Annotated in this window: 43 protein-coding genes and 2 pseudogenes (1 of these 45 cut by a window edge); 28 read left to right on the forward strand and 17 right to left on the reverse strand. The window is 38.4% G+C overall.

The window, feature by feature from the left end:
* Positions 1–230: 230 nt before the first annotated feature.
* Entirely contained in the window at positions 231–926 is a 696-nt protein-coding gene (locus tag BMX11_RS00505) for a zinc metallopeptidase (RefSeq protein WP_090879716.1), read from the reverse strand.
* An 84-nt stretch (positions 927–1,010) separates the two neighbouring features.
* Here BMX11_RS00505 and BMX11_RS00510 point away from each other — a divergent pair, with 84 nt between their 5' ends.
* Positions 1,011–2,147: an NAD(P)/FAD-dependent oxidoreductase gene (locus BMX11_RS00510; protein WP_090879719.1), complete on the forward strand. Its 1,137-nt coding sequence runs from the start codon at positions 1,011–1,013 to the stop codon at positions 2,145–2,147.
* Here the strand turns inward: BMX11_RS00510 and BMX11_RS00515 are convergent.
* The 3 genes from BMX11_RS00515 to purU form a co-directional block, all read right to left on the reverse strand.
* On the reverse strand, positions 2,139–2,585 hold the full coding sequence (locus BMX11_RS00515; RefSeq protein ID WP_090879722.1) for a hypothetical protein: 447 nt from the start codon (positions 2,583–2,585) through the stop codon (positions 2,139–2,141). The genes BMX11_RS00510 and BMX11_RS00515 overlap by 9 nt on opposite strands.
* Positions 2,586–2,740: 155 nt before the next feature.
* Positions 2,741–2,959: a hypothetical protein gene (locus tag BMX11_RS00520; RefSeq protein ID WP_090879725.1), complete on the reverse strand. Its 219-nt coding sequence runs from the start codon at positions 2,957–2,959 to the stop codon at positions 2,741–2,743.
* A 109-nt stretch (positions 2,960–3,068) separates the two neighbouring features.
* Positions 3,069–3,908 (reverse strand): formyltetrahydrofolate deformylase, encoded by an 840-nt coding sequence (purU, locus tag BMX11_RS00525; RefSeq protein ID WP_090879728.1) that lies wholly within the window; start codon positions 3,906–3,908, stop codon positions 3,069–3,071.
* 117 nt (positions 3,909–4,025) lie between these two features.
* On the opposite strand from purU, the gene BMX11_RS00530 reads away from it, so the two are divergent.
* Positions 4,026–5,399 carry a DNA recombination protein RmuC gene (locus BMX11_RS00530; protein ID WP_090879731.1) on the forward strand — a complete coding sequence of 458 codons (1,374 nt, stop codon included), beginning with the start codon at positions 4,026–4,028 and terminating at the stop codon, positions 5,397–5,399.
* A gap of 85 nt (positions 5,400–5,484) precedes the next feature.
* A complete protein-coding gene (locus tag BMX11_RS24190) occupies positions 5,485–5,625 on the forward strand; it encodes a hypothetical protein (protein ID WP_175474433.1) in 141 nt (46 codons plus the stop codon).
* An 880-nt stretch (positions 5,626–6,505) separates the two neighbouring features.
* On the opposite strand, the gene thiL is transcribed toward BMX11_RS24190, so the two are convergent.
* The 3 genes from thiL to nadA form a co-directional block, all read right to left on the reverse strand.
* Positions 6,506–7,546 carry a thiamine-phosphate kinase gene (gene thiL, locus BMX11_RS00540; protein WP_090879738.1) on the reverse strand — a complete coding sequence of 347 codons (1,041 nt, stop codon included), beginning with the start codon at positions 7,544–7,546 and terminating at the stop codon, positions 6,506–6,508.
* Between the two features lie 263 nt (positions 7,547–7,809).
* On the reverse strand, positions 7,810–9,045 hold the full coding sequence (locus tag BMX11_RS00545; RefSeq protein WP_090880341.1) for a dicarboxylate/amino acid:cation symporter: 1,236 nt from the start codon (positions 9,043–9,045) through the stop codon (positions 7,810–7,812).
* A 71-nt stretch (positions 9,046–9,116) separates the two neighbouring features.
* Positions 9,117–10,115 carry a quinolinate synthase NadA gene (gene nadA, locus BMX11_RS00550; RefSeq protein WP_090879741.1) on the reverse strand — a complete coding sequence of 333 codons (999 nt, stop codon included), beginning with the start codon at positions 10,113–10,115 and terminating at the stop codon, positions 9,117–9,119.
* A 445-nt stretch (positions 10,116–10,560) separates the two neighbouring features.
* On the opposite strand from nadA, the gene nadB reads away from it, so the two are divergent.
* Together nadB and BMX11_RS00560 are read left to right on the forward strand one after the other, a co-directional pair.
* Positions 10,561–12,147, forward strand: a complete 1,587-nt coding sequence (gene nadB / locus BMX11_RS00555; RefSeq protein WP_090879744.1) for an L-aspartate oxidase — start codon at positions 10,561–10,563, stop codon at positions 12,145–12,147.
* Between the two features lie 12 nt (positions 12,148–12,159).
* A complete protein-coding gene (locus BMX11_RS00560) occupies positions 12,160–12,681 on the forward strand; it encodes a gamma carbonic anhydrase family protein (protein WP_090879747.1) in 522 nt (173 codons plus the stop codon).
* Here the strand turns inward: BMX11_RS00560 and BMX11_RS00565 are convergent.
* The 5 genes and pseudogenes from BMX11_RS00565 to BMX11_RS24885 all read right to left on the reverse strand — a co-directional run.
* Positions 12,678–14,318: an Ig-like domain-containing protein gene (locus BMX11_RS00565; RefSeq protein WP_090879750.1), complete on the reverse strand. Its 1,641-nt coding sequence runs from the start codon at positions 14,316–14,318 to the stop codon at positions 12,678–12,680. The two genes, BMX11_RS00560 and BMX11_RS00565, sit on opposite strands and share 4 nt — an antisense overlap.
* Positions 14,319–14,439: 121 nt before the next feature.
* A complete protein-coding gene (mnmG, locus tag BMX11_RS00570; RefSeq protein ID WP_090879753.1) occupies positions 14,440–16,302 on the reverse strand; it encodes a tRNA uridine-5-carboxymethylaminomethyl(34) synthesis enzyme MnmG in 1,863 nt (620 codons plus the stop codon).
* Positions 16,303–16,409: 107 nt separating this feature from the next.
* The gene (locus tag BMX11_RS24875; protein ID WP_449421133.1) at positions 16,410–16,937 is read right to left on the reverse strand and encodes an ATP-binding cassette domain-containing protein; all 528 of its coding nucleotides are present in this window, start codon (positions 16,935–16,937) and stop codon (positions 16,410–16,412) included.
* 6 nt (positions 16,938–16,943) lie between these two features.
* Positions 16,944–17,255, reverse strand: a pseudogene (locus tag BMX11_RS24880) (ATP-binding cassette domain-containing protein); the annotation flags it as partial.
* A gap of 180 nt (positions 17,256–17,435) precedes the next feature.
* Positions 17,436–18,182, reverse strand: a pseudogene (locus BMX11_RS24885) (ABC-F family ATP-binding cassette domain-containing protein); the annotation flags it as partial.
* 785 nt (positions 18,183–18,967) lie between these two features.
* Here BMX11_RS24885 and BMX11_RS00580 point away from each other — a divergent pair.
* The gene (locus BMX11_RS00580; protein ID WP_090879759.1) at positions 18,968–20,155 is read left to right on the forward strand and encodes a threonine aldolase family protein; all 1,188 of its coding nucleotides are present in this window, start codon (positions 18,968–18,970) and stop codon (positions 20,153–20,155) included.
* Here BMX11_RS00580 and ybeY read toward each other — a convergent pair.
* Positions 20,152–20,589 (reverse strand): rRNA maturation RNase YbeY, encoded by a 438-nt coding sequence (ybeY, locus tag BMX11_RS00585; protein ID WP_090879762.1) that lies wholly within the window; start codon positions 20,587–20,589, stop codon positions 20,152–20,154. The genes BMX11_RS00580 and ybeY overlap by 4 nt on opposite strands.
* Before the next feature lie 59 nt (positions 20,590–20,648).
* The gene (locus tag BMX11_RS00590; protein WP_090879765.1) at positions 20,649–23,960 is read right to left on the reverse strand and encodes a DUF4175 family protein; all 3,312 of its coding nucleotides are present in this window, start codon (positions 23,958–23,960) and stop codon (positions 20,649–20,651) included.
* A 313-nt stretch (positions 23,961–24,273) separates the two neighbouring features.
* Here BMX11_RS00590 and BMX11_RS00595 point away from each other — a divergent pair, with 313 nt between their 5' ends.
* From BMX11_RS00595 to BMX11_RS00675, 17 genes are all read left to right on the forward strand, one after another.
* Complete coding sequence (locus BMX11_RS00595; RefSeq protein WP_090879768.1) at positions 24,274–24,816, forward strand: sigma-70 family RNA polymerase sigma factor; 543 nt, start codon at positions 24,274–24,276, stop codon at positions 24,814–24,816.
* A gap of 151 nt (positions 24,817–24,967) precedes the next feature.
* Positions 24,968–26,059: a FecR family protein gene (locus BMX11_RS00600; protein ID WP_090879771.1), complete on the forward strand. Its 1,092-nt coding sequence runs from the start codon at positions 24,968–24,970 to the stop codon at positions 26,057–26,059.
* 16 nt (positions 26,060–26,075) lie between these two features.
* Positions 26,076–29,159, forward strand: a complete 3,084-nt coding sequence (locus BMX11_RS00605) for a SusC/RagA family TonB-linked outer membrane protein (protein WP_090879774.1) — start codon at positions 26,076–26,078, stop codon at positions 29,157–29,159.
* A gap of 10 nt (positions 29,160–29,169) precedes the next feature.
* On the forward strand, positions 29,170–30,606 hold the full coding sequence (locus BMX11_RS00610; protein WP_175474434.1) for a RagB/SusD family nutrient uptake outer membrane protein: 1,437 nt from the start codon (positions 29,170–29,172) through the stop codon (positions 30,604–30,606).
* 17 nt (positions 30,607–30,623) lie between these two features.
* Complete coding sequence (locus BMX11_RS00615) at positions 30,624–31,385, forward strand: DUF4843 domain-containing protein (RefSeq protein WP_090879780.1); 762 nt, start codon at positions 30,624–30,626, stop codon at positions 31,383–31,385.
* A gap of 23 nt (positions 31,386–31,408) precedes the next feature.
* On the forward strand, positions 31,409–32,935 hold the full coding sequence (locus tag BMX11_RS00620; protein ID WP_090879783.1) for a PKD-like family lipoprotein: 1,527 nt from the start codon (positions 31,409–31,411) through the stop codon (positions 32,933–32,935).
* A gap of 46 nt (positions 32,936–32,981) precedes the next feature.
* A complete protein-coding gene (locus BMX11_RS00625; RefSeq protein ID WP_090880343.1) occupies positions 32,982–34,361 on the forward strand; it encodes a TlpA family protein disulfide reductase in 1,380 nt (459 codons plus the stop codon).
* Between the two features lie 55 nt (positions 34,362–34,416).
* Complete coding sequence (locus tag BMX11_RS00630) at positions 34,417–35,601, forward strand: TlpA family protein disulfide reductase (RefSeq protein WP_090879785.1); 1,185 nt, start codon at positions 34,417–34,419, stop codon at positions 35,599–35,601.
* 16 nt (positions 35,602–35,617) lie between these two features.
* Entirely contained in the window at positions 35,618–37,114 is a 1,497-nt protein-coding gene (locus BMX11_RS00635; protein WP_090880346.1) for a retropepsin-like aspartic protease, read from the forward strand.
* Positions 37,115–37,118: 4 nt separating this feature from the next.
* Positions 37,119–38,258, forward strand: a complete 1,140-nt coding sequence (locus tag BMX11_RS00640) for a thioredoxin family protein (RefSeq protein ID WP_090879788.1) — start codon at positions 37,119–37,121, stop codon at positions 38,256–38,258.
* 171 nt (positions 38,259–38,429) lie between these two features.
* Positions 38,430–39,932 carry a glycerophosphodiester phosphodiesterase family protein gene (locus BMX11_RS00645; protein WP_090880349.1) on the forward strand — a complete coding sequence of 501 codons (1,503 nt, stop codon included), beginning with the start codon at positions 38,430–38,432 and terminating at the stop codon, positions 39,930–39,932.
* Between the two features lie 139 nt (positions 39,933–40,071).
* Entirely contained in the window at positions 40,072–42,441 is a 2,370-nt protein-coding gene (locus BMX11_RS00650; RefSeq protein ID WP_090879792.1) for a phosphocholine-specific phospholipase C, read from the forward strand.
* A gap of 60 nt (positions 42,442–42,501) precedes the next feature.
* Positions 42,502–45,417 carry a ligand-binding sensor domain-containing protein gene (locus BMX11_RS00655; protein ID WP_090879795.1) on the forward strand — a complete coding sequence of 972 codons (2,916 nt, stop codon included), beginning with the start codon at positions 42,502–42,504 and terminating at the stop codon, positions 45,415–45,417.
* Positions 45,418–45,451: 34 nt separating this feature from the next.
* Positions 45,452–46,078: a response regulator transcription factor gene (locus tag BMX11_RS00660; protein ID WP_090879798.1), complete on the forward strand. Its 627-nt coding sequence runs from the start codon at positions 45,452–45,454 to the stop codon at positions 46,076–46,078.
* A 148-nt stretch (positions 46,079–46,226) separates the two neighbouring features.
* Positions 46,227–46,556: a VOC family protein gene (locus BMX11_RS00665; protein ID WP_090879800.1), complete on the forward strand. Its 330-nt coding sequence runs from the start codon at positions 46,227–46,229 to the stop codon at positions 46,554–46,556.
* Between the two features lie 2 nt (positions 46,557–46,558).
* Positions 46,559–47,425 (forward strand): AraC family transcriptional regulator, encoded by an 867-nt coding sequence (locus BMX11_RS00670; protein ID WP_090879803.1) that lies wholly within the window; start codon positions 46,559–46,561, stop codon positions 47,423–47,425.
* 486 nt (positions 47,426–47,911) lie between these two features.
* Entirely contained in the window at positions 47,912–48,376 is a 465-nt protein-coding gene (locus tag BMX11_RS00675; RefSeq protein WP_139180104.1) for a nuclear transport factor 2 family protein, read from the forward strand.
* A 141-nt stretch (positions 48,377–48,517) separates the two neighbouring features.
* On the opposite strand, the gene BMX11_RS00680 is transcribed toward BMX11_RS00675, so the two are convergent.
* From BMX11_RS00680 to BMX11_RS00690, 3 genes are all read right to left on the reverse strand, one after another.
* On the reverse strand, positions 48,518–49,090 hold the full coding sequence (locus tag BMX11_RS00680; RefSeq protein ID WP_090879809.1) for a DUF2911 domain-containing protein: 573 nt from the start codon (positions 49,088–49,090) through the stop codon (positions 48,518–48,520).
* 68 nt (positions 49,091–49,158) lie between these two features.
* Positions 49,159–49,344, reverse strand: a complete 186-nt coding sequence (locus BMX11_RS00685) for a hypothetical protein (protein ID WP_090879812.1) — start codon at positions 49,342–49,344, stop codon at positions 49,159–49,161.
* A gap of 63 nt (positions 49,345–49,407) precedes the next feature.
* Positions 49,408–51,918, reverse strand: coding sequence for a bifunctional glycoside hydrolase family 9 protein/polysaccharide deacetylase (locus BMX11_RS00690; protein ID WP_090879815.1), 2,511 nt, complete (start codon positions 51,916–51,918; stop codon positions 49,408–49,410).
* 115 nt (positions 51,919–52,033) lie between these two features.
* On the opposite strand from BMX11_RS00690, the gene BMX11_RS00695 reads away from it, so the two are divergent.
* The 5 genes from BMX11_RS00695 to BMX11_RS00715 form a co-directional block, all read left to right on the forward strand.
* Positions 52,034–52,660, forward strand: a complete 627-nt coding sequence (locus tag BMX11_RS00695; protein WP_090879818.1) for a TetR/AcrR family transcriptional regulator — start codon at positions 52,034–52,036, stop codon at positions 52,658–52,660.
* Entirely contained in the window at positions 52,657–53,976 is a 1,320-nt protein-coding gene (locus tag BMX11_RS00700) for a TolC family protein (protein ID WP_090879821.1), read from the forward strand. Before BMX11_RS00695 ends, BMX11_RS00700 begins: the two co-directional genes overlap by 4 nt.
* Before the next feature lie 8 nt (positions 53,977–53,984).
* Positions 53,985–55,022 (forward strand): HlyD family secretion protein, encoded by a 1,038-nt coding sequence (locus tag BMX11_RS00705; protein ID WP_090879824.1) that lies wholly within the window; start codon positions 53,985–53,987, stop codon positions 55,020–55,022.
* 8 nt (positions 55,023–55,030) lie between these two features.
* Positions 55,031–56,578 carry a DHA2 family efflux MFS transporter permease subunit gene (locus BMX11_RS00710; RefSeq protein ID WP_090879827.1) on the forward strand — a complete coding sequence of 516 codons (1,548 nt, stop codon included), beginning with the start codon at positions 55,031–55,033 and terminating at the stop codon, positions 56,576–56,578.
* Positions 56,579–56,839: 261 nt separating this feature from the next.
* Positions 56,840–57,671, forward strand: partial view of a phosphoenolpyruvate carboxylase gene (locus BMX11_RS00715; RefSeq protein WP_090879829.1) — the beginning only. Its footprint extends 1,754 nt past the window's final position; the window shows 832 of its 2,586 coding nt (coding positions 1–832); its start codon is at positions 56,840–56,842; the stop codon falls past the right edge of the window.

Consider the following 57,671-nt stretch of genomic DNA (forward strand, 5'->3'; position numbering starts at 1 on the left):
GGATGACAATCCATTTTAGTTTTCTCCTTAAGTTAATAGCATTGGAGACGCTACAACCAGTAATCAGTCGTAACGAAATTATTAATTAAAAATCTATTCGATCTGAAGATGCTGAAATAAATTCAGCAGGACGAACTGGAAAATCAATTTGATCTGCGGGAGGCCATTTGAACAAAAAAAAGCGGCAAGGGATAAGCCTTAACCGCTTCGTTTTTCATAGCTAGTATTTTTTAATCTCTGCTTCTTCCAAAAAGCATAGAAGCGTAGTATAACAGGTTGGCCAACGCTCCTACAGCAGCTACAACATATGTCATTGCGGCCCACCATAAAGCATCCTTTGCCTGAGTATTTTCCTCTTGCGTTTGCATTACCCCTCTATTATTTTTTAACCAGGCTAAAGCGCGGTTACTTGCATCAAATTCTACAGGTAATGTTACTATGCTAAATAGTGTAATCAGGGCCAAACCCACCACTCCAATAGCCAAAACAATTGGGTTTCCAGTGAAACCGATCAACAAAACACCTATTAATAATACCCACTGTAACAGATTAGAAGAAATACTTACCACAGGTACCATCGTGCTTCTCAGGTTTAACCAAGAATATGATTTTGCATGTTGTACGGCATGTCCGCATTCATGAGCGGCCACTGCTGCTGCTGCAACACTTCTACTGTAGTAAACGTCAGTACTTAAATTAACTGTTCTATCTGTTGGGTTGTAATGATCTGTTAATTGTCCCTCGGTACTCATCACCTTCACATCGTAAATCCCACTATCGTGCAGCATTCTTTCTGCTACCTCCTTGCCCGATAAACCTGAGCTAAGCTGCATTTCTGCGTACTTAGAAAATTTATTCCTAAAGCGCCATTGCACAAACATGCTCAGCAATAATACCGGGACGATTAATATTAAATAAACTCCCATTTTCCTTATGTATGTTTTTCATTCGGATTATATCAAAAAGCGTTCCCATATTATTTGATGATCAAAATATCTTACATTTATCAAATGAATTCCTCCTTTTCATATTGGGAACAGACCAGTTTCTTTAACTATGACATCGTGGTTACAGGCAGTGGAATAGTGGGTTTAAATTGCGCTATTCACCTAAAAAAAACTTATTCAAATTTAAAGATAGCTATACTTGAAAGAGGTTTTTTACCTTCTGGGGCAAGCACAAAAAACGCCGGTTTTGCTTGTTTTGGAAGTATTTCTGAACTCATTGAACAAGAAAATCTAATTGGAACAGACCGCCTTGCTAACCTAATCGAAACCAGATGGAAGGGCTTGCTTAAGCTGCGTAATTTATTGGGAGATCATAACATTGATTATCAATGTTTAGGCGGTTACGAATTATTTAAAAAAGAGGAAGAAGTTTCTTCCATTCGAAGTGTAGCGAAAATTGAACATTTTAATAAACTGCTTACAGATGTTGTTGGAAAGAACACCTTTTCACCAGCCAATGAAAAAATTAATGCTTTTGGGTTTGACCAAGTAGACCAACTTATTTTTAATCAATACGAAGCTCAGATTGATACCGGAAAAATGATGTTTTCGCTGATTTCCTATGCTCAACAGCTCGGCATAACCATTCTCAATAACTGTGAGGTAGAAGAGATTAGAAATGAGGCAACAAGTGTCTATTTAAAAACCAATGCCGGCGATTTTCAATGTAGTCGGCTGGCGATTGCCACTAATGCTTTTGTTCAACAACTTTTGCCAGAACTGGATGTTAAACCCGGAAGAGGGCAGGTATTGATCACGAAACCCATTCCAGATTTAAAATTAGCCGGTACTTTTCATTACGATAAAGGATTTTATTATTTCCGTAATATCAACCAAAGGATTTTACTCGGTGGCGGAAGAAATTTAGATTTTGAAACAGAGCAAACCAGCCAATTCGGGGAAACTAATCTCATTCAATCTTCTCTGGAAGAACTGCTAAAAACAGTAATTCTGCCCCAACACCATTTTGAAATAGACCAGCGCTGGAGTGGAATTATGTCTTTCGGTTCAACACTAGAACCTTTAATCAAAACGGTTAGTCCAAATATCTGCTACGCAACCTGCTGCAATGGAATGGGAGTAGCTATTGGTTCACAAACTGGAGAAGATTTAGCAAAAGAAATGATAAAACTACTTTAGCTGACCCAACATTACATCTATTTTCTCCAGGTAACTGCCAGGTACAATCCATCGGTCTACTTCTTTCCTCCAATAACCTAACTTCTCCTTATTTTTTAATTTAAAATATTGAAAGGCAATACTATAAGCTATATCTGCTTTAGCGGTCTCATCTTTACAATCACCTAACGCCTGGCGGTATATTTCTTCAGCTTCATCCATTTTATTATTGTTGGTCCTAGCAAAAACCTCATTTTTATAAAAATTGCAGTTATTTTGCCCCGCGGCATACAAAGCATCGTCTAAATAAGGCCTAACCCTTTTATAGCGCGCTTGCTCATTGTAAGCCAAAGCATACTCCACGTCCAATCCAGGATAATTGTCGTTAATTCTTCTCGCTGCATTTATATATTTTAATGCGGTTTTTTGTTCTCCCCATTTATTGTAGGTATAGCCCAACCTAAAAAGTCAATTGATATCATTTTCCCCCGTGTTATAGAACGATAACCAGGTTGGGGTTTCTAAAACACCCAGTTCTTGAAACCTATTTTTTGGTAAAAGCGCAACTTACACAGCGGTAGGTGAGATTCTAATCTTAGCTGGCTCATGTTTTCTTACAACAAGTTTATCATCATCCAGGGTAAGCTTCCCTCCACACTCAATGTAAGTCCTGCAGAATTATCGAGGTAAACAAAACCATAAGCATAGCTGGAGTCGGTAGACGCTACAATCCATTTGTTTTCGCAATCCAGCATTCGCTGATCAAACTTAAACCCATTTTGGGCATTTATTGTTGTAGCATAGAGCAACAATAGCGCAGTTAAGAATCTCATAGTAAACATTTTGCGTGTAATACAAGATATGAATTTTCCAGGAATGAGTTGGCGGTGAATTTGACTGTTTAATGCAGAATGATGATCGTTCACTCGTCCAAAAATAAATCTATTTAAATACGATTGTTTTATTTCCACTTACAAAAACCCGATCCTCCACCACTAATGCCAGCGCATCTAAAAGTACTTTCTTTTCAATTTCCTTTCCTGCCCTTACCATATCCTTTACACTAAAATTATGGTCAACGGGCGAGGTATGTTGCGTAATGATCGGTCCCTCATCCAAATTGTTGGTTACAAAATGTGCCGTAGCGCCAATAACTTTAACCCCTCTTTCAAATGCCTGTCGGTACGGATTTGCCCCTATAAAAGCAGGTAAAAACGAGTGGTGGATATTGATAATCTTACCTTCATAATCTTTAACAAAATCTGCTGAAAGTATCTGCATAAATTTAGCGAGAACGAGATAGTCAACTTCAAAGCGATTGATTACAGACTTTATTTCTGCTTCAAACTGGCTTTTATCCTTTCCTACATGCGAAACATAAAAATAAGGAATACCCAGTTTTTCAGAAAAATCCCTTAATTCTTCATAATTACCAATCACACATTGTACCTCAGCACCAAGTGTTTTAAATTGGTTCTTTATTAAAATCTCTGCCAAGCAGTGGTATTCTTTGGTTACTAAAACAGCAATTTTTTTCTGCTGTTGCGTAATCAGATTTACTTCAGCTTGCTCAGGAAGGCTTTTTAGGAGTTCATTTTTTAACTGCGCTACACCCTCTAATAATCCGGTACATGCAATACGCGTAAAAAAAGCTTTATTTTCTTCATCTACAAATTCTCTCATGGCTATAATATTCAACTGGTGAATGGCCAGAATATTGGTGATGCGGGTTACTAGGCCCACCTGGTCAGGGCAAGAGATCAGTACGGTTAACTCGTTCATTTATACTATTTAAAGTTCAATGATAATTATTTTTTGTGGCTTAACATAGCTTTATTTTGACGAATTATTTTGGTAAATCTATTTTAAATTTCGATTTTTGCTAAAATTTTTATCATTATGGAAACAGCCATTATCGTGCTTCTCGCTATCATACTGCTTACTTTAATCCTCCTGTTTTTTAGAAAAAGTCAATCTGGCTCTACTATTTTAACAGAAGATTTTGAACGTACGAAGGCTGAAAATAATCTTTTACAAATCAATTTGGCTAAAACGGAAGAACGTGCTGCCAACCTTTTAACAGAAAAGGAACACATTACCGTTTTATTAAAAGAGGAGCAAAAACGATTGATTGATGAACTTCAAACAGAAAGAGATCGGCTGGCAGATGCCAACAGGGAACTGGAAAGTACCCGTTCATTTTATCAGGCCGAAAAAGAAAAACTGGCCGAGCAAAAAATACAATTGGAGCAATCGCAGATTAAACTGAATAAAGATTTTGAGCTGATAGCCAATAAGATCTTGGAAGAGAAATCTAATAAATTTGTTGAACACAATAAGGCCAATCTGGATATCATATTAAATCCACTGAAGGAAAATATAAAGGCATTTGAAGAAAAGGTAGAAAAGGTTTACAAAGCCGAATCTGATGAACGCAATAGCTTAAAAGGGGTAATCGGTTTATTAATGGATCAAAGTAAACAGATCCAGGAGGATGCCAATAATTTAACTAAAGCCTTAAAAGGTGATAGCAAAAAGCAGGGTAATTGGGGCGAGGTAATCCTGGAGAAGGTTTTAGAACGTTCCGGACTTGTCCGGGATCAGGAGTACCGCATTCAGGCTTCGCTGGTATCCGCCGAAGGCGGGCGCTACCAACCCGATGTGATTATAGATCTTCCCGACGACAAACATCTAATTGTCGACGCTAAGGTATCTTTAGTTGCTTATGAGCGATCTGTCTCAGCAGAGAGTGATGAAGAGCGTGAAGGCTATTTAAAACAGCATTTAGCCTCTATTAAGCAACACGTACAGGAGCTGTCCAGTAAGAACTATCAGAATTTACACCAAATTAATTCTCCAGACTTTGTTTTACTATTCGTTCCGATAGAATCTTCTTTTAGCATAGCTGTTCAAAAAGATGCCGAGCTCTTCAATTTTGCCTGGGACAGGAGAGTTGTAATCGTAAGTCCATCTACATTATTAGCCACTTTACGCACCATCGCCAGCATGTGGAAACAGGAAAGACAAAATAGAAATGTGATGGAAATTGCCCGTTTAAGCGGGAGTATGTATGATAAATTTGTTGGCTTTATGGCAGATATGGAGAACATCGGCCGATACATGAAACAAGGTCAGGATGCCTATGATAAGGCGGTTAATAAACTTTCAGTTGGCTCTGGAAACCTCACCAATACTTCTGAAAAAATTAAAAGATTGGGTGCTAAAGCCACTAAACAAATTGACCTGAAATATTTAGATGGGGAAGAGGGTTAATTTTCTTATAAAATATTTATCCTTCGACAGGATGCCATTGACAGCGTTTAGCTTAATAACATTGGTATTGTACCCACCGACCCAAATGGAAAAGTTTGTACTGATATCTCTCTTTTCCTGGCCGCCGGAAGGGCTCGTACCTTTTTCTTGGCAAAAAGGTACCCAAACCGATCCCGACCTTAAATCGGGAGAGCTCATGAATGCCATTAAAAACAATAAATACTAATGATTAAACCCAAGGTTCGCATCCTTTCTTGGCTAGAAGCATCCAAATGCCATTAGCGGTAATACTTGTGTTATGGGTTATGAGTTACCTGTTGCGGGTTAAACCTCTGGAAAAGACTTTGCATCCTGCCCCGTAACCTACAACACGCAGCTTGTAACTTATATATGCTGCTAGCCCAGGGTCGTGCTTCGGGAAGAACTGTAAATTATTTTCGGCAGTTAGCATGATGCCTACCCCCTCAACGCCCGTCATTCCCTCGTAGGAGGGAATCTTAAAGCGATAGGAATAGCCACCATGCTTTTTCACCCAGCTAGGCCAAATTACTGTTTCTCCGTTTCGCTTGGGTCGGCCTAATAAAGTTTTCGGGATGCATTGACCAGGCCAACATACTGACTTTAGAAGAAAAGTTTTAAGCCGACGTTTTTGTTTCTTTTGACGCCAAAAGAAAGAAGCCCGTCCGGCCAGGACATGAGACATTCTTTTTTTAGTTGTAGGGTCTCCAATGCTATTAAGTTAAGTAGAAAAATAAAATGTATTGCCCTTCGACAGGCTCAGGATGACAATCCATTTTAGTTTTCTCATTAAGAGCATGAGATTGGGGCTGAGCTATAAATTAGCTATTTTCACTAAAAATTTAAATCAAACCCACAAAGGTAGTGAAAAATATTTAAACTCCTTAAGACGATTTTTTTAACAAAATTCAGAAATTTTCATTTTAGTAAAGCAAGTATCTGATTATTAATATTTAACAAGTTTATTAAAAAAATAAAATACCGTCTGTTATCTAATAAATATACCCACAAATCAAAAATGTCTTCATGAGGATTTCAACTAAAAAAGTTGCCTCATGAAGACATCGTATTGGATATAAATAAGCTAACTATTTCTTAAAAGCATTCCAGCCCTGGGCTTTCAACTCATGCACTTTTTCCGATTTAGAAATCATTTTACAACCCGAATTCTTATCGGTAACATGGCCAATCACCGTGATATCTACATCATGCTTCAGTTTTTTATAGTCTTCCTGGCTAATCGTAAATAGTAATTCATAATCTTCACCACCACTCAATGCACAAACAGTTGGATCCAAACCAAGTTCTCTAGCTGTTTCATAAGTCATCGGATCCAAAGGAATTTTTTCCTCATAAATGGTTATTCCCTTATCAGATTGGGTAGCAAGATGCAAAATTTCAGAAGCCAAACCATCCGAAACATCTATCATTGAGGTGGGTTTAATATCCATATCGGCCAATAAAGCTACAATATCTCTACGTGCTTCTGGCTTCAACTGCCTTTCAATGATATAATCTTTTCCCTCTAAATCTGGTTGAACCTGAGGATTTTCCAGGTAGATTAATTTCTCTCTTTCTAAAATCTGAAGTCCTAAATAAGCACCACCTAAATCTCCTGAAACACACAATAAATCATTTTCTTGAGCCCCATTTCTGTACACTACTTTATCTGCATCAACATAGCCAATACTGGTAATACTAATAACCAGGCCTTGCTTACTAGAAGAAGTGTCGCCACCAATCACATCGATATTGTATTTTTTACAGGCAAGTTCAATTCCCTTATAAATTTCTTCTACAGCCTCCAAGGGAAATTTACTAGACAATCCTAAAGAAACAGTGATCTGACTGGCTACACCATTCATGGCATAAATATCGCTCAAATTAACCTGAACGGCTTTATAACCCAAATGAACCAAAGGAACATAGGCCAAATCAAAATGAATTCCTTCCAATAATAAATCGGTTGATATTAATATCTGTTTCCCTTGAGCATCCAATACAGCTGCATCATCTCCAATCCCTTTAACCGATTGGTCATTTTTAATTTCGAAGTGACTGGTTAAGTGCTTAATCAGGCCAAATTCTCCTAATTCATTAATATCTGTACGTTCTTTGTTTTCAAACATAATTTTAAAATCTTTTGCAATATGGGACGAAACCCTTCAATTTTTATATAATAATCATTACCTGTTGCCCCGCGATATTATCATCTCAATGCTGTTAACTTAAGCTAAATGCTGTTAGTCTGAGCTTCCCGATGTGAAATCAGGACAAGTAGTCGATGACCTTCTTAATAAGTCGAAAACTAAAATGGATTACCCTTCAACAGGCTCAGGATGACAATACATTTTAGTTTTTTCCTTAAGTTAATAGAATTGATTCTCATCTGTTAAGACGACAAAATCTTCTGCTCCATCCAGTTTTTTCCCTCTGTAAACCTGGCAATTAACATCGCCGCAACGTTATCACCGGTAGCATTTAACAGGGTTGCCATAGGATCTACCAAGGTACCAATAATCATAGCTGGAGGCAAAGCTTCAGGAGGCAATTGATAAGCAGATATCATTAGTAACTCTCCAATATACCCTCCATTGGGAATTCCCCCCTCTACAATACTCACCAAAACGGTAATGCCCAATGCCAAAATAATGGTATCTACCTGAACCAATTCCTTTCCAAAAATGGCAAATACCACTGCTATTTTAATAATGGAACTGATACTGGATCCATCTTTATGCAATGTTGATCCCAATGGAATAGTAACATTGGTAATGTAGGCCGGTACACCCATTTTCAAGCTTCCCTCCAAATTGGCAGGTATGGTGGCAATGCTGCTACAGGTACCCACTGAAGTTAGGGAAGGAACAATATTATTTTTCCAAAAAACTTTGATGGCCTTAAATCCGCCAGCGATAAAAGCATACAAAGTGAAGAAAACAATAAAGTAAAATGCTCCAACGCCGTAATATAAACCCAGCGCTTTAGCATAAGTGCCAAAAAGCTGAGGCCCGAAAACACCAACCTGGTAAGCAAAATAAGCACCTAAACCAATAGGCCCCAGTTTCATAATCAGGATGATTAATTTCTTCATCACTTCATTGCCCGAAACCAGAAACTTTTTGAATGCATCTCCGGATTCACCAGAATATAAAGTTGAAAAACCTACTAACACCGAAAATATAATCAATGCGAGCATATTTTTTCTGCTGCCTATTTCAAAAAACTCACCAACCGTTAGGAGCTGCGTCATTTGCTCACCGAAAGATTGTATCTTTTCATTTTCTACCTTAACTGTACCTCCAGCCAGCTGCTGGTGAATTGGAAAAATCCAGGTGGCCAGCAAGGTTAAAGCAGCAGATATCAATACCGTTGATAGAAAAACCAATACCATTATCGTTAGCAGTTTTCCCAATTTTTTCGATCGGTCTATATTGGCAATGGCAGAAGAAACCGCAAAAAATACCAATGGAATAACCGCCGTGAACAAAAGATTTAAGAAAATATCGCCAAGTGGCTTAATACTTTCAACTTTTGTCCCAAAAATTAAGCCTACAACGCTTCCTGCTATAATGCCAGCCAAAAGCCAAAGTAAGCCCGAATAATTTTTAAGGATATTGTTTTCCATATTTTTTGGGTTAAAACCTACCATGATTTGCCATATCACAGGCCAGATAAAACTTCGGATCCTCGTTAAGCCTAAAGACCTAATTCAGCCGAAATATCCAGCATTCGTTGAATCGGTTTACGGGCTTGTTCTATAATATGTTCAGGTACAGTTACTTCCGGAGTACCATTTTTTATACATAAATACAATTTTTCCAGCGTATTCCGTTTCATATACGGACAATCGTTACAAGCACAGCTGTTGTTAGGCGGTGCAGGAATGAAGGTTTTGGTTGGATTGGCTTTCTCCATCTGGTGGATAATACCGCTTTCTGTAGCTACAATAAACTCTGTTGCCGGATTGCTAATGGTGTACTTTAACAAACCTGTAGTAGATCCAACATAATCAGCCATTTTTAAAACCACTTCCTCACATTCGGGATGGGCAATAAATTTAGCATTAGGATGTCTTTCCTTGAGTTTGGTAATTTTTTCCTGAGAAAAAATCTCGTGTACCATACAGGCACCGTTCCAAAGTACTAAGTCTCTACCTGTTTTCTTAGCCACATAAGCACCTAAGTTGCGATCGGGGCCAAAAATGATCTTTTGATCTTTAGGTAAGCTCTCCACAATCTGTACCGCATTCGTACTGGTGCATACAATGTCACTTAAAGCTTTTAATTCGGCCGTGCAGTTTACGTAAGTGATTACCAGGTGATCTGGATATTTTTCCTTAAACTTTTTAAACAGGTGAGGTGGACAACTATCAGCTAAGGAACAACCTGCCTTAACATCTGGTAATAGAACCTTTTTGTTAGGCGATAAAATCTTGGCTGTTTCCGCCATAAAATGTACACCTGCAAACACAATCACATCAGCATCCGTTTTAGCAGCTTCCTGAGATAAGCCTAAACTATCTCCTATATAATCTGCAATATCCTGAATATCAGGTTCTTGATAATAATGTGCAAGTATAATTGCGTTTTTTTCCTTTTTTAATCTTTCAATCTCAGCAAAAAGGTCTAGCGTCGGATCTATGTACTCCTCAACAAATCCTTTTTTATTGATTTCTTCTAGGACATCTATGTTCATTGTTAATTTCCTTCAATTTTTTTGAGGTGCTCAAAGATACAAGCTTTCAACGTCTCAATAATTAATAAATATTTTAATTAAATAAATCTTTAATGTTTATTAGTGTGTTAGTATTGTTGGCAAGTTTCAAAAAATTATTCTTCCAGATAAGTTATTAATGGTTTACTAACATTTAGATTACATTTTTGTAATATCATGAGATTGATTTTCAGCACAATCTAAAATTGACTTAAAAATTATCAATACCGGAATGTTAATTGTTTATAAGTGTGTGAAAAGTTAATTACTTGTACAAATGTGGTTAAAAATTGCGCAAAAGATTGTGGCAAATTGTGTTTTTAAAGTAGCTTTAAACATTCAAATTTATTTGTTAGAATAATTTAGACATAGAATTAACAATTGTTCCATAGTTATTAACATCGTTTATAACTTAAAGGTTTTTTTAATGAGAAAAGTAGATTTTCTGGTAATTGGTTCAGGTATAGCGGGTTTGAGTTTTGCACTTAAGGCGGCTAAGTATGGGAAGGTTTTAATCGTTACGAAATCAAACGAGGATGAATCCAACACAAAATACGCTCAGGGAGGTGTTGCTGTGGTTGTGGATAAAGACGATTCGTTTGAAAAACACATACAAGATACGCTTATTGCCGGCGACGGATTATGCGATGAAAAAATTGTGGAAATCGTTGTAAAAGAGGGCCCTCAGCGTATTCAGGAGATCATAGATTATGGTATAAATTTCGATAAAGACAATGCTGGTTTTTATGATTTAGCGAAGGAGGGGGGCCACTCAGAACATCGTGTTTTACACTATAAAGATATCACTGGGTATGAGATTGAACGTGTGTTGCTAAATGAAATTCATGAGAATCCCAACATCGAAATATTAACACATTACTTCGCATTGGAGTTAATAACTCAACATCACCTGGGTGAATTTGTTGATAAGCGTACTGAAGATATTAACTGTTATGGGATATATGCCTTTAACACAGAGCTTAACGATGTGGAAAAGATCTTAGCAAGTGTGACTGTTATGGCTTCTGGTGGTGCGGGTCATGTTTATTCGGCTACTACAAATCCGGTTATTGCAACTGGCGATGGAATGGCAATGGTTTACAGAGCTAAGGGAAAAGTAAGGAATATGGAGTTTATACAGTTCCATCCAACTGCTTTATATCATCCTGGAGAGTATCCTTCTTTTTTAATCTCAGAGGCTGTGAGAGGCTTTGGAGGGGTTTTAAGAAGAAAAAATGGGGAGGAGTTCATGCAAGAGTATGACGAACGTAAATCATTGGCACCCAGGGATATAGTGGCTAGAGCGGTCGATGCTGAAATGAAAAAATCAGGTGATGATTTTGTTTATTTAGACATTACGATGCGCAAGAAGGCCGATATTTTAAAGCATTTTCCTAATATTTATGCCAAATGCTTGTCTATTGGTATAGATATGACGAAAGATTATATTCCGGTAACGCCTGCTTCTCATTATATGTGTGGTGGGATTTTAGTGGATGAATATGGAAGGTCGTCAATTAAAAATTTATATGCTTGTGGTGAATGTTCATCTACAGGTTTACATGGTGCTAACCGGCTGGCATCTAACTCTTTACTGGAGGCTACCGTTTTTGCGCACAGGATTTATCAGGATGCCATCGAAAACTTTCAGAAAAACGTTATTCCTGATCATATTCCGGAGTGGGATGATAATGGAGTAATTCAAAGCAATGAGGATGTTTTGGTGACACATAACTTAAGAGAGCTGCAAAAAGTTATGGGCGACTATGTTGGTATTGTGCGGTCGGATTTTAGGCTAGAGCGGGCACACAGGCGTTTATTCTTAATTTATCAGGAAACAGAGGAGTTCTATAAAAGGAATAAGGTATCTGTTAAGTTGTGTGAGTTAAGAAATGTAATTCAAACCGCTTATTTAGTGATTAAATCGGCTATGCAGAGAAAGGAGAGCAGAGGCTTACATTACACTACAGACTACCCTGATCATGCTTCACAATTAACCGATACCGTATTTTAAATTTATATCAATATGCCAGTAATATTACCAGTAAAAGGTAAATATCCCCAGTTGGGGAAACCCAGTTTTATAGCTGAAAATGCAACAATTGTGGGAGATGTTGAAATGGGAGATGGATGTTCGGTTTGGTTTAATGCAGTTGTTAGGGGAGATGTAAATTCCATTACAATTGGTAAAGAGACCAATATTCAGGATGGTGCGGTAATTCATGCAACCTATTTAAAGGCAGCTACGCACATTGGTAATCGTGTTTCTGTGGGGCACAACGCCATGGTTCATGGCTGTACAGTAGAAGACAACGTATTGATTGGAATGGGAGCCATTGTGATGGATCATGCTGTGATACAGCCTTATTGCATCATTGCGGCCGGATCTGTAGTATTGGAAAATACCATCTGTGAAACGGGTTATTTATATGCCGGAACTCCAGCCAAAAAAATAAAGCCCATTACTGAAGAGCAACGGGCTTTATTAAATAAATTACCAGATAACTATATGATGTATAGTGAATGGTTTAATCCAACTGCACCTTAATTGGGTGCAGCTGGTATAGTTAGTTTTTCTTCTCTTTCCCAATTGGCTCTTAACGACATTTCTGTGGTGGAGTACCATATTTTTTCGGGTTGAGTACCATTTTTCACGTTTCCAGTATCCCAAATTCCATTCTTATTATCGTCGTAAACAACTCTAATAAAGTACTTTCCAGCCGGATAGTTAGAGAAATTAATGGTGATATTTCTATTTAAGCTGGTGGATTTAATGATATTCTTTTTCTCATCAATAAATTGAACCAGGTAGTTCTTACTTGTATCCGGAACGGTAACATTTAAGCCCAGCGTACCGTAGCTGTCGGCTGTTTCCAGCTTGAAAGATTTATTTATGTCCTTATTTTTTGCACCAAATATAGCCGTAAAACTCCCTGCTCCAAACTTAATATCGTAAGTTCGCTTGTTTTTCCAGGGATAAATAACATAGTATTTAAGGAAATCGACAGAATCTTTTAACAATTGAAAATTTGTACGCTTTACCGAGTCTTCTAAGAGCGTAACTTTCGATGGATCAGCAGATTCTATTGGAAATGGAAAGGTTAGCGTATAACGCTGATATGGATTCAATTTAGCCCCTGCAGCATTATCTGTTATGGATACATCGCGGGTATACGTATCTTTTTTGCCTCTTGTAAAATTAAGGGTTTGAAGCACTTTCCCTTCATCCTGAACAGCCATTTTCACCGAGTCAAAACTCAAATCTTTAAGCCATATTTTAGCTGTATCGTTCGTTTTATTAAAATGAACATATTTGCCAACATCAACTTTAGGTGGATCGGTAACGGTTAACTTAGGATTTTTAAGTTGCTGATTGAATATAAGCGATATACTGCCATCATTATTCAACTTACGGTCCAATACCCTAAATTCTCCGGCAAGCTCTTTAAAAACCTTTAAATTGATGTTATCCAGGTTCTTATCAATCTTTATGGTATCCTTAATAAAGCCAATCTCATCAGAAATTTGCTGATAGATTTTATCGCCACCGCCACTGGCTTCTTTTAAGGAATATATCTTGTAATTGCCTTTTCTCAGGTTATTTAACTTATAATTTCCCGAACTATCGGTGAGGGTATAGATAGAAGGTCTCTTCTTGCCAAACAGTGTATCACGTTCAACGGGGAAAATAAATACCGTAACTTCTTTCTCAGCCTCATCTGTTAATGCATTAATTACTTTCCCACTTAGAGAAAGCGAATCTATTTCTGGTCCGGTAGAGAATACATACGATAAATTTTTAACTACGTTGCTTTCGTTTACATCAGCTACCGATTTACCAAAGTTTAAAGTATAGGTTGTATTTTTCTCTAAAGAATCCTGAAGAGTTATCTCGAGTTTCTTTTGCTTCTTTTTTAAAATTGGCGGTTTTTCCTGATCGGGAGAAATAGAGAATTCTTTAAACTCATCTTTGAGGTTAAAATATTCATCGAACTCAATTACTATTTTTTTGCTGGTAAAATTCCGGGTCTGATTTTTTGGAGTCATACTCAAAATTTTAGGCGGCGTAGTATCTTTTGGTCCTCCCTGTGGTGCCTGAATGGTGGCACATCCCAAAAATAGGAGGGAAGCAGCTAAAACTACTGTATTTTTTACATTAAAAAACTGAGCTTTTAAATTTGGCATATTTTAAACGTTCTGACGTGTTTTTAGCTTTTTTGGAATAATATGATTAAAAAATATTTTTTATCGCTTATATCGCTTTATTTAAAGTCGTTATTTTTTTATTTAACTTATTGATAATCAATTACTTATTAATATACACCATTAAAACTGAGATATCTGATGGTGAAACTCCAGAAATTCGTGATGCCTGACCTAAAGTTCTTGGTTTGATCTTAAATAATTTTTCGCGGGCTTCTTTAGAGATGGAAACAATTTTATTGTAGTCAAAATCCGGATTGATTTCTTTATCTTCCATTTTCATCATTTTCTCTACAATCTCATTTTCCTTTTCAAAGTAACTTTCGTATTTGATTTTGATTTCTGCCTGCTCAATAGTTTCCTGATCCAGGTAAGCAGTTTCATCTGCCAGTGGCTGACTTACCTTAATCAGGTCGCTCAGGCCTACTTGCGGACGGCTCACCAGGCTATACAATTTTACATTCTGGTTTAATTCTGCTGAACCTAATTGTGCTAACATCGGATTGGCATCTTTCATCTCTATACCTTGAGATTTTGTAAACTTCACCAAAGCATCAGATTTTTCTACCTTATGTTTTACTTTTTCCAAACGCTCATCACTGATCAAACCTAGTTCATGACCAATAGGAGAGAGGCGAATATCAGCATTATCTTGTCTTAAAAGTAAGCGATGTTCTGCCCTTGAAGTAAACATGCGATAAGGTTCTTCAGTACCTTTAGTTACTAAATCATCGATTAAAACGCCAATATAACTTTCCGATCTTTTCATAATCAGCTCATGTTTATCGGTAATTTTCTGGTGTGCATTTATTCCGGCCATGAAGCCTTGGCAGGCAGCTTCTTCATAACCAGTAGTTCCGTTTATCTGTCCGGCTAAAAATAAATTCTTAATTAATTTAGTTTCTAGTGTTAAGGATAATTGGGTAGGTGGAAAGAAATCGTATTCTATCGCATAACCTGGTCTGAACATTTTGGCTTGTTCAAATCCTGGTATTTGTCTTAATGCTTTAAACTGTACGTCTTCAGGTAGGGAGGTAGAGAAACCATTTACGTAGATTTCGCAAGTATTCCATCCTTCAGGTTCAACGAAAATCTGATGTCTGTCACGCTCAGCAAAACGGTTAATTTTGTCCTCAATAGATGGACAATATCTAGGACCTAAGCCTTTAATTCTTCCGGTAAACATGGGCGATTTTTCAAATCCTTCTTTCAAAGTCTCATGAACTTCGCTATTGGTATAGGTAATCCAGCAACATCTTTGGTCTTCAGTGAGCGGTGTATCGGTAAAAGAAAACTTATTTCTGTCTTCATCTCCCCACTGCTCTTCCATCTTAGAGTAGTCTAAACTTCTTCCATCAACGCGGGGAGGAGTGCCTGTTTTCATTCTACCAGCTTCCATTCCCAGTGATACTAATTGCTCAGTAATACCTGTAGATGACTTCTCTGCTGTACGGCCTCCACCAAATTTTTTCTCTCCAATATGGATAGTGCCATTTAAAAATGTACCGTTGGTTAATACTACAGCAGTACTTTCTATCTCTATTCCTAGCGATGTTTTTACGCCATATACAGTGTTATCTCTTACTAATAAACCTACAACACTATCCTGCCAGATATCAAGATTAGGCGTTCTTTCCAGCGCCAATCTCCATTCTTCTGCAAACCTCATACGGTCTATCTGGGCCCTGGGGCTCCACATCGCTGGGCCTTTAGATTTATTCAACATCCTAAATTGAATGGTAGATTTGTCAGATATAATACCCGAATAACCCCCAAGGGCATCTACCTCACGCACAATCTGTCCTTTCGCTACACCACCCATAGCAGGGTTACAGCTCATTTGAGCTATGGTACCCATATTCATAGTGATAAGCAAAACAGATGAACCCAGGTTGGCAGCAGCAGCAGCAGCTTCACAGCCTGCATGTCCGGCACCAACTACAATTAAGTCATATTTAGAAAACATTTTTCTTTTTATTTATTCAATGTTCCACGTGGAACGTATAATTTATTCTATTTTGTTTATAATGTTTCACGTGGAACATTAACGTGAAAAGCATCAAACAATTGTTTTTATTCTGATAATTCTAACCAAAGCATGGTGTATTCATCAAGCTTCGATTTGAGATTTTCAATTTCCTGAGATACTTCTTGAATTTGGATATAATCTGAAGATTCAATTGAAGTAAGACTTTCGGTAAGCTTTTTGATTTTTGCTTCAGTTTCTTCCATTCCTTTTTCTGCATCTTCTAAAGCGCGTTGTTCTTTGAAACTTAATTTTTTTGTACTCTTGATGGGAGCCGCTTCTGTGGCAGGAGTAGGGTTTGGGTTAGGTTTAGCTTCGTTCTTAACTTTAGGTTGCTCCAAACTCAAACGATACTCTGAATAGTTTCCATTGTAAATTTTAACTACGCCTTCATCTTCCATGATAAATAATTGATCGCTCATTTTATCGAGTAAGTAACGATCATGCGAAACCAACATTAATACACCTGGAAAATTTTCTAAGAACTCTTCCAGTACATTTAAAGTATCGATATCCAAATCGTTGGTAGGCTCATCTAAAATTAAGAAGTTTGGGTTTTGCATTAACACCTTCATCAGGTGTAAGCGTTTCTTTTCTCCACCACTTAATTTCTCTACCATGCCATGTTGCTTCTTAGGAGGGAAGAGAAATAACGTCAATAATTGAGAAGCTGTAATAGTAGAACCGTCTGCCATTTTAATATATTCGGCATCTGATTTTACAATATCAATAACTCTTTCTTTTGGATCAAAAGCTAGGCCGCCTTGTTTGTAATAACCGAATACAGTGGTTTCTCCTGTGTCTACTTTTCCACCTTCTGGAGTTAAGTTTCCAGTGATGATATTTAATAGGGTCGATTTACCAGTTCCATTCTTTCCGGCCAACCCAATGCGGTCAGCTTTTTTGAAGGTATAGGTGAAGTCGTTAATGATAGGACGGCCATCAAATGATTGTTTAATATGATCCAGTTCGATAATCTTTCCACCCTGACGAGACATCTTAACTTTTAGCGTAATGCTCTGATTGTCAGACTTTTTCTTTGTTTTTTCTTCTAAATCGTAAAAGGCATCGATCCTGGCCTGAGATTTCGTTGCTCGTGCCTGTGGCATGCGCCTCATCCACTCCAATTCTTTCTTTAATAGCTGTTGGTTCTTATGTAAAACCGTTGCATCCAGGGCTTCTCTTTCGGCTTTCTTTTCTAAGAAGTAAGCATAATTTCCGTTATAGTTGAAAATTTTTCCTCTATCCAGTTCAACGATAGTATTACAAACATTATCTAAAAAGTACCGATCGTGTGTTACCAATAGGATTGTTTTTTGTCCTGTGGTTAAAAGTTTTTCCAGCCACTCTATGGTATCTATATCTAGGTGGTTGGTTGGCTCATCTAATACCAAAATCTCCGGATCCTCAATTAAGAGTTTCGCTAAAGCCAAACGTTTCTTTTGTCCGCCAGAAAGGGTAGCTATTTTTTGCTGGAGATGAGTAATGCCCATTCTGCTCAAAATCGTTTTGATTTCATGCTCATATTCCCATGCATTGTGTTCGCTTAACTCTTCGTATAAACGATTAAGCTTTTTCTCATCCGGATTAGGGTCTTCAATTAGCTCTTCATACTCTTTAATTAACTGTTGTTGCTTGTTATCCAAAGAAAAGATGAAATCACTTATAGAGTAACCCTCATTAAATTGAGGTTCTTGATCCAGAAAACCGATTTTAACCGATTTATTCTTAACGATTTTACCTTCAAGAGGAGGGAAGCGTTCGGCTAATAATTTCAATAAGGTACTTTTACCTGCGCCATTAATCCCCACCAAGGCCACACGCTGGCCCGAGTTAATGCCCAAGGTTAAATTTTTAAACAACCATTCATCATGATAACCATGACCTAAGCCTTCTACTGCAATTAAAGTACTCAAAGTTTATATATTACGGATTTATAAAAGAAAATTAGTGCAAAAGTAAGTATAAATTATTTGGTTTGGGATTACCAGGTAAGGCTTATTACAAATGAACTACTTTGCACTGAACATTAGGGGTGTTATACATCAGATATGATCAGGATTTTTATATAAAAAAACAGCGGTAGGACTCGCTCCCCCGCTGATTATCATTAACTAAAACTAAACTTTATCTTGATGTGATTATGAGCTTAATAGCGTCTGAAGAAATCACTATATTTATATTAATCTTTGGGTATTTGATTATCGTTTCTATCAAATGTTTCAATCCATGGCTAGCAATTATACCAGCTCGGGCTTATTATAGACGAACGCACGATATTGTTAGACGAACAGGTATTTGGCAAGTGTAAGACAACAAAGCTTACAGCAACACACTCTCCAGATACTACCTCCAGCTCAGGTCCAAGTCAAGTCCAGCTTAAGTGCAAGTCAAATCCAGGTTTATCTGCATGCTAAAGCATGTATAAGCCATTATATCTTTATACTTACTTAAAAGCTGAGGCGCTGAGTTGCTTAGGTGTTGAGCTGGCCAATGGATAATTAAACTACAGGGGTAGCGAACATAGGTGTGATATCTAATTGGAAATGATTATTTTAGGAGATTGCTCAGGTTAATGCCTGCATAATCCTTTTATTCAGTTTGTATGCCAGATTTTAAACGCAGAGATTTCATCAGGTTATCTTCCCTTGCTACCTTGCCTTTGGTTAGCCCGGCAATAATGGGTTTGGCTCCAGCAGATCAGAAATCTTCCCATGTATCAAAAGATAGTGAAGCTGTTTATTTTATTAACGATGGGATTTTCTATAAACCCACAGACTTTCTGGATCAGTTACAGGAAATTAATCGCCAAAATCCAATAGAGCGCGACAGTTATGGAGAAGGAGCAACTATGGAAAAACTGCTTCAGAAATTCTTAGAAATTACTGGTAAGGAAGCCGCGGTATATCTTCCTTCAGGTACCTTAGCCAATCAGTTGGCCATAAGTCAGCATTGTGGGGCCAATACCAAGGCATTTGTGCAGGAAACCAGCCATGTTTACCGGGATGAAGGTGATGCAGCACAAACTTTATTTAATAAGCGATTGATCCCTTTGGCAGCAGGGAAGCACTACTTTACCTTAGAGGAGTTGCAGCAATCTATCCAATACCATCAGGAGGGCGAAGCTTTTGTTGCAGGAGTAGGCGCGGTATCTATAGAAACGCCGGTTCGCCGTTGCGATGGACAGGCATTTCCACTGGCAGAAATTAAGAGAATTTCAGCATGGTGCAGGCAAAAAGGATATAAGCTTCATTTAGATGGTGCCAGGCTGCACATGGCTACCGCATTTACCCATACGAGCGTTAAGGAATATGCTCAATGCTTCGATTCTGTGTACATGTGCTTGTACAAGTATTTAGGAGCTACTGGCGGCGCTGTTTTATGTGGAGATAAAGCTTTTATCGATCAAATGCACCACTTGATTAAAATACATGGTGGTGGCATATTTTCCAACTGGACCAATGCCGCAATGGCCCTTCATCATTTAAATACGATTGATGAGGTAATGGATCAGATTAAAGCAAAAGCCAAAACACTTTTTGTGCTGCTTAATCAGTTAAATGGAATTAAAATTGAGGCTTTACCTGATGGTACAAACCTTTTTAACGTCAAAGTAACGGGAGTAGATGCACAAAAATTAAATGCTCGCCTGCGTGCCGAACATAATATTGTTTTTGGTCAACCCAAGCCAGATGGTTTTGTTAAAATTAAGGTAAATCCAACTTTACTGAGAAGGGATAACCAGTTTATTTACGAGTCTTTTAAAGAAGCACTTTCCTTTGCCAAAAGCTAGGCCAGGTCTAATTCAGCACGGTAAGCCAGGTACTCGTCTTCCTTTTGGGTCATTAAGGTTTTAGCAGCCTTTCCTTTGTCTTTATAGCCCAATAAATGCAGGGTTCCGTGAATCATAATGCGGCAAACTTCATCAAATTCGCTTGTTTTGAAGGTTTTCGCATTCTCTTTTACGCGTTCTATGCTGATAAATATATCGCTTACAATTAGTTTTTCTACCTCTGAATTATCAAAAGTGATGATATCAGTATAGGTGTCGTGATTGAGGTATTGCTGATTAATGCCCAGCAAATATTCATCACTGCAAAAGATAAAATTCAGTTCTCCCAGTTTAAACCCTTCTTTTTCTATCGTTGCTTTGATCCATTTTTTAACCTTTAACTTTTGTGGGAGGTTGTAAGAGATAGATTCTGTAAAAAAGGAAATGGCAGCCATAAATTGGGTTTTTTGGCAAAGTTAGGAACTAATTTGTACACAATGGAACAAGGAATAAATTAATTTATCTGGTTTAACGATTTTAAATATTCAGCTACTTTGTTTTTATAGTAATAGTTCAATGCAGGAGGCAGTTTTTGGAGCATATCATTGCCACCTTGTTGTTGTTTTTGATAATCTTTAAGCATTTTTTGATAAGCCCGGGGAAACTCTTTTGCCGCCTTGCTTTCGCGTTTGCTATCCTCTTCCTGATCTCTTTCTGCCTTTTCTGCTTCTAAAAGCTTGGTTAAAAGCTCTTTTTGGCGTTGCATGGTTTCCTGCTGTAAACGTTTATTCACGAGGTCGCTTTCTGTTTGCTTCATCTCCTGGATAGCCTGGTTAAGGTTACCCATTTTACCCTTCCCATCCTTATTTTCTTCGCGGTTTATTTTTTCCAGTGCCTGGCGGATCATTTGTTGCTGTTGGGCCATTTTACCAAACTCCTGGCTCATTTCTCCTTTGCCCACGGTGCCTTTGTTACCTCCTTTTTGCATCTGTTCCCGGGCTTTCTGCATTCCCTTATTCAGCTGTTCCTGCATTTGGCTCAGTTGCTTCATGCCCTGTTTTTGCTTGCCTTTGCCACCTTTTGAGTTTTTACTCATGTTCTGTAATTGGCTGAGGGCTTCACTGAGCATTAAACTGAGATTATTGATCGAAGTCATGGTAAACTGCTGATAGCGATTGGCTTCAGGCGTGCGTCTTTCTCCCAGGTTTTCCAAACTTTTATCCAGGTTGAAATTGATCTTGTTCATCTCTTCGTTCACCGTAGATTCTATTTGAGGAACACGTTTACTTAAAGCGTACAAGCTATCGGCAATGGTTTTAAGGTTATCCTTTATAGTGCGTTGTTTTTGCACGTTGCTGGTATAAGAAGGATCGGCAGCGGTCATTTTCTTCAAATTCAGCATGACCTTTTCCTGCTCAAAGGAGGTATTTAAAAGGTTTTCCAATAGCCTGCGCAGTTCTTTAGCGTTGAGGTTATTTTCCATTTCCTCTCCCTCTTGTTGCATCTCCTTCATTTTCTTAGAAAGCTTTTCCATTTGATCTGAGGCTTTTTGCTGCTTCTGACTGGCATTTTTATTGTCCTTTTGATCTAAAGCCTCCTTACTGTCCTGCTGGTCCTTCTGAATATCCTGAATATCTTTTTCCGGATTTTCGAAAGAGTTGGGTTTTTCTAAGGATTGATTTTTCTCTTCAAGCTTTTTGAGATCCTCTTTCAAGTCTTTCATCTCTTTGTTGAGCTCTTCCTGCTTGTTCTTTAGCGCGTTATTATCCTGCGTTTTATTTTTGGTTTGCTCAGCAAGTTCCTTTTGTGCTTTGGCTAAATCATTTAAGCGATCAATATCATTTTGCAGGTTTTGCTCAAATTCCAGCTGTTTATAGAGTTCCAAAATCCTGTCCAATTCATTTTTGAGGGTTTTGTTATCCAGCTGCATTTTAGAAAGCTCATTTTGAGTTTGTTGCTTATCCCGGTCGTTGATCAGGTTCTGAAGTTTTTGCAACAACTCCTTGGTCTTTTCATCCAACACATTATCAAACAAATCTTTAATCTGTTTTTGTTTGTCTAGCAGTTCTTGTGTTTGGGCCTGATCTTGCTGCTGCTGGTTATTTTTTTCGTTAAGTTCCTTAATCTCTTTAACGGCTTCTTCTAGCTGCTTTTGCTTATCCAGCAATTGCTCAATCTGCTTTTTATCTTCAAAGGAAATCTGTTTCTTATCAATTAAACTTTCGGCTACTTTCTTGCTTTCTTTTTCTATGGTATTGGCCAGGCGGATAGCCGATTGCATTTTTTGTTTTAAGGCCTGATTATTGGCACTGGTTTGCTCAGCTACTTCCTGCTTAGTAGGCTGCTTAAAGGTTTTAATTTCCGATCGGGTCACCTTTGCACCATTCACCCCATCGTTATCGGCTACTTCAAAATAATATTCCAGTTCTTGCCCCGGTTTTAGTGCGGCCGATTTTACATCCCAGAAGTAGAAAAAGCCATTTTCTGTGGCATTACTTTTAATAGCGATATTTTTGGTTGTGGTAGATACGATCTTGTTGTTGTCTTTGATCTGGTATTTAAAACTCAGCCGGCTAAAACCATAATCATCGCTCACTTGTCCCGTAAAATAAATGGCTTTATTACTAATAGAATCAGGCTTTTCGGTAACTGTTATCGTTGGCGACTGATCTTTAATAACGGTAATCAAATGGCTAAGAGAATCGCTTAAGGTAACATGTTCATTTTTAGGGGTAATACTGTATTTCGCATTGCTTTTAATTATGGCCGTAAATGCAGACTCATCTTCATTAATCGGAATTAAATGCTGGGCGCTGTTCAGTACAAAGAGCAGGGCGCTACTTTTGGCTGTTTTAAAAGCCCAGGATACCTTTGTTCCTTCTGGTAAAAGTAAATCGCCAACATTACTAACCGTTTCAGCTTTCTTGCCTAAATAGGCTGGAAAGTTTAATGTTGCTGTAGCCTGGAGTAATTCAGGTCGCGGTTTTACCGAAATGATGAATAAGCCCGAGCTAAAACCGCCACCTTTAAATATCAGCTTTTTATCGTTTTGGATGTTTTTAATCTGGTAATTAAATCTGCTTATATTTTGCTTTTCCAGCTTGTAAGTGTTTTTACCATCTTCTACATAAACATCTGCAGGCAGTTCGTCGCCTGAGAGCTTAAGGTTCAGTGTCAAATCGTCACCTTGTGTAACCGATAGGCTTTTATTAAGCACCTGGAAGGTAAAAGGTGCGGTAGGCGCAATGTATTCATCGTACTTTAAAAAGCTTTTGGTACCCTCTCTTAAAATGGCCGGAGCGATAATGCCGATCAGAACGATAATGGAAAGGGGAACGATTAAGAATTTCAAATATTTTTTATTGTCGTTAATACGAACCGCTGTATAGAAGGGAACAGGTTTGAGTTCCAGTATTTTCTGATCAATACTGGCCAAAATAAGTTGATTGTTTTCCGGTAAGTTTTCTGAAAGCTGATGAAGTTGAAGCGTATTGAGCAGCTTATCCTTAATGTGGGAAAAGTGGTTTCCGATGATGACAGAAGCTTCTTCAAAAGAAAGGTGTTTGCCCAGTTTAAGCATAGCCATTAAGGGCCTGATAATGAGTGCAGCGATTAAGGAGATGCCAATGAGCAGGTAGGCAAAAAACACAATCGTTTTGAAGACCGTTCCGGGATTGATGTAGTACAGGCATAGAAATACCAAAAGATAGAGCGCCAGTAAGATTGCGGCTACGTAAATGCTTCCCCGTAAAATTTTATTGAGGTAAAATTTTCGGATAAACTCATCTATCTTTTTAATTAGTTCATTGTAGTTACTGCTCAACATATCACTGTAAATGTAAAAATAGTTACCATCAATTTAAATATTTTAATGAATAAGGTAAAGTGTTTATTTCAAATGCTTTATATCAAACATGTTTTTGGGCCTTAAATAGGTAAAATTTGAATATTTCCCTCATTTTATTTGAAAATAGAACAAACGTTTGACTAACGCTTTCGAGGCTAATTTGGATAGAGAATAGGTTAATTTTTTAAAGATCGTTTGATATTTATTTAATGAAAAAATATATTTGAGGGATCAAACCTCTCGAATTAACTATTTTAAACCATCCCAAACTAACTGCAGGAAGATCCTGGAAATGGAGTACATTGCTGAACTAGCATCTGGTTGTTTACAGACTTTTCAAACCGTATATCGGTTGTACAACCAAAAACTTTATGCTTATACTCTGAAGAAAACCAATTCAGAATATATGGCCGAGGAAGTGGTGCAGTTAACTTTTATCCGACTTTGGGAAAAACGCAACAGCCTTTCTGCCGAATACAGTATTTCTGCTCAGATCTTCAAAATGGCCGGTACAATTTTAATTGATCAGCTAAGAAAGGAAGCAGTAAGTCAAAGACATTTAAGCGTGGTAGAAACTGCGCAAAATCAGCCGGAAGAACAACAGTTGGATATTGATCTTTTAGAAGCGGCCATAGAACAAATTGCTCCGGTAAGGAAAAAGGTTTTCAAGTTGAGTAAATTGGAAGGATATTCTTACAAAGAGATCGCCGAATTGCTTTCCATATCGCCTAAAACGGTCGAAAATCATATGTCTAAAGCTTTAAAACAATTAAGAGCTGCTTTTTCCTCTATTATTTCTTTAGCGATTATCATGTCTGCAATTATCGATCGGTAGTTGAAGGTTTTTATTTAATTTTCTGTGCCTATCTATCAAAAAACGCAAATAAATACAATTATTTCTCTTTTATAACCACGTTTTTAATAAAAATCTAAAAAAAATATTTCGCTCAGTAGGGGTAAACCCTAACCAAAAACGTAATGTAGTTATGCAAATCAACCAAAAGTTAGTTGAGAAGTTCTTTGCCGGCCAGTGTACTGCCGAGGAGGCCCGCATGGTGAGTAAATTTTTGGAAGAACCATCCAACAGAGAAATTTACTTAAATCCATCGGAGTGGGAAGACTTTGTGGTTGAAGAAAAGGTTTCAGAAGAGATTTCAAATCGGATTTATGTGAACGTTTTAGATCAGATACACGAGAAGAAAGAAGCGAAAAGGGTTAAATTAAAGTATTTGGCTTATGCCGCCTCTCTGGTCATTGTTTTTTCTGCTGGCTGGCTCGTGTACAAGGTTAAGCCTGAGCCTAAGGTAGAATTAAGCGAAGTTGCAAAGCAAACACAAAAACAACCTCTGGTTAAGGTAGCTACGTTTTATACCAATACCAGTAATGCGAAAAGGACCTACACCTTACCTGATGGAACGGTTGTAGAGTTAAATCCGAACAGTGAAGTTAGCTTTTTACCCTTTGATGAGGGTAAAAGGGATGTTAAGCTTACCGGAGAAGGATTATTTAGGGTACATAAAGACAAAACAAAACCTTTTACGGTTTATGCCAACAATTTGGCTACCACTGCTTTAGGTACTGTTTTTAGAATTACAGCCTTTAAAAAGGGAATTTTTACCAAGGTTAACCTGATTGAGGGCAAGGTGGTAGTAAGGCCACAAAATATTTTGGAGTTGAAAGGTGTGCAAACCGTTTATTTAACCCCAGGCAAATCTTTTACGGTTAATATGCAAACCTATCAAGCCGTGGTAACCGACATAAATGTTGTACCAACGATAAAAGTTGAAGCAGCCGAGCCTAGTAAGGCTATTATTACCGAAAGCGCCATAAACTTCGATAATGAAAGCTTATCAGGTGTATTTAATGTTTTAGAAACTAAACTGAATATTCAGATAAAATACAATGCCAACCAGATCAGTAAAAAGGTCTTCACTGGTCAGTACGAATTCGGACGCGATGACGCTGACTCTTTCCTGAAGATGCTTTGTGAACTCAATAATCTGGTTGCAGAGAAAACAGATGCGGGATATACGATAAAGACAGTAAACACAAAAGCCAAACAGGCAATGCACAACTAAACCTAACCTAAACTTCATGATTAAAATTTTTACTAAAAGGAACGTTCCAAAACGTGTCTTAATGCTATGCTTTTGCCTTTACTTAGGGTTTAGCGCTTATGCGCAAACACCAGCGGTAAGGGGGGTAGTTAAAGATGCCAAAGAAACTATTGTAGGGGCAACAGTAGTTGCACAAAATGTACAAACAGGCGTAAAAACAACCACATCATCAGATAAAAACGGGGTTTTTACCTTCGCTAAGCTGGTAGCCGGGGCTTATAAGTTTACCATTTCTTTTATGGGATACGAGGGGAAAACAGTAACCGGAGAGGTGAAAGATGGTGGAACTTTCTCGCTATCGGTTGTTTTGAAGGAGAGTTCAACGAGTTTGGATAAAGAGGTGGTAGTAACCGGAACCGGTATTAACAGAAGGAAAGATAGCTTTACCGGAACAACGGCTGTTTTCTCGGGTGAGGAGCTGAAAGCAATTGGAAATAATAATATTATTCAGAGTTTAAGAACGGTAGACCCATCTTTTCTGGTAATGGAAAATGTAACTGCCGGCTCTAACCCTAATGTACTTCCTATTATTGAAGTACGTGGTAAAAGTAGTATCCCGAGTGCTACATTAAAAGATCAATTCGGGCAGGATCCAAATCAACCTCTATTTATTTTAGATGGATTTCCGACTACGCTTCAAAACATTGTTGATTTAGATATGAATCGGGTGGCTTCGGTAACGATTTTGAAAGATGCTGCCTCTACAGCGTTATATGGTGCTCAGGCTTCAAATGGGGTAATTGTAATCGAAACAATTAAACCTAAACCAGGGGAATTAAGATTTAGTTACACGCAAGATTTTGGATTCGAAATGCCTGATTTATCAGGGTATAACATGATGAATGCAACAGAAAAATTAGAGTTTGAACGCCTTTCCGGAAGATATAGAGCTGAAGAATCTAACCCTACTCAGGGAGTTTATTTGGATACCCTCTATAATAAGCACCTCGCAAGCGTAATGCGGGGAGTAAATAGCTACTGGTTAAGTGAACCTATTCAAAATGGCTACTCCACTAATAATTCTATTAATGCTTCAGGTGGAGATGATTCATTTACCTATAATCTAGGAATGAACTATAAAACGGGGAAGGGAGCTATGAAAGGCTCAGGACGTGATAGCTACAGTGGGAGTATTAACTTAACTTACAGAAAGACCAACCTGAACATTAATAACATCACCTATATCAGAGGAAATTCGAGTACTAATTCACCTTATGGTTCATTTTCAAGTTTTGTTAACGCGAATCCTTATTATGAAAAAAATTATGACCAAAGATATTTGGAGGTTAGCAGAAGGTCTAATGGAACCGCATTATTGGTAGCTAATCCATTGTTCGATGCAATGCAGCCCCAATATAATAAAGCTTCAGGTTCTGAATTTCAGAATAATTTGAACGTCAACTATGATGTTACCAATACCCTCCGTATTAATGGAGGTCTTCAGGTTACTAAGGGAACAACGGTAAGGAAAGTTTACCGATCGCCTGAAATGTCCGACTTCATCAATACACCAACATTAAGAAAAGGAACATATAGTGATTATAGAGCAGAGAATTTTTCTTATCAAGGAAATCTCATGTTGGTTTATCATACTGTATTAGCTGGAAAACATGTTATCAATGCGAACTGGAGAAACACGGTTTCTCAGGAGAAAAATGCTTCATATCAATCTATTGCAGAAGGTTTTCCTGCCGGAAATCTTGGTAATCCGATTTTTGCATATGGTTATCAGGAAAACGGGTCTCCATCAGCAGGGAGCAGGGTTTATAGGACTTTAAATACTACTATTTCTGCGAATTACGGTTATGATAATCGCTATCTGGCAGATGCAGTTTATCGTTTAGATGGTTCAACTGCTTATGGAAGCAATAAACAATTTTCACCGTATTATGCATTTGGTTTAGGCTGGAATATTCATAACGAAAGTTTTGTAAAAGGTACAGCCTGGATTAATTCTCTTAGGCTAACCGGAAATATAGGTATTACAGGTAATCAAAATTACGGTAACACAAGTTCGGTATCGGTTTATGACTATAATACCAGTGCTAACTATAACCAATTTGGGCAAGGTGTTACATTGAGTACCTTGGGTAATCCTAATTTGGCACCTCAAAAAACGAGACAGATCAGTACATCGATTGATTTTTCATTATTTAACAATCGATTAACCGGATATATAAACGCATATGATAAAAAAACTGATCCGCTTATTGTACCTGTAGATCTTCCAAGTTCAACGGGCGTAGTTGCATTCCCTTATAATATCGGATCCTTAACATACCAGGGTTTAGAAGCTAAATTAACCTTCTTTCCAATATATAACTTAGAGGAAAGAATTACCTGGAACATAGGCATAACAGGCTCATCTTATAAGAGCAAGTATGGCGGATTCGGAAATGTTTTAAGTACGTTGAACAAGCAACAGGAAAATAACAAAACTCTGCTTAGATACATCGACGGAAATAGTGCAGAAGCTATTTGGGCGATTAAATCAATGGGGATTGACCCCGCAACAGGAAGGGAAGTGTTTCTTACAAAAAACGGCGACTATACCTTTGATTATGCCACAGGAAATATCACTAACGTAGGTAACACCGTGTCAGTGGTAGAAGGTGTTTTTTCTACTAACCTCAGAATTAAAAGGTTTAGTTTTGGTGCGGGCTTTCGCTATAAACTAGGCGGTGACGTATTTAATTCGGCATTATTTAACAAAGTCGAAAATATTACCTTATCCGGTACGGCCTTGAATCAAGACAAGCGGGCATTGTATGATCGTTGGAAAAATCCAGGAGACATCGCCCAATTTAAAGGAATATCACAAACGGATGTAACACCTATATCTTCCAGATTTGTTCAAACTGAATATTCTTTCACGAGTGAGACTATAAATTTTGGATATAATTTCGATAACGCAGCATGGCTGAAAAGTTATGGTTTAACGAATTTGAGCTTCAACCTAATCACTAACGACTTACTTTATTTGTCTACTGTACGAAGAGAAAGAGGAACTGACTATCCTTTTGCAAGAACAATAGCCTTCTCACTTAAAGCTTCATTTTAATCTTATGGTTATGAAAAAAAAATATATAACACAATTGATGTTTATGTTGTTTGCTGTAGCAACATTAGGATCATGTAAAAAATTTCTTGATGTTCAGCCTGAGGATAAAGTGCTTGAAACACAGCTTTTCACAAGTAAGAGGGGGGTAGAGTCCGTATTAAACGGACTGTATATCGCTTTAGCAAATACTAATGCTTACGGCGAAGCTCTTACACTAAATACCACGGAAATACTGGCTCAGCGATATAATGTGTCTTCCACACACGATCAGTATAATTTAGCATCCTACACCTACACGGAGAATCCTGCCGCTTCTAAACTGGATGCAATCTGGACCAATAGCTATGCAAATATTTTAAATATTAATAGCTTCCTGGAAAACCTAGATCGCTATAAAGGAGTTGTAGACGAAAAAAGCGAAGCGATTTACAGAGGGGAGGCGATTGCGTTGAGAGCTTATTTGCATTTTGACCTTTTTAGGTTATATGGACCTCGTTACAATACGGCAGACTCCACTAAGCAGAGTTTGCCATATTATCAGCAAACCAAAATCTCAATCAATCCATTGCTTCCGGCAAATGAATTTATTGTTAAAGTAATTGAGGATTTAAAGACTGCTGAACAACTGCTAAAAAATGATGCTATTACAACAACCGGAGTAAACCAGGTATCCAGCACAGGAACGGCCGATTTCTTAAGCAATAATAGAAACTATAGATTGAATTATTTTGCAGTTAAGGGTTTGCAGGCCAGGGTTTTTTTGTATAGAGGCGATAAAGTTTCTGCTCTTGCAGCAGCAAAAGAAGTTATTAGCAAAGCCAATCTATTTCCATGGACAACAGTAAATAATGCATTATCTGAAAAGACTAATCCAGATAGGATTTTCTCGACAGAAATGATTTTTGGCATCCTGAATACGCAGTTATATGCAAGATATACCGCTCTTTTTGATCCTGCCATTACTGATGCGAAGATATTGGCTCCCCTTCCGGCACGATTAGCCACAACATTTGAAAATAATGAGAATGACTATAGATATAATCTGAACTGGCAGGCACCAACTACCGGTATAAAGCCTTATAAAACATTTTTCAAATATGCTGATGTGGTAGACAAAGAAAAAACATTGTTTCGGTTTACCATTCCCTTATTGAAAATTAGCGAAATCTATTATATCGCGGCCGAATGCGAACCCAATACCAGCGATGGAATTAATAATTACTTAAATGTAGTTAGGCTAAATCGTGGTTTAACAAACTTAGCCACCACAGTAAATATCAATACTGAGCTCCAAAAAGAGTATCAAAAAGAATTCTTCGGAGAAGGGCAGCTGTTTTATTATTATAAAAGAAGAAATGTTACTTCAATCGGGAATGGTTCAAGTACAGCCAATATCACGATTAATTATAATGTTCCAATGCCTTTATCTGAATCACAATACCGTTAAACTTAATTGATACAATAATGAAAAGATTAATATTTATAATGATGGCCTTCATTTTTGTGGTTTTTGTGAATGCTTGCAAAAAGCCTCTTAATACCTATGAGGGAAAAGACAGTATATATTTTAACGAAGCGGTGAGGTTACCTGCATTTTCATCTGAGGTGCTAAGAGATTCTACAGTGGTTTCGTTTAGTTTAGTCAAAGCACAAGACTCCATAGTTGAAATGGTTATTAAGTCTACAGGTGCAATATCAACTGAGGATAGACCTTATCAATTGGTAATCAACCCTGTCTCTACATTAAAAGAAGGTGTTCATTTTCAGTTTCTAAAAAATCAAGGCACAATAAAAAAGAATAAATTAACAGATACACTAAAACTGAAATTCTTTAGATCTGCCGATTTACTCACCAACACATTATTGCTAAGCTTTGATTTAAAAGAAAACGAACACTTTGTTACCAAACTTAAAAATAGGGTTATTAACACCAATACAGGCAAAAAAATATCTGCTATAAACTACAGATGGTTTGTAAATGATATCATTAAAAAACCGGCTCGCTGGCAAGACGGTGTCTTTGGAATTTTTACCAGGAAAAAACTTTTCTTAATGGCTTCAATATTAAATTTTGAGCCAGTATATCTTGAAGCTACAGTATCTCCCGGAGAGAGTACGGCATATGGAAAGTACATGCAGCGATATCTTAATGAGCAAAAACTTTTAGGTAATACCATTTTAGAAGAAGATGGTTCAGTAATGAGTATGGGGTCATCGGTTCAATAATTGGACTTGTAAATTAATTTGATATGATATTAAAATTATATAAATACAGCATTATTCTTTTCACCGGAATAATCATTTTAAGCGGCTGCAAAAAAGACCTGGGTAATTATGATTACAATGACATTAATACCCTAACAGCAGTGATAAATTTACCCAAGGATGTGAATGCTATTTTTGGGAAAGTGCTATCTATAAAGCCTGAACTTAAGTTTAGTCTTGATCCAGGTTTTGATGAATCGAAATACACTTTTGAATGGAGTTATATAGGTTCTAATGGCACAGGAGGAATCAAGATGTTCGTTTTAGCAAATACCCGTAACCTAGAGCAGGTAGTGAGTATAGTGGCGGGTACTTATACTGCTTACTACACCGTAACAGATAAAGCTTCTGGTGTGGCATATAAGAAGGAGTTTAGAATAAAAGTTACAAATGAGATTAATGAAGGCTGGATGTTGATGTGTGATGTAAATGGTCAAGCACGTGTAGATATGCTTTCACTAAATAGCTCCGGAGGTTTCGATGTTGTAAACGATCTTCTCGCAACAACAGGTTCTGAACTGAAACTTGCAGGCAAGCCTGTTATGATCTATAATTATGCTACGGGTCTATTAATTGGTCCGGATAAAATTAGTTTTGGAATTTATCTGGGAACCGATCAGACTACAACTAAGATTGAGCCCAATACATTTAAGTGGACACCGACTATGAATCTTAGCTACGAAATGTTCGGGAACACTCCTGCGGGATTTTACGCTGATGTTATTCAACAAAGATCGGGAGGTGCTGCTTATATGATTGGTAAGGAAAGTGCTTATTTCTATGAAAGAACACAAAATATTTATTTTTCTGCACCAATCAGTTACATCGCAGCAGAGCAAAAGGAATTTAAAGTAGCCCCTTTCGTTGCTGGTGACGATCTGATCGTGTCAAATGCGCATGCTATTTTTTATGATAAAACGAATAGAAGGTTTGTGAAACATGTTGGCTCTAGCTCAACTTGTACCACACTTCCAGAACCTGCAGATGCTCAAAAGAAATTTAGCTTTAGCACAGGCATGGATTTACTATATATGAGCTGGGTGCCATACAACGGGGGTGAAGTATTCAGTGTTTTAAAAGACCCAAATGGTACTAAAAGATTTCTGGCCAGATTTAATAGTGCATCTCTTGTACAAAGCTACTATGATGAAATTACGGCAACAGATTTTGCAAATGCTGAATTTTATGCAGTAAGTCCGGCATTGGGATACCTAATTTATAGTGTTGGAGGTAAAGTATATGAGTATGATATGTCCTTGAAAACAACTAAGCTGGTCGTTGACTTAGGCAACAAGAAAATCTCACTAATCCAGTTTTACGATTTTAAAAGTACTACAAAATATAAAGACAGCAACAACCTCATGGTTGCTTTTTATGACCCTGCATTACCAGAGGGAACAAATGGCGGCATCAATACTTATACAGTTCCTCCTGTAATGGGCGATTTGGTATTGGCAAAAAGCTTTTCTGGCTTCGGAAAAGTTAAAAGCCTTACTTATAGAGAACGATAGGATTATCACATTTCATCTACATAACATACAAATGAAACCCATGAAAATGAAAAAATTATTAAGTGCAGGGCTTTTATGCCTTGCTTCCCTTTCTACAATGGCACAGTTGCCGGTAGAAATAAAAGGGCTCTTGAAAAAGAAAAGACTAACTAACGTTAAGCTTTTTAAAGTTAAAGAAGGTAAGGCGGTAGAAATGGCTAATTCCGTACCAGGAACTAAGGGCCAGTTTGGATTCTTATTTTATCCGGAGTACGAAGGTCTTTATTTAATTGGAACAGGAAACGAAGGCAGCCCGAACGACAACTATAAGTTTTACTTTAAAGGTGGCGAAGAATTATCAGTAAGCCTTTTAGATTCGAGTTATGTATTAACAGGTAAAAAGAATTCTAAAGAGAATAGAGTGCTCACCCAATGGCATGATTTGACTAATCCATTAGAGCAGAAGGCTATTAATTTTATGAAGGTTCAAAGCACGTTTGTTGATTATTTCCCCGAACAGGAAGAGATTGTAGCTAAAACAAAGACTTTCCTAAACGGAAAAGCTACTGGCAATGCAAAGTTTGATCAAGAAATCAAAAAGATTATGGCCTGGGATTTGGCAAGCTATGCTACTAATTTCCTGAATACGCCTAGAAGTGCACACCCTTCAGTAGAAGAATATAGCAACTTTTACAGCACGATTAAAGCCGAAGACTTTACCAAAAATACGGCAAGTGTATACAACTATCCTTATGGCTTTAGAACACTAACAGGAATTATTGGCTTAAACATGCGTCAACAAGGTAAAGCCTATAAACGCGGGCCTGAAGGAGTTGATTTATTTGTTTCATTTGTTCCGAATGATACCTTAAAAGGAGATTTAATTTTAGACAATGCGGCAGGTTACAAAACGATCACAGACTTTGAAAACCTAATGAAAGGACGTGAAAAGTATATTTTAACGGCATCGCAAAAAATGCGTAGCGCTAATATCATGAACCCTTTGTTAACCTATAAGCCAGGAACAGATGCTTTTAGTTTCGCTTATGATGATAAGGATGGCAAGAAGGTAACAATGGCGAGCTTAAAGGGTAAGGTAGTATTGGTAGATGTTTGGGCAACCTGGTGTAGTCCTTGCAGGGCAGAAATCCCTTATTTGAAAAAGCTGGAAGAAGAAATGAAAGGTACAGATGTACAGATCATCAGTTTATCTACCGATGCCGTTAAGGATAAAGAAAAATGGTTAAAGATGATTAAGGATGAAAATTTAGGGGGCATGCAGCTTTTTGCAGGCGGTCCTGACAATGAGTTTTCGAAATACTATAAAGTCAATACCATTCCCCGCTTCCTGGTTTTCGATAAACAAGGAAAAATCGTAACCATTGATTCCCCTCGTCCTTCCAACCCAGAGTTAAAGGCATTATTACAAAAAACGCTCGCAAACTAATTTAAAGGGCGCTGCCATACACCTATCTGGTAGCGCCTTCTTAACACATTTATCGATGAAAACATTTAAAAGCTTGCTTTTAGCAGTGCTATTGCTATCCTTTTTGCCTAAAATTTATGCGCAGAATGATAGTATTCAAATCAGTGGCGTATTAAAAGGCCTGGGTAATAAATCAGTATGGATATCTTTTTCGGATGATGCCGGAGTATCCAGAAGTTTCAAAGCCAACGGCAATAATGATGCTTTTAAGCTTAAATTACCCAAACTCAAACAACCCTCTCTTGCACGGTTTGATGTTTCCATTTCCCGTGGAATGACAGCAACTGTGAATGGCCAAACCATCGCCAATCCTGCACCACGATTAGAGCTTTTTGTATTCAATCAAAATATAACGCTATCTGGGGAAGCCCTGTATGTGCATTTGGCAAAAGTTCATGGAGATGAAGAGAATAACGCACTGGCTAACTTTAAGAGCTCGGTGTACAAGGAAGAGCGCAGGAATTATGATAATTCCTTAGCCATGTTTAATGCTAAATACCATGGCGGAAAAGCAGTTAAGGAAGATGCTTTAATGGCAGAGATTACTGCCAACGGGAAAAAGGTTTTTGAACAGCAGCGCAATTTTATTCAGGGTAATCCAGATGCGCTGGCCGCTGTTTTTTTGTTAAGCCGATCTCAGAATATTTATACTGCCGGCAATTATACCAAAGTGTGGAATAGTTTATCCGATAAGTACAAAGATCATCCGCTGGCCAAAGGGATTAAGGCCTATGTTAAAAAGATGAGTTCCACTTTAGATGGGGCAGAAGCAATTGATTTCGAACGTAAGGATAAAGATGGAAATACCATTAAGCTAAGCAACTACAAAGGCAAAACGGTATTGCTTGATTTTTGGGGAAGCTGGTGTGGCCCCTGCAGGGCAAGTCACCCTCATTTAAAAACGCTTTACAGCCGCTACAAAGACAAAGGATTTGAGATTGTAGCCATAGCCCAGGAACAAGGTAAAAACATAGAGGCTGCGAAAAAAAGCTGGTTAAAAGCTATTGAAGAAGATCAGATTACCTGGAAGCATATTTTAAACCAGGAGGGCATTGAAAAACAAGACCTGGTAAAAAGCTATAACATCATTGCTTTTCCAACCAAGATTCTGGTCAATGCCGAAGGAAAGATAGTGCTGAGAATAACTTCAAGCGCTACAGACGATATTGATAAAGCACTAGCCAAAATCTATGGTTTTTAACAACCCAAACTCACATATGAAATTAAAAATAACTTTTTGTGCCTGGCTTTTTTGCTGCATAAACTATGCGCAGGCACAGAATACCCCTCAAAGTTTGGTCAATCACATCAATCAGATGTTTGCCTTAAAATCTGCTGATACGCTTAAATCTCAATTGAGTAATGATTTTTCGGTTGCGGCCTATACCATGCCATCTGCTTTCAATTTATTAAAAACAATTGTAAACCGCTACGCTTGTGATTCGCTTGAATTAAAAGAAGTGGTTAAACAAGGTGAGGGATTTAAATTAACTGTAGTCCCTTTTGTAAAGGGCAAGGCCGGTAATGCAAGTGCTATTTTTACCAATGCCAGTTATCAGCTATTATACGCTGATATTTTCGATCAGCTTTACGGAATGAACCGCTATAAAGCAGCGGTATTGCGGGCAAAAATCCCTTTCGAAGAAGAAAATGGATCGATTATTTTGAAGGTGAAGGTAAATGGCCATGCAAAACCCTTGCGCCTGCTTTTTGATACGGGAGCCGATGGAATGGCCATTACAAAAGCATTAGCAGATGAAGTAGGCATAAAAGCTACGCGTCAGCAAAACACTTCGGTAGTGGGGGGAAACATGCAGATTTCCGTTTCCGAAGGCAATAACATCCAGTTGGATACTTTTGTAATTAAAAACCAAAGCTTTGCTATTTTCCCTGAAATGCACAAAGATGCTGATGGCATTATCGGCAATAGCATTGCCAAACAATACATTACAAAAGTAGATTTTGATAAGAAAGAGCTTTCGCTTTATGATTTTGGAATTTACACCTACCAGGATAAAGGTATTTCAGTACCCGTTACTGTTCCCTCAGGCGTATTTATCATCCCTGGAGAGGTAACCGTAACAGCAGATCAAACCCATCCGGGTAATTTTGTATTCGATACCGGTGCGGGCTATAACTTAATCTGCTTCAGGCCATTTGTAAAAAAGAATAAGCTTTTGGTAAGCGGGTTTAAACCAGAATATAACGGTTCAACGACCAGCATGGGCATGAGCACGCCAACCTACAGTGGTAGAGCATCTGCGTTTTCTTTTGCCAAGATGCCACCTTTAAAAAACTTTCCCATTACACTCATGGCGGGTGGCGGACAGAGCGAAAACTGGAACCCGGGCTTTGATGGTTCTATCGGAATCAGAACCATAAGCCGCTATAATTTCACCATTAACCTACAGGAAAAGGAAATTCACTTTGTTCCCAATAAAACCTTCAACTACCCTAATGATTTTGCTTTGGGTGGCTATTTATTTGGCTTTGGCCAGGATGGAAAGCTGAAGGTTTTGGGCCTAACCGCTGGGGGAGAGAATGCTATGCTAAAAACAGGTCAATTGATTACCAGCATTAACGGAGTAACCGCATCAACATTGATGAGTAATACTAAAAAAATGGAAGAGGTTTTAAATGCAGCTAAAGGCACCCTGTTTAAGGTAATCAGCAGCGAAAATGGAACCACACAAACGAACACCCTAACCAAATAGAAATATGAAAAAATGGATAACCATAGCGTTCAGCTTGATGATCGCTTTTTCTGCCTTTGCACAGAAACAAACCACAATGGCAGAAGCCTTAAAAAGGGCCAAAAAAGAAAACAAACTCATCTTTATAGATTGCTATTTTACAGGTTGTATTCCTTGTAAGCAAATGGATGATCATGTTTTTCCTAATGCTGCAGTTAAAGAAGAAATGGATAAAAACTTCGTCTTTATGAAGGTTGATATCTTTAAGGATAAATTAGGCGATACTTTAAAAATACAACACATTTTAAATGGCTTTCCTACATTTTTAACCTTAAATGCCGATGGTAAACTCATCAGTTCCACTTCGGGCTATAAAGACCCTGGAAATTTATTAGCCCTATTTAATGATGCAAAAGCCAAAGCAGATCAGGGACAAGCCTTATCTGGCTATTCAGCACAGTTTGAAGAAAAAAATTATCCGTCATTCTATGTAGAATTTTGTAAAACCCGCAAAGGGCTAACGGCTTCAAAACTGGCCGAGTACAGTAATACCGTAAAGGATTTTAAGGCTCCAAATGCTTTACTCCCTTATCTGGTTGCGCGCTCGGCAGATGATCAGGCTGCGGCAGTCATTTTAAAAGATTACAAAGCCTTTGCTGCACTTTATGGCGAAGAGGTTTTGCAACCCGTAGTAGATGTTGTTTTAACCCAAAGGCTAAATACTGCGCTAAAAAATAATCAGGAAGAGCGCACATTCAACAACTTTTTGTCTGAACAAAGAGGCCTTTTCCCGGAAAAAATCTGGAAAATTTGTCTTCAAACATTGAGTAACCGATATTTCCTGGCCATGAAAAAGGATACGGTAGCTTATTTAAAATTCGCGATCCAAAATCCTGTATTACATCAATACCATTTCAACGCCTTGTACAGTTCTGCAATGGTTAAAAATAGCTTAACGTCAGAAGTTCAAAAACTGTTTTGCCAATGGGCAGATGCTATTATTACCGAAGACTGTGGCCTTGAATTGATTAAGACGGCAGCGCAGATGAATAAAAGAGCCAATAATGAGCAGGGTTACAATAAGTTTATGAAAATGGCTTTGGCCTATGCCAACCGATATAAAATGCCAACAAATGGTCTCGAGGCAGGCTCGGGTACCAAATAAAGAAATTGGCCGGTATGTAGAAGTATTGGTTGATGTTTAATTTAGTTAATGATTGAGAAGCTTACCTGGATGGGTAAGCTTTTTGTATTTATTCATATAATGGTTACATTGTATTTAAATCGAATTGGTTTCAAAAATCTACTTTTGACGTCGAAAAATAAAAACCAAAACATGAAACGAGTACTTACTTTTACCTTTATGGTGTTCATCTTTTCAACTGCTCTTGCTCAAAAATTTAACTGGAATAAAAATCAGGTCATTGCACATCGCGGAGCCTGGAAGAAAAATAAATTTCCCGAAAATTCAATCGCCTCTTTAAACGAAGCCGTAAGATTGGGTTGTTATGGATCTGAGTTCGATGTTTGGATGACCCTGGATAAGGTTTTAGTTGTTAACCACGATGCCGAATTTCAGGGCTTAACAATCGAGAAAGTAAATTATGCTGATCTGTTAACCAAAACCATGTCTAATGGAGAGAAAATCCCAACCTTAGAAAGCTATCTGCTTGAAGGGAAGAAACAAAAAACAACCAGGCTAATTCTAGAGATCAAACCATCGAAAATAAGTAAAGAGCGTGGCTTAGAACTTACCGATAAGTGCGTAGAAATGGTTAAAAAACTAGGCGTTATCGATTGGACAGAATATATAAGCTTCGACTACGATTATTGCAAACGTATATTGAGCTTATTGCCAAAAGCCAAAGTCGCTTACCTCAACGGCGATAAAAGCGCGGAACAAATGAAAGCCGATAAACTAACGGGAGCAGATTATCATTATAGCGTTTATCAAAAAGACAACTGGATAGAAAATGCTCAAAAATTAGGGCTTACCGTTAATGCATGGACGGTTAATACCGCACCAGAAATGCAATGGCTGTTAGCACACCATGTGGAGTATATTACCACCAATGAACCAGAACTTTTGTTTGAAGAACTTAAAAAAACACCGGTTGCCAATGGCTGGAAATTAAAATGGGCCGATGAGTTTGATGATAAAGGACTGCCATTATCTAAGAACTGGAGCTACGATGTAGGTGGTAATGGCTATGGAAACAACGAATTACAGTACTACACCGATGCTGATACCACGAATGCATTGGTAAAGAAAGGAAACCTGTTAATCACAGCGGTTAAGGCCGATAAAGATAGAAATCACTACACTTCTGCCCGTTTGGTAAGTAAAAACAAGGTCGACGTAAAGTATGGCAGGATAGAGGTGCGTGCAATTTTACCAAAAGGGCGTGGTTTGTGGCCTGCTATTTGGATGTTGCCGAGCAATGCTAAATATGGTGGTTGGCCTAAAAGCGGCGAAATCGACATTATGGAGCATGTAGGTTACAAACCGGATACCGTTTTCGGGAGTGTGCACACCGAGAAATTTAACCATGTTATTAAAACTCAGGTAACCAAGGGAATTGCGCTCGATCCTTATTCTGCCTATCACGTGTATGCGGTTGAATGGTTTGCAGACCGCATAGATTTCTTCGTAGATGATCAAAAATACCTAACCTTTAAAAACACGAAAAAGGGTGCAGGAGAATGGCCTTTTGATCAGGACTTCCACATCATCCTTAATTTAGCCGTTGGTGGAAACTGGGGCGGACAAAAAGGTATTGATGATGCTGTATTTCCGGCGACGATGAAAGTAGATTATGTAAGGGTATATCAAAAGTAATAGCCCATGGTCCGTGAGTCACGGACCATGGGAAGGACCAGCCCCAAACCCTGAAACCTTTGTGCATCAATCTTATTACTTTTTTTATTCCTGTTTAGCTTTAACTAAATTGCGGTATCTAAGCTATATTGTATAATTTATGGACTCACGTAGAGAATTTTTAAAAAAAGCTGCACTTTTCGCAGGCGCTACGGGTATGGCCAACACTTTGCCCAGTTCTGTGCTGAAGGCAATGGCCATTGACCCAGCCCCCGGAAGTACCTTTTACGATGCCGAGCACATCGTTTTTTTAATGCAGGAAAACCGATCTTTTGACCACATGTTTGGTAAAATGAAAGGAGTTAGGGGCTTTAACGATCCCCATCCACACATACAACCAGATGGAAATAAGGTTTGGCTGCAAAAAGATGGACAAGGATACACTTACGCCCCGTTTCATGTAGACATTAACAAAACCAAGATCACCTGGCAGGGTGGCCTGCCGCACTCCTGGAACGATCAGTTGGCGGCCAGAAATGGAGGAAGGTATGACAAGTGGCTTCCTGTAAAAACACCGATGACTTTAGCGCATTACGATCGCAACGATATCCCTTTTTACTATGCCCTTGGCGATGCATTTACCGTTTGCGATCAGCATTTTTGCTCCTCATTAACAGGAACAACCCCCAACAGGCTGTTCTTCTTTACCGGTACCGTTCGCGGTGAAAGAAGTGAAAACAGGGTAGCTGTAGTGAACAATGACCAGGCAGAATCTCAAAACAATGTTTTTGTAGACTGGCCTACTTTCCAGGAGCTTTTAGAAGATAATGGAGTTGATTGGCGAATTTACCAGAATGAACTGTGGACTGCTAAACTTCCGGAAGGAGAAATAGACGATTGGTTAGGAAATTATGGCGATAACCCTGTAGAATACATCAGCAGGCACAACGTTAAGCTTTCTGCTTATTTCAGGAAAAATGGAGACCATACCGTAAAGCCTCCCTTAAGTGCTAAGGAAGTTCAGGAAAAGTATGATAAACTTTCCCAAAGAGAGAAAAATCTGGTCGATAAGGCTTTCACTACCAATATTAGTCAAAAAGATTATTTAGAACTGGCACCTTTTACCTTTACCAACGACCAGGGTAAACAGGAAACCATTAATGTGCCGAAAGGTGATATTTTCCATCAATTTAGAAAAGATGTAGATGAGAATAAATTACCTGCAGTATCCTGGCTGGTGGCACCACAGCGATTTTCTGATCACACCAGCTCACCACTTTATGGAACCTGGTATGTAAGTGAAGCCCTCGATATTTTAACAAAGAACCCGGAAGTATGGAAGAAAACCATCTTCGTACTCACCTATGATGAAAATGATGGTTACTTCGACCATCAACCACCTTTTGTGGTGCCAAACCCCGATGATCCATCTAGCGGAAAAGTATCAGAAGGAATAAAATATGCGACAGATTTTGAAGGTAGAAAACTGAGCCCGATTGGTTTGGGCTACCGCGTGCCTTTGGTTATTGCTTCCCCATGGAGCAAGGGTGGTTTTGTGAACTCACAGGTTTTTGATCATACCTCTTCACTCATGTTCATGGAGAAATGGTTAAACAAGAAAACCGGGAAAACCATTAAGAGCAACAATATCAGCGATTGGCGACGGGCGGTTTGTGGCGATTTAACCTCCGTATTCAGACCATATAACGGCGATGAAATTAAATCACCAGAGCCACTTAAAAGATCAGTTGTGGTAACCGAAATTGGCAATGCCAGAAATAAACCAGCACAAGTTGGTCCTACGGCGCTCAATAAGGTAGAAGTGGCTAAAATCAATAAACACGATGCTTTTTCTCCGCAATCATCAGGCTTTATGCCTAAACAGGAAAAGGGAACAAAGCCCGCATGCGCATTGCCTTATCATTTAATGGTCGACGCGCATTTAGATGGTCGGTCTTTGATACTAAGTTTTCAGTCTGCTAAAACGCTTTTTGGTAATGCTACAGAAAGTATTGGTGCACCCTTTAACATGAGTACCAATGCCAAATATAAAGGCGTTGTGGGGAAAGTATGGGCTTATGCCGTTAAATCAGGCGATACAGTAACCGATAAGATCAGCATAGACGATTTTGATAGTGAAGCTTACGATTTGGCGATAACAGGCCCGAACGGCTTCTACAGGCAATTTGCAGGCAGTGCTAAAAATCCTCAGGTGGTCATTAAGGCTTATCCGGAACAAAGCGGTTTAGTAGCCAAAAAATTAACAGGAAACCTGGTTTTTGAATTGGAAAATAAAGGAAATGCTCCGGTTACGGTAGACCTGACCGATAATAAATTCAAAGCCCCGGGCCAAAGTATAAACCTTAAGCCTGGGTCGATAAACAAGATCGTGCTAAATCTTAAAAAAAACAGTAATTGGTACGATTTCAGTTTAACGCAAAAGGGGAATCTGGTTTTCAAAAGCCGTTACGCCGGAAAAATAGAAACAGGAGAAATCACACAAACAGACCCGTACATGGGTAATGTTTAAATAATATCCCCCAAATTGGGGGATAGCTTTTGAAAGAAATTATGCTTATTTTGTATCCTGATGCGAAGTATACGACTCATTCTGGGCATAAATATCATAATTTCTTTCTTATCCGTTTATGGTTTTCAGCTCTTTGCGCAAAGCTATAATTTTACCAATTACAGCCTAAAAGAGGGATTACCACAATCGCAGGTAAGGGAAATTTATCAAGCTAAAGACAGAACACTTTGGTTGGGTACTTTTGGTGGGCTCAGTAATTTCGATGGCAGGGAATTTACCTCTTATAGTAAAGCCGACGGCCTGGTCTCCAATTCTGTTACCAGTATTGTAGAGGACAAAAATGGCCAGATTATTTTTGGCTCCGAGCGAGGGATTAACTTGCTTCATTCGGGGAAGGTCAAAACCATTTTCAAAGGACATGAAGTTAGCTATCTCAATAAGGATCAGCAGGGAAATATCTGGGGGATCAGTGAAAATAAGCTCTTTAAGCTGGTCAAGAACATCCCCGTATTTTATTCCATCGAAAACAGGGCAGTTACCATGCTTTCTGCAAATGCTGCCGGAGAGTTGTTTGTTGCCGTAAATGGGAAAGGCCTTTATCGCCTCAATAAAAATAACTGGACGCTTTACCATGCCTTCCCGCCCGATTTTGCTCCGCTCTACATCACGAAAATCCTGTTCGATAGCGCAAAGAAGGATAAGATTTACATTTTAACCTACCGGAAAGGTGTTTTCGTTCTGGAGAAAGGAAAGATTGAACCTTTCTTTAGCGATAAGCGCATCAATATTTACCATGCTATTGAGCAAGACAGCAAGGGGAACATTTGGGTGGGTTCTCAAAAAGGTGCTTACCTGGTTAATAATAAAAAACTGGTTTTATACTTTAACGGAGACAATGGTTTGAGTGATAATCAGGTAGAGGTGATTTTTAAAGATGCCGAAAATAACATCTGGATTTCTTGCTTTAGCGATGGTTTTTACAAATATGAGGGCGATGCTTTTATCCGTTACAATAAGTTTAATGGTAAAGACCTCCCGTATCCGGTGAGCGGCATTGCCGAAGATCGCGATCAAAATCTCTGGATAGGCACATTTAACAAGGGTTTATTAAAATATGATGGTAAAAATGTGGAAGAAGTAAACGTTCCGGAGCTTAAAGATCGGAACATCTACTTCGTTTATGCCGATACAAAGAAAAACATTTGGGTTTCCGCACAGGATTATGGCATCTGGAAGTTGGAAAACGGGAAATTTAAGCAGGTTTTAAAGCCAGAACGATTTGTGTGCTCCTCCATGATGGAAGACAGGGACGGGGGATTGTGGATCAATAACCCAATGGCAACCCTGTACATTAAAGGAAATAAAATAGAGAAAATAACAGGCTTCGATGGATATTCTTCCTGTTTATATGGCTTATCTGCCGATAGTGTTTTAGTTGGTACCTCTACCGGTGTTTCGCTTATTAGAAACAAGAAGGTAGATAAGCAATTTAAGATCAAAATATTGGAGGGTACCTACGTCTTATCCATTATTAAACACAAAGACCAGGTTCTTTTTGCTACCCTTGGCGATGGAATAGTAAGCTGGAATATCAAAACCAACGCCATTAAAAAATATGTGATTGCCGATGGATTAAACTCTAATGATGTATACAGTTTTGCGATAGATAACCAGCAGAATTTGTGGTGTGGAACCGGTCGGGGCATTAATAAGCTTACATTTAACCAGGCTGAAAATCGTTATCAAATTTTTAACGATAACCCCATGATTATTGAGTGCAATCAGAATGCTATTCTTAATTATAAAGGGAATATCCTGGTGGGCACCATTAGTGGGCTAATCAGGTGCCAAACCAACCCAACAGTAGAAAATAAGCCAAACCCCCTTATTCGAATCCGCCAGGTTAATGTGTTTGATAAAAACAATAAAGCCAACGACTTTCAGTTGTTTAATGTGGCTGCAACCAACCAGATTTTTAAGCTTAAGTACCATCAAAACCATATTTCTATAAACTTCAAGGCCGTTTTTTTAAGTAATCCCCAGGCGGTGCTTTATCGTTATAAGTTGGTAGGGGTAGATAACGACTTTAGCAAGCCTGTTCCCAATACCGAAATAGAATATTCGGCAATTAGGCCGGGAAGTTATAGTTTTCAGGTTCTGGCTATCGCCAATGGCAGGCAATCCAATATCGAGCAATTTAGCTTTACTATCATTCCGCCGTTTTATGATACCGTGTGGTTTAAGCTAATCGCTTTTGTGCTCAGTATGTTTGTTATTTGGTTAATCTTTTACCTTATATTTAAGAGCAGGGAAAAGAAGAAAGATCAACTCGAGAAAATCAAAACCAAGGAGCAGGAAAAAATTAGGAAACAAACTGCAGAAGATTTCCATGATGATATTGGAAATAAGCTAACGCGGATTAATGTGCTTTCAGAAATATTAGATAAAAAGGTAAATGACGATCAGCCCGAGCAAAAGGAGCTGATTCGAATGATTAAGGAAAACGCAGGACTACTTTATACAGGAACTAAAGATATTCTTTGGGCACTAGATCCGCAGAGCGATAACCTGTTTGAAATTCTGATGCACATTAAAAGCTTTGGTATTGATTTATTCCACAACACGGGCGTGTCTTTTAAAATGGAAGGTGTACTGCCCAAACACAGTAAGCTGCATTTATCAATGGAGTTTAACCGCAACCTGACCTTGATTTTTAAAGAAATGCTTAATAATGTTTTAAAGCACGCAGAGGCGAAACAGGTGTTAATTATGGTAATAGAAACGGAGCACAATACCATTAATATTTTAACTACCGACGATGGAAAGGGATTTGATCTGGATAGTGTAGAGCGTGGAAGAGGACTTAATAATATTCAAACCAGGTGTAAAAGAATAAAATCGACCTTTCAAATATCTTCTGTAAAAAGTAAAGGAACAACCACAACAATTTCTACCCGAATTCCTGTTACAAAATGACTTTTTTAGCGTCTTAAAAGCAAATCGATAAAAAATGGGCAAAGAATTACGCATTGTACTCATCGAAGATGATGATGTTTTGAGAATGGGATACCAATCTTTATTAAGTGATGTACCAGATTTTATAGTGATTAATACCTATGGCTCTTATGATTTGGCCAAAAAGCAACTTCCAGCCGACCAGCCCGACGTGATTTTACTGGATATTCAAATGCCGGGAACCAACGGAATTCAAGCACTGCCAGTCATCAAGAAGGCGCTGCCACATACCAATATTATTATTTTAACTGTTTTTGATTCCCCGGAACTCGTTTTCGAAGCCTTAACCATGGGCGCTGGAGGCTACCTGACTAAAAATTCCAGTGCGGCAAAAATTATAGATGCCATTAGAGAAGTAAGTTCGGGTGGGGGAGCCATGAGTACAAATGTTGCCCGCATTGTGATGCATTCTTTTCAAAAGAACCTGAATTCGCCATTAACTAAACGCGAAACGGAAATATTGGAGAAAATTGCCAATGGACAAACGAAATCTCAAATCGCAACAGAATTGTTTATAGACCCCGAGACGGTGAGAAGCCATGTAAAGAACATCTATGTCAAGCTAGATGTCAACTCTAAGTCAGAAGCCATTAAAACGGCTAAAGAAAGGAAGTTTATATAGCACCCATGACCTGTGTCACACAGACCATTTTTAGCTTAATCTTTCACATAACAACATTCTTTTAATAAACTATGCTAAAATCCCCCTTTTTGGGTGGTTCTCTGAGTAGGTTTTGAGGTTAATTTTACATCATACAAATTGACTCGATATGAATCCAGCCTCAAAATCATTTCCGGTTCAGGTATCCTCTTTTATCGATACCGATATCTTTTTAAAAGATTGTTTAGCAACAGCATTGCCTGGGGCAGCGCATGAAAATGACATCTGGGTAAAGCGGGTTTTGCAGCAGGACAATCAGATGCAGAAAATAACCCTGCAAACTGAAGATTTGTTAAAGGACTATTGTCGTTTTAAGGCCAGTGGTATAAACTTTACCCAAACGCCTGTCTACTCCGAGGAGGGCCTTTATGCCGAGTTTTCAGATCCCTTTGGAAACGACTACATCTTAATGGAAAAAAGAAATTATAACGAAGATTAGTGATGAAATACGTAAAGGAGTTAAGCAACAGAAATAAGATTGTAAGTGATAGCACTTGCGAAGCCATTTCCGAACAAAAGAACCCTGCGTATACCATCAAGTTTGTTTTTTCAGGCACAGAAGAGTGCATGATCCACAAGCGTAAATTAAGTATCTATCCAGATAGCTTTGCCATGCTCAATGCAGGCACCACTTACAGCAGTAAAATAGATTCCCTTACGCCTGTAAATACCTTTTCCATTTCTTTTGAGGAAAAATTTCTGCAAGATTTTCAACAGAATATTTCTGGCTCAACGGCGCAACTGCTAGATCAGAAAGAGCCATCGCTTAGGCCTGATTTTATAGAGTCGTTGTACCCTTTCACAGGAAATATGCGCTATAATATCATGCACTTAAAAAATCAATTGGATAGGGGATTGAATGATGAAATGCTGATTAATGAATATCTTCACCATTGCTTATTAAACTACCACAGCATTTATAATAAGGAAGTATTGCAAAAAATGGAGCGATTGAGCTTCATGAAATCCAAAACGAAACAAGAGGTTTTAAAAAGGCTAACCCTGGCAAAAGAATACATCAACAGTAACTACAATCAGCATATACTCCTTGAAAACATAGCGGATCACGCCTGTTTGTCTGTAAATCATTTACTTAGGACATTCAAAGAGGCTTATGAGATCAGCCCTTATCAATATTTGGTTCAGCTGAGATTAGCCCGGGCAAAAAAACTTCTCCAAAACACTACTTATCCGCTCCATGAAATCGTTGGCCTGGTAGGCTTCGAGTGCCCGAGCTCTTTTATCAGGCTTTTCAAAAGTACATTCAACATTACACCAGCAAAATATAAAAGAATGAAAACGGCCTAAGGGCGAGGTAATCGTAAATAAACCGCATTCCTATATTCACTCATCCACTCAATCTGTCATTCACTAATTCAATCATTCACTCATTCAATCATTCCTTCCTTCCTTCAATTTAAATAGTGATTTCTGCATGTTTTTTTGTCTCCTGCGATGCTATTTTTGAAAACACATACAGGACAATTTGTAGAAGTTTTTTCCTGTTTAGGTTAATAATGAATTTGAAAAAGCAAACTGCCAGGATTGGAGTTTGCTTTTTTAACAAGATCTAAATCGAAGGGCAAATTTTTACACCAATGGGTAAATATTAGCGTCCATAACCACATGATATTTTAAAGAAAAACAGTTTTTAATTTTTGCTTCCCTTCACACTGGTTTGTGAAGGGGTTTTTTTTTGCTTTTTCGTTTTTCAGTTCGCTGGTAATTAAGGTGTTATCGGCATATTTTTTTCTAGGAATAGCACCGATATTTAATAAAAAAACACAAATAGTTATGAAACTAAAAGCTTTAGTGATTTTATTACTAGGTATTATAATCACAGGTAATGCTGTTGCAGGAGATAAACCTACAGTAAGCCATTCTTCAGTTATCAATCATTTCATGGATAGTTATATCAACTCTGATTATAAGAAGTTAAAGGAAGTTTTAAGTGAAGATGCTGTTTTTACTTCTAACAGAGATGTTAGGGTGGTGAAGCATAATGCAAGTGATGTGCTTAACCAAATGAAGAAAAACGAAGGGGTTAAGCAGGGAGATTGCAACATCAGCGCAAGCATTGTTTCTGAAACAGATGCCGTTGTAATTGCCAGAGTAGATATTAATTATGAATTGTTTGATGGTAACCAACAAAACTATGTGGTGATAGAAAGAAATAAAGCAGGGGAGTGGAAAATAACACAGGTTTACAAAATGTTTATGGTTGGAGATACCGATGCTAAAAAACTAGTAAGTAATTAGCCCCATAAAAAATAAAGATCGATTGTCATCCTGAACTTGTCGAAGAGCCTGATTAAGTATTATTAGGGCATTTCGACAAGCTCAACCTGACAGCTTTGATTCGAAGCTGGCATTTATAGTACAACTTCGTATATCGGCAAATTATTTAAAACTGATGGGCAGTTCCACTTGTGTTTTATCCCAGGCGGCAATTAAACCTGTACCATTTTCTTTCGGGATAAAAGTGATCGAGAAAAACTCAATGGGTTTTGCAAGCGTTTTAACAGGAACGTTAATCCTGATAATATCTTTTGTTTGATCATAAGAAAAAGCGCCCCACTTATCCGTTTCGCTGTTTAATATGATGGTCCAGGTGTCTTTATTCGGAATGGCAAAAATGCTGTAAGTTCCAGCTTTAATTTTCTTGCCGCCAATAACTACTTTGTCATAAAAACGGATCTCGGTACTTTCATTTGCACCAAAGCGCCAAACTTTTCCGAATTGTTCTAAAACGCCGAATATCTCACGACCTTTTTTTTGCGGACGGGAGTAAACAATTTTTATTTTGGGCTTAACAAGCTCCTCTTCTTTTGCTTTAGCCGCATTTAACGGGAAATACACAATGTCTGCCGGACTTGAATCTGCATTAGCAAATTTCGGTTCCGTTTGAGCAGCCTCCTGACCTTGCGCACCAAAATACAATAGAGCGAAAACAACAATGAATATATGTTTCATTTGTTTCGAAAATTAGCTAAATCACATCGGTAGATGTGGATTGTAGTAAGAAATGGAAATTTGGAGAACTAGTATTTTCTTCCTTTAACAATAGCGTTTAAAAATAAGCCTGCTGTTAACAAACCTAAAACACCGCCTAGTAAAGCAAAAATGTAGTTTTGCGTAATGATTGCTCCGGTTAAAATACCAAAGAATAAGCCTAAAGCATAATAAAGCCAGTTGAAGTTATTGTTGCTGTTTTCTTGTACACTCATGTTTTTTATTATTTGGTGGCAAAGTTAATATTTATTTTAAAATTACATTTGAGTTATTCAGCTTTAGCGTAATAAATTATCAATTCTAAGCATTTCATAGCCCTCTTTTTTTAAATATTCGATTAATTCTGGCAAACGCTTATAAAATTTATCATTCCTATTCGGGTCTGTACCCACATGAAGCAGTAAAACAAAACCATTTAACCCATTCAATTTCGTTTCGTTATAGGACACAATTGATCGGTAAATTTCATCACTCGATCGATAGCTTTTTCCCATTTCAGGGTAGGTGTAGTCGGCATTTGAACGTGTGCCGGGAGTAAAATTAACCAGCGTTAAATCCTGTGCCTTTGTCCACTCGGCTATGGTTTCATTGTACCATTCGTAAGGAGGAAGGAAAAACTTTGCGTCCTTTTTACCAATCCCGAATCTGGCCATCGCTTCATAATTTTTAATTAAGTCTTCATCAAACGCTGCTTTAGAAACCAGCAGGCTATCACGTTTTTTCCAATCGCAGTAAAGTAAATGTTCATTAGAATGTGCGCCCAGGTAATGCCCGTCATCTTTTAACTGCCTTATGGCATTTTCAAAGGCAGGCTTTCTATAAAAATTTCCCGTCAGGAAAAACGAAGCCTTTACCTTTTCTTTTTGGAGTGTTTTGGTAATTTGAACCGCACCATCAGCAAATTCATCTCCGGTAAAAACCAGGGCAATTTTCTTCTGGGTAGAATCGCCACGTATAATGGCCCCGAGGCTTGTAGATTGATTGGTTTTAGCCCTGGCCTCAGCCTCTTTAGCTGCCAGCAAGTAAATCAATGAAGCGGTTCCATCCATCGTGGGCTCGTTGGTGCTGTAATCGCCATAATCATCGTGATAAACAGCAAGGTCACTTTGAAAGTCTGCATACTCATCCGCCCCTGCCAGCTTAATGCCAATTAAACTATTGTAAATATTGGTATATACTGGCCCATCAACCAATCCACCATCAATGGGATAGTTTTTCAAATGGGTAAAAGCCGAGTGCGGATCTTTCGGCGTGTCGGCCCAGGAGGGTAAGCCGTAAACCATGCTCGTTCCCCATGGATTGCAACCCAAAATCCAGTCGAGGTTAGCCTGCTCCAGTGCAGCGTAGCTTTTATCCTGTGTCAAACTGCCATACCACATACATTGCATGGCAAAAGCAACAGTTAAATTATTGCTGCACCAAATAAATGGAACACCTCTGTAGAAGGCATTTTTCTTTGCCCTGGCCCAAACCTGTTCAATGCCCGCTTTATAATAACCCAAAATCTTACTTTTTTCATCGCCCTCCAATTGTTTCGCCAGCTCATAATGCCCAATATTTATGAAGGGATAGTATTGATAATGTGCTGCGGTGTCTTTAAGCAGCCATGGAGTAGTTTTTTCTTGTTCAGCATAAAATGAGGCAATTTTAAGTGCTTTTGTATGGCTATTGGGCCGGGTAAATGATTGGGTAGCGGCTGCTAACTCCATATCATCTACCCAATTATCTTCTGCATAAATATAAGGCGATTTTACAGAGGCTGTTTGAGTTACGCCGGGCTTTTGAAGTGCATATTGGTAGGCCGTTTTAGCCTTCTCGGAAAGTGTACGGGCATAGGCTTTATCCTGCAAGGCAAAAAGGCTTGAACCCAGATTAAAGGCACTGCTATATTTAGCGGCTGTAGAACTGGTACCTGTAGTATTGTTTTTAAACTTCCCCCTTTGCTGCGGCAAGCCGGTAATAAAATATAATGGTCGTTCAAATCCCCGCCCATATTGGTTATCCTCTTTGGGGATACGCATAGAAGAATGGTCTCTATCGTCTGCCAGCTGGTTAAACATGATATTTTTTTTAGGATGCATTTTTAGCAACCAATCCAATCCCCACCGGGCTTCGTCAAGTACATCTGCTCTTCCATTTTTTCCATCTAAACCATTGGCCTGTTTTTCATCTCCAAAAACTTTTGGGAAATCGCGGTAAGCCATTAACAAGTGGTAAGCGGCGTTGGCAGATGTAGTTCCATATTGGAGATAATCACTGGCATCATGCCAGCCACCCGAAGCATCGAAATGTGTACTGTCTTTTATTCCCGCCTTTTCGCCATACAGGGAAAAACCATCATGGGTGTGGCAACTGTCCTTTAAAAATGGATTAAAACCACTTCTTTGCTGGCGCATATAGCGGAGGCAGAAATCAGCAGTACCTTGATATACATCGTCATTAATAATGACCATGGGTGATAAAGTATTATTTACCCGCAGGTAAAACCGCCCCTTCACGTTAAAGCCGGAAAAATTTAAACGAGCGGTTTTCTTAAAAGGACCATATGCTCCGAAGGCTTCAATTTGCGATGATCGATAAACAACTTGCCCTGTTTCCTGCTCAATAATTTCAAATTGACTGGGTATATCTGCCGTTTTACTGCACCAAACAGCGATCTTAATTCCCGAAGGCATATAACCTAGCAAGTTAATTCTTATCCAGCTTTGATTGATGGGCTCCTGACTTTTGAAGCCAGATAGCAAGATCATAAATGATAAAACAGCGAGTAGGAAAGTTTTTTTCTGCATTTCTGCCAGGGATTAGTGGCTTAAAATTAGGGTTTTATCAAGGAATTGTAAAACAAGCATGAAAACATTTGGATATTAATCAAGCGATTGATTAATTTTGTGTCGTTAAAAAGAAATGAAAACAGAAAAGATAGATAAAAGGCAGGCCATTTTGGAGGCAGCTGAAAAGTTGTTCTGCGAAACTGGGTATGAGGGAACCTCTACCCGCCAGATTGCGAAGGAATCTGGCGCTAACATGGCCATGATTAATTATTATTTCGGTTCCAAAGAAGGTGTGTTTTTAGAAATTATGAACGACCGTATTGCGAGTTTCGGCTCACAATTGAGGATCATCAACGAAGATAAAATCTCATCTCTGGAGAAATTGCACAAGGTAATAGAAGGTTATGTAAACAGGATCTTATCCAATACGGCCTTTCATAAAATGATGCATAGAGAACTATCGCTAACCCAGCGGCCGGAGATGTATGATAAGATAAAGGATGCCATGGGTCAAAACATGTATGTGATAGAAAAGATTATAACTGATGGCATAGAAGAGGGAAGCTTTAACCAGGTTGACGTAAGAATGGTAATCGGAACCATCATGGGAACCATTAGCCACATTGTTATTTCTCCAAATAAAGTAATGCCTTGTGCAACCCTGGATTTAAACAATCCGAAAGACAAAAAAATTATTAAAGAACGGGCAATCGCTCACTTAAAAGACCTAACAACAGTTTATTTAACAACAAAAAGATGATACCCAGATCAATACGATTAATGCTTGTGGCATCATTAGTTCCGGCTACTTTATTGGCACAGAGTACCAGGGAACTAAACATCAACCAGGCAATAGAACTTGGCATAGCCAATAGTAAAAATTTAAAATTATCACAAAATAAAATAGACCAGGCGGTAGCGCAATTGGAAGTAGTAAAAGATAACGCACTTCCTTCGGCCAGTGCCAGCTTTATGTATAACCACGCCGAAATTCCAACCAATACCTTCAGTTTAGGAGAGGGATCAAGCGCATTGCATTTACCTAAAAGAGCGGATGCTTTTGTAGGAACGGCAGCTGTTCAGGAACTGGTTTATGGAGGGGGTAAATTAAGATATGCCAAAGAATCAACCAAGCTGTTAGCAGAAGTTGCCCGCTTAGATGCAGATAAAAGCAAAGAAGAAATCAGTTATGCCGTAATTAACACTTACTATTCTTTGTACAAGGTGTTGCAGAGCAGAAAGGTGGTTGATCAGAACTTAGAATCAATTGCGGCACAAATTAAGCAGGCTCAGCGCTTTTTCGAGCAGGGTATTGTAACCAAGAATGATGTGCTGAGATTTCAATTGCAGCAAGCCAATGTTACTTTAACTCAAATGGATATTGAGAGCAACAGAAAAATCATCAATTACAATCTGGATATTCTTTTAGGCCTTCCTGAAGATACTGAAGTGAAAATTAGCGATCCGGATGCCGCACTGAAGGTAGCGGGGTCGCTTGGTGATTACATCAACACCGCAATGGTAAACCGCCAGGAATTGAAACAACTTGATGTTCAGGATAAAGTAGCCGATTTCAATGTTAAAACAATCAAAGCCAATACCAGGCCAACGGTAGGTGTAGGTGCAAACCTGTATTACATTAACCCGAGTGGTAGTTTTATTCCTCCGGTTAACCAGTATTTATTGCCTGTTACTTTGGGGGCAACGGTTTCCTGGAATGTAGGTAGCCTTTGGACAAACAAAAATAAAGTTACCGAAGCTAAAATTCAGCAAAAGGAAATCACCCTTCAAAAGGATATTTTATCCGATCAGGTAAAAACAGATATCAATAAGAACTATCAAAACTATCAGGTAGCCATTAATAAGATTAAGGTTCTGGAAACCTCTATTGCGCAAGCTACAGAGAATGATAAATTATTGGCTTCGAAATACAAAAACAATGTGGCATCGGTTACCGATCGTATAGATGCCGAAACTTTGCTTTACCAGGCAAAAATTAATTTAGAAATAGCTAAGGCTGATGCCGGTTTAGCTTACTATACCTTATTAAAATCAACAGGAAAAATAACGCAATAAATACAGCAATGACAACTGAAAAGAAAAAGAAAAATATAGTAGTACCTATCATTTTAGGTGTTTTACTAGTAATTGGTGCCGTTTTCGGTATTGTAGAGTGGAATTATTACAGTAAGCACGTAGATACAGATGATGCCCAGATTGATGGGGATATCAGTCCTGTTGTTGCACGTGTAAGCGGATATGTTCAAAACATCAACTTTGAAGAAAATACCCATGTTCAGGAAGGACAGGTTTTAGTGAAGTTAGACGATAACGATTTTAAAGTGAAGCTGGAGCAGGCACAATCCGGACAAAAAGGGGCAAGTGCAGGTGTAGGCGTTGCACAATCGCAAATTATTGCTACCCAGGCCAATACCAGTACTGCCAAAGCCAATGTAGAAGCAGCACGCGTTAAACTAAACTTAACCCAAAAAGATTATGACCGTTATGCGAACCTGGTAAAAGATGGATCTATTACCCAACAGGCATTTGATCAGGCAAAAGCGGCTAAAGAGTCTGCTCAGGCGGCTTATCAGGCGGCATTAGACCAATACAATGCTGCGGTTAAACAAGTGGGCACTACGCAATCTCAACTGGCAGTAAGTAATAATGTAATTAGTCAACGTCAAAGCGACATCGATTTTGCTCAGTTGCAACTTTCTTACACAGAAATTAAAGCACCAACATCTGGTATTGTTTCTAAAAAGAATGTTCAAAAAGGCCAATTGGTTCAGGCCGGTCAATCGTTATTCTCTATTGTTAACGATGGCAGCATTTATGTAACCGCAAACTTCAAAGAAACACAGTTAGAGAAAATCAAAGAAGGATCAAAAGTAGAAATTGAAGTAGACGCTTATCCTGATCAGAAAATTGAAGGTGAAGTTTACAATTTTGCGCCTATTACCGGTGCCAAAGGATCTTTATTGCCTCCAGACAATGCTACTGGTAACTTCGTTAAAGTTGTTCAACGTGTTCCGGTAAAAATCAAAATACATCCATCAAAAGAACTGCTTGCTAAATTACGCCCGGGTATGAGTGTTAAGGCATCAGTTTCTACTAAATAAAAAATAAAATGGCCGAAGTAGGTTTAAAAAAGTGGGTCATTACTTTTACGGTAATCACGGCTTCCTTATTGGAGCTGATTGATACAACAATCGTAAACGTAGCTATTCCACAAATACAGGGAAACCTGGGCGCAACGCTAGAAGATGTCGCCTGGCTTTCTACCGGCTATGCGGTAGCAAACGTTATCGTATTGCCCATGTCAGGCTGGTTAGGTAACCGTTTTGGCAGAAAAAATTACTTTCTTACCTCCATTATCGTTTTTACACTGGTTTCCTTTTTGTGTGGTAATGCCACCTCATTAAATGAACTGGTTCTCTTCAGGATTATTCAGGGATTGGCCGGTGGTGGTTTAATTTCCACTGCACAAGCGATCTTAATCGAAACCTGGCCAAGGGAAGATGTGGGTATAGCCACCGCTTTATTTGGTTTAGGCGCAGTTGTAGGTCCAACCGTTGGCCCAACCATTGGAGGATATATTTTAGATATTAGCTCATGGCCATGGATTTTCTACGTAAACATTCCCGTCGGAATACTCGCAGCCTACTGTACCTATACCTTTGTAAAGGCCACCCCGAAAGAGGGTAAGGGCCAACCGGTAGATTGGTGGGGAATTGCTTTACTGGCAATTGCAGTAGGTAGTTTACAAACTGTTTTAGAAAAAGGAGAGAGCGAAGATTGGTTTGCAACACCGTACATTACCGCTTTGGGAGCTGCATCGGTAATTGGATTACTGTTGTTCATCTGGCGGGAAACCACCACAGCGCACCCCATTGTGAACTTTAAAATTATGAGACACAGAAGCTTCTCTGTAGGGATGTTTACCTCATTTGTTTTAGGGTTTGGATTGTATGGCTCGGTGTTTGTTTTTCCGGTGTTCTGCCAGAATTTACTCGGTTTCTCTGCCCTGCAAACGGGAGAATTACTGTTTCCCGGTGGATTATGTACCATTGTAATGATGCCTTTTATTGGTATTATGCTTAAAAAGGGCGTTCCCGCTCAATTTATGGCCACAGGAGGGATGATTTTGTTCTTCGTTTTCTGTTGGATGTTGAGTAACTCTACGCTACAATCCGGAACAGGAGATTTCTTTTTGCCGCTAATAATTAGAGGTGTGGGAATGGCATTGTTGTTCGTTCCGCTAACCACTTTGGCGATTCAGGATCTAAAAGGTCCGGAAATTGGCCAGGGATCGGGTTTAAATAACATGATGCGCCAGTTAGGAGGATCATTTGGTATTGCGGCATTAACTACTTTAATCCACGTTCGCCAAGGTTTCCACAGGAGCAATTTGTTAAGCAATGTTAACGAATACAACCCGGCATTTAACGAAAGATTTAACATTTTGGTGAAGGGCTTTATGGCTAAGGGACAAAATTTTATCGATGCGAAAGTGATGGCTTTTAAGGCGATGGAAGTGTTAATTACCAGACAAACCATGTTGCTCACTTATGATGATGCTTACTGGGTAGCAGGACTGATCATGTTGTTTTCAATCCCCTTATTGTATCTTCAGAAATTTAAGAAAAACGCAAACATTCCGGTGGATGTGCACTAATTTTGGCAAAGAATTGCCGAAAATATTGATAAAAAACAAAACGGCCGGTCTATTTTATTAGATCGGCCGTTTTAACCCAAAAAATTAACAATCAATGCAATGCCCTTAAACATTGCAAATGTTCTTATTTCACTACATAGTAGCCAAATAAGATTTTAAAATTAAAATTTATTCTACAATTTTCCAAATTGTAAGCCTAAGAATTTTAATTGTTTACGCATTTTTTGTAGTATTACAAACTACAAAACTATTGCTTAAACCATGCCAAAACTTCGGTTAACTACACAACGAGAATCTGTTTTCAACAACGAGGTTATCTCCAAATTCGAACTCTTTAATAGTCTGTTTCTTACCCTTCCATTTTATAAAATTAAGGATACAGGAACATTACTGCCTTTATTTTTTAAGAGCTGCGAAGATGGGATAAAGCAAGGTCAGAAGCCTGCTCAAGTAATTGAGGAATTTTTTGCTAAATACACCAGCTACACAGACAGAAAAGATATTGTTGATCTGCTCTTTCGCTTTATTCAATACATAGAGCGTCAGGTTGTACTTTTTGATGCTGTTGAAGATGCTTCTTTTACCAAATTGAATACCACAGATGAGCAGAGCACTTTGGCCTTCATCTTGAAAAAGAATGCAGATAACAAAACAATGCTTTCTAAAATTGAGCGATTAATAGATGATCTTTCTTTACGCCTGGTTTTAACCGCCCACCCAACCCAGTTTTATCCGGGGAATGTACTGGCCATTATTACCGATTTAACACAGGCGATTAAAGAGAATGATATTACTTCTATCAACTCTCTTTTACAGCAATTGGGTAAAACACCTTTCTTTAATAAAAAATCGCCAACGCCTGTAGATGAAGCTTTAAACCTGACCTGGTTTTTAGAAAACGTATTCTATTTTGCTGCGGCGAATATTCAGGAAGAAATTGATCAGAATTTAGATGAATATAACCTGGAAACCAAAAAGATTTTAGAACTGGGTTTCTGGCCGGGTGGAGATAGAGATGGTAATCCAAATGTCCATTCTGATACCACGGTTGAAGTCTCTAAAATGCTCAGACAGATTTTATTCCGCTGCTACT

It is taken from the genome of Pedobacter rhizosphaerae, assembly GCF_900111155.1.
Taxonomy (GTDB): domain Bacteria; phylum Bacteroidota; class Bacteroidia; order Sphingobacteriales; family Sphingobacteriaceae; genus Pedobacter; species Pedobacter rhizosphaerae.

What these genes read in the sequence shown, in the direction of transcription:
- BMX11_RS00610 (WP_175474434.1), top strand. Translation starts at nt 29,170, where the DNA reads ATGAAAAAAAAATATATAACACAATTGATGTTTATGTTGTTTGCTGTA.
- BMX11_RS00590 (WP_090879765.1), bottom strand. Translation starts at nt 23,960, where the DNA reads ATGTTGAGCAGTAACTACAATGAACTAATTAAAAAGATAGATGAGTTT.
- BMX11_RS00565 (WP_090879750.1), bottom strand. Translation starts at nt 14,318, where the DNA reads ATGCCAAATTTAAAAGCTCAGTTTTTTAATGTAAAAAATACAGTAGTT.
- purU (WP_090879728.1), bottom strand. Translation starts at nt 3,908, where the DNA reads ATGAACGAGTTAACCGTACTGATCTCTTGCCCTGACCAGGTGGGCCTA.
- ybeY (WP_090879762.1), bottom strand. Translation starts at nt 20,589, where the DNA reads ATGGCTGCCATTTCCTTTTTTACAGAATCTATCTCTTACAACCTCCCA.
- BMX11_RS24875 (WP_449421133.1), bottom strand. Translation starts at nt 16,937, where the DNA reads ATGAAGGTGTTAATGCAAAACCCAAACTTCTTAATTTTAGATGAGCCT.
- thiL (WP_090879738.1), bottom strand. Translation starts at nt 7,546, where the DNA reads ATGTTTGAAAACAAAGAACGTACAGATATTAATGAATTAGGAGAATTT.
- BMX11_RS00655 (WP_090879795.1), top strand. Translation starts at nt 42,502, where the DNA reads ATGCGAAGTATACGACTCATTCTGGGCATAAATATCATAATTTCTTTC.
- BMX11_RS00705 (WP_090879824.1), top strand. Translation starts at nt 53,985, where the DNA reads ATGACAACTGAAAAGAAAAAGAAAAATATAGTAGTACCTATCATTTTA.
- BMX11_RS00595 (WP_090879768.1), top strand. Translation starts at nt 24,274, where the DNA reads ATGGAGTACATTGCTGAACTAGCATCTGGTTGTTTACAGACTTTTCAA.
- BMX11_RS00600 (WP_090879771.1), top strand. Translation starts at nt 24,968, where the DNA reads ATGCAAATCAACCAAAAGTTAGTTGAGAAGTTCTTTGCCGGCCAGTGT.
- BMX11_RS00635 (WP_090880346.1), top strand. Translation starts at nt 35,618, where the DNA reads ATGAAATTAAAAATAACTTTTTGTGCCTGGCTTTTTTGCTGCATAAAC.
- BMX11_RS00545 (WP_090880341.1), bottom strand. Translation starts at nt 9,045, where the DNA reads ATGGAAAACAATATCCTTAAAAATTATTCGGGCTTACTTTGGCTTTTG.
- BMX11_RS00700 (WP_090879821.1), top strand. Translation starts at nt 52,657, where the DNA reads ATGATACCCAGATCAATACGATTAATGCTTGTGGCATCATTAGTTCCG.
- BMX11_RS00510 (WP_090879719.1), top strand. Translation starts at nt 1,011, where the DNA reads ATGAATTCCTCCTTTTCATATTGGGAACAGACCAGTTTCTTTAACTAT.
- BMX11_RS00630 (WP_090879785.1), top strand. Translation starts at nt 34,417, where the DNA reads ATGAAAACATTTAAAAGCTTGCTTTTAGCAGTGCTATTGCTATCCTTT.
- BMX11_RS00660 (WP_090879798.1), top strand. Translation starts at nt 45,452, where the DNA reads ATGGGCAAAGAATTACGCATTGTACTCATCGAAGATGATGATGTTTTG.
- BMX11_RS00520 (WP_090879725.1), bottom strand. Translation starts at nt 2,959, where the DNA reads ATGAGATTCTTAACTGCGCTATTGTTGCTCTATGCTACAACAATAAAT.
- mnmG (WP_090879753.1), bottom strand. Translation starts at nt 16,302, where the DNA reads ATGTTTTCTAAATATGACTTAATTGTAGTTGGTGCCGGACATGCAGGC.
- BMX11_RS00625 (WP_090880343.1), top strand. Translation starts at nt 32,982, where the DNA reads ATGAAAAAATTATTAAGTGCAGGGCTTTTATGCCTTGCTTCCCTTTCT.
- BMX11_RS00505 (WP_090879716.1), bottom strand. Translation starts at nt 926, where the DNA reads ATGGGAGTTTATTTAATATTAATCGTCCCGGTATTATTGCTGAGCATG.
- BMX11_RS00675 (WP_139180104.1), top strand. Translation starts at nt 47,912, where the DNA reads ATGAAACTAAAAGCTTTAGTGATTTTATTACTAGGTATTATAATCACA.
- BMX11_RS00680 (WP_090879809.1), bottom strand. Translation starts at nt 49,090, where the DNA reads ATGAAACATATATTCATTGTTGTTTTCGCTCTATTGTATTTTGGTGCG.
- nadB (WP_090879744.1), top strand. Translation starts at nt 10,561, where the DNA reads ATGAGAAAAGTAGATTTTCTGGTAATTGGTTCAGGTATAGCGGGTTTG.
- BMX11_RS00650 (WP_090879792.1), top strand. Translation starts at nt 40,072, where the DNA reads ATGGACTCACGTAGAGAATTTTTAAAAAAAGCTGCACTTTTCGCAGGC.
- BMX11_RS00645 (WP_090880349.1), top strand. Translation starts at nt 38,430, where the DNA reads ATGAAACGAGTACTTACTTTTACCTTTATGGTGTTCATCTTTTCAACT.
- BMX11_RS00605 (WP_090879774.1), top strand. Translation starts at nt 26,076, where the DNA reads ATGATTAAAATTTTTACTAAAAGGAACGTTCCAAAACGTGTCTTAATG.
- BMX11_RS00640 (WP_090879788.1), top strand. Translation starts at nt 37,119, where the DNA reads ATGAAAAAATGGATAACCATAGCGTTCAGCTTGATGATCGCTTTTTCT.
- nadA (WP_090879741.1), bottom strand. Translation starts at nt 10,115, where the DNA reads ATGAACATAGATGTCCTAGAAGAAATCAATAAAAAAGGATTTGTTGAG.
- BMX11_RS00665 (WP_090879800.1), top strand. Translation starts at nt 46,227, where the DNA reads ATGAATCCAGCCTCAAAATCATTTCCGGTTCAGGTATCCTCTTTTATC.
- BMX11_RS24190 (WP_175474433.1), top strand. Translation starts at nt 5,485, where the DNA reads ATGGAAAAGTTTGTACTGATATCTCTCTTTTCCTGGCCGCCGGAAGGG.
- BMX11_RS00690 (WP_090879815.1), bottom strand. Translation starts at nt 51,918, where the DNA reads ATGCAGAAAAAAACTTTCCTACTCGCTGTTTTATCATTTATGATCTTG.
- BMX11_RS00710 (WP_090879827.1), top strand. Translation starts at nt 55,031, where the DNA reads ATGGCCGAAGTAGGTTTAAAAAAGTGGGTCATTACTTTTACGGTAATC.
- BMX11_RS00615 (WP_090879780.1), top strand. Translation starts at nt 30,624, where the DNA reads ATGAAAAGATTAATATTTATAATGATGGCCTTCATTTTTGTGGTTTTT.
- BMX11_RS00580 (WP_090879759.1), top strand. Translation starts at nt 18,968, where the DNA reads ATGCCAGATTTTAAACGCAGAGATTTCATCAGGTTATCTTCCCTTGCT.
- BMX11_RS00530 (WP_090879731.1), top strand. Translation starts at nt 4,026, where the DNA reads ATGGAAACAGCCATTATCGTGCTTCTCGCTATCATACTGCTTACTTTA.
- BMX11_RS00670 (WP_090879803.1), top strand. Translation starts at nt 46,559, where the DNA reads ATGAAATACGTAAAGGAGTTAAGCAACAGAAATAAGATTGTAAGTGAT.
- BMX11_RS00620 (WP_090879783.1), top strand. Translation starts at nt 31,409, where the DNA reads ATGATATTAAAATTATATAAATACAGCATTATTCTTTTCACCGGAATA.
- BMX11_RS00685 (WP_090879812.1), bottom strand. Translation starts at nt 49,344, where the DNA reads ATGAGTGTACAAGAAAACAGCAACAATAACTTCAACTGGCTTTATTAT.
- BMX11_RS00695 (WP_090879818.1), top strand. Translation starts at nt 52,034, where the DNA reads ATGAAAACAGAAAAGATAGATAAAAGGCAGGCCATTTTGGAGGCAGCT.
- BMX11_RS00560 (WP_090879747.1), top strand. Translation starts at nt 12,160, where the DNA reads ATGCCAGTAATATTACCAGTAAAAGGTAAATATCCCCAGTTGGGGAAA.